Origin of the sequence: Aeromonas sp. R7-1 (assembly GCF_040908115.1) — a bacterium.
Classification (GTDB): Bacteria; Pseudomonadota; Gammaproteobacteria; order Enterobacterales; family Aeromonadaceae; genus Aeromonas; species Aeromonas caviae.
Genome location: NZ_JBFODD010000038.1, coordinates 56441 through 110396, shown reverse-complemented (window position 1 = coordinate 110396; position 53956 = coordinate 56441). Strand labels below are relative to the sequence as shown.

General features: G+C 59.8%; 63 protein-coding genes and 1 pseudogene (2 of these 64 cut by a window edge). 24 read left to right on the top strand and 40 right to left on the bottom strand.

The window, feature by feature from the left end; translation table 11 throughout:
• Positions 1 to 501, bottom strand: partial view of a PA0069 family radical SAM protein gene (locus tag AB5Y51_RS09840; protein WP_368178371.1) — the start only. Its footprint begins 555 nt before the window's first position; the window shows 501 of its 1056 coding nt (coding positions 1-501); it begins with the start codon at positions 499 to 501; the stop codon falls past the left edge of the window.
• 174 nt (positions 502 to 675) lie between these two features.
• Here AB5Y51_RS09840 and AB5Y51_RS09835 point away from each other — a divergent pair, with 174 nt between their 5' ends.
• On the top strand, positions 676 to 1266 hold the full coding sequence (locus tag AB5Y51_RS09835; protein ID WP_164882852.1) for a tetratricopeptide repeat protein: 591 nt from the start codon (positions 676 to 678) through the stop codon (positions 1264 to 1266).
• Between the two features lie 3 nt (positions 1267 to 1269).
• Here the strand turns inward: AB5Y51_RS09835 and AB5Y51_RS09830 are convergent, their stop codons facing one another.
• Complete coding sequence (locus tag AB5Y51_RS09830) at positions 1270 to 1482, bottom strand: hypothetical protein (protein ID WP_045524900.1); 213 nt, start codon at positions 1480 to 1482, stop codon at positions 1270 to 1272.
• A gap of 325 nt (positions 1483 to 1807) precedes the next feature.
• Here AB5Y51_RS09830 and thrS point away from each other — a divergent pair, with 325 nt between their 5' ends.
• The 5 genes from thrS (at position 1808) to AB5Y51_RS09805 (ending at position 5559) form a co-directional block, all read left to right on the top strand.
• Positions 1808 to 3736, top strand: coding sequence for a threonine--tRNA ligase (gene thrS, locus AB5Y51_RS09825; protein WP_010674801.1), 1929 nt, complete (start codon positions 1808 to 1810; stop codon positions 3734 to 3736).
• A 21-nt stretch (positions 3737 to 3757) separates the two neighbouring features.
• A complete protein-coding gene (gene infC, locus AB5Y51_RS09820) occupies positions 3758 to 4288 on the top strand; it encodes a translation initiation factor IF-3 (RefSeq protein ID WP_185219337.1) in 531 nt (176 codons plus the stop codon).
• Between the two features lie 86 nt (positions 4289 to 4374).
• Complete coding sequence (gene rpmI, locus AB5Y51_RS09815) at positions 4375 to 4572, top strand: 50S ribosomal protein L35 (protein ID WP_005300673.1); 198 nt, start codon at positions 4375 to 4377, stop codon at positions 4570 to 4572.
• 15 nt (positions 4573 to 4587) lie between these two features.
• Positions 4588 to 4944: a 50S ribosomal protein L20 gene (gene rplT, locus AB5Y51_RS09810; protein ID WP_010674800.1), complete on the top strand. Its 357-nt coding sequence runs from the start codon at positions 4588 to 4590 to the stop codon at positions 4942 to 4944.
• A 252-nt stretch (positions 4945 to 5196) separates the two neighbouring features.
• Positions 5197 to 5559, top strand: a complete 363-nt coding sequence (locus tag AB5Y51_RS09805; protein WP_368178370.1) for a hypothetical protein — start codon at positions 5197 to 5199, stop codon at positions 5557 to 5559.
• A 796-nt stretch (positions 5560 to 6355) separates the two neighbouring features.
• Here the strand turns inward: AB5Y51_RS09805 and AB5Y51_RS09800 are convergent.
• The 24 genes from AB5Y51_RS09800 to AB5Y51_RS09685 all read right to left on the bottom strand — a co-directional run bounded on the left by AB5Y51_RS09800 (position 6356) and on the right by AB5Y51_RS09685 (position 23214).
• Complete coding sequence (locus AB5Y51_RS09800; protein WP_368178369.1) at positions 6356 to 7969, bottom strand: hypothetical protein; 1614 nt, start codon at positions 7967 to 7969, stop codon at positions 6356 to 6358.
• On the bottom strand, positions 7966 to 8514 hold the full coding sequence (locus AB5Y51_RS09795) for a hypothetical protein (RefSeq protein WP_368178368.1): 549 nt from the start codon (positions 8512 to 8514) through the stop codon (positions 7966 to 7968). The genes AB5Y51_RS09800 and AB5Y51_RS09795 overlap by 4 nt, the downstream gene beginning before the upstream one ends.
• Positions 8511 to 9392, bottom strand: coding sequence for a hypothetical protein (locus tag AB5Y51_RS09790; protein ID WP_368178367.1), 882 nt, complete (start codon positions 9390 to 9392; stop codon positions 8511 to 8513). Before AB5Y51_RS09790 ends, AB5Y51_RS09795 begins: the two co-directional genes overlap by 4 nt.
• Positions 9389 to 9817, bottom strand: coding sequence for a tail fiber assembly protein (locus tag AB5Y51_RS09785; protein WP_368178366.1), 429 nt, complete (start codon positions 9815 to 9817; stop codon positions 9389 to 9391). Before AB5Y51_RS09785 ends, AB5Y51_RS09790 begins: the two co-directional genes overlap by 4 nt.
• Before the next feature lie 14 nt (positions 9818 to 9831).
• Positions 9832 to 11139, bottom strand: coding sequence for a phage tail protein (locus AB5Y51_RS09780; protein WP_368178365.1), 1308 nt, complete (start codon positions 11137 to 11139; stop codon positions 9832 to 9834).
• Positions 11136 to 11738: a phage tail protein gene (locus AB5Y51_RS09775; protein WP_368178364.1), complete on the bottom strand. Its 603-nt coding sequence runs from the start codon at positions 11736 to 11738 to the stop codon at positions 11136 to 11138. Before AB5Y51_RS09775 ends, AB5Y51_RS09780 begins: the two co-directional genes overlap by 4 nt.
• A complete protein-coding gene (locus AB5Y51_RS09770; RefSeq protein WP_368178363.1) occupies positions 11731 to 12918 on the bottom strand; it encodes a baseplate J/gp47 family protein in 1188 nt (395 codons plus the stop codon). The genes AB5Y51_RS09775 and AB5Y51_RS09770 overlap by 8 nt, the downstream gene beginning before the upstream one ends.
• On the bottom strand, positions 12915 to 13238 hold the full coding sequence (locus AB5Y51_RS09765) for a DUF2590 family protein (protein WP_368178362.1): 324 nt from the start codon (positions 13236 to 13238) through the stop codon (positions 12915 to 12917). The genes AB5Y51_RS09770 and AB5Y51_RS09765 overlap by 4 nt, the downstream gene beginning before the upstream one ends.
• A complete protein-coding gene (locus tag AB5Y51_RS09760) occupies positions 13238 to 15160 on the bottom strand; it encodes a phage tail tape measure protein (protein WP_368178361.1) in 1923 nt (640 codons plus the stop codon). Before AB5Y51_RS09760 ends, AB5Y51_RS09765 begins: the two co-directional genes overlap by 1 nt.
• Before the next feature lie 6 nt (positions 15161 to 15166).
• On the bottom strand, positions 15167 to 15310 hold the full coding sequence (locus AB5Y51_RS09755; protein WP_015985417.1) for a hypothetical protein: 144 nt from the start codon (positions 15308 to 15310) through the stop codon (positions 15167 to 15169).
• A gap of 41 nt (positions 15311 to 15351) precedes the next feature.
• Positions 15352 to 15612 (bottom strand): putative phage tail assembly chaperone, encoded by a 261-nt coding sequence (locus tag AB5Y51_RS09750; RefSeq protein ID WP_041214418.1) that lies wholly within the window; start codon positions 15610 to 15612, stop codon positions 15352 to 15354.
• Positions 15609 to 15839 (bottom strand): hypothetical protein, encoded by a 231-nt coding sequence (locus tag AB5Y51_RS09745; protein WP_368178388.1) that lies wholly within the window; start codon positions 15837 to 15839, stop codon positions 15609 to 15611. The genes AB5Y51_RS09750 and AB5Y51_RS09745 overlap by 4 nt, the downstream gene beginning before the upstream one ends.
• Positions 15736 to 16170 carry a hypothetical protein gene (locus AB5Y51_RS09740; RefSeq protein WP_368178360.1) on the bottom strand — a complete coding sequence of 145 codons (435 nt, stop codon included), beginning with the start codon at positions 16168 to 16170 and terminating at the stop codon, positions 15736 to 15738. Before AB5Y51_RS09740 ends, AB5Y51_RS09745 begins: the two co-directional genes overlap by 104 nt.
• Positions 16167 to 16628 carry a glycoside hydrolase family 104 protein gene (locus AB5Y51_RS09735; RefSeq protein ID WP_041214421.1) on the bottom strand — a complete coding sequence of 154 codons (462 nt, stop codon included), beginning with the start codon at positions 16626 to 16628 and terminating at the stop codon, positions 16167 to 16169. Before AB5Y51_RS09735 ends, AB5Y51_RS09740 begins: the two co-directional genes overlap by 4 nt.
• Positions 16615 to 16941 carry a phage holin, lambda family gene (locus tag AB5Y51_RS09730; RefSeq protein WP_039040942.1) on the bottom strand — a complete coding sequence of 109 codons (327 nt, stop codon included), beginning with the start codon at positions 16939 to 16941 and terminating at the stop codon, positions 16615 to 16617. The genes AB5Y51_RS09735 and AB5Y51_RS09730 overlap by 14 nt, the downstream gene beginning before the upstream one ends.
• Before the next feature lie 23 nt (positions 16942 to 16964).
• On the bottom strand, positions 16965 to 17174 hold the full coding sequence (locus tag AB5Y51_RS09725) for a TraR/DksA family transcriptional regulator (RefSeq protein ID WP_167825648.1): 210 nt from the start codon (positions 17172 to 17174) through the stop codon (positions 16965 to 16967).
• Positions 17175 to 17183: 9 nt separating this feature from the next.
• Entirely contained in the window at positions 17184 to 17639 is a 456-nt protein-coding gene (locus tag AB5Y51_RS09720; protein WP_041214425.1) for a phage protein, read from the bottom strand.
• A 3-nt stretch (positions 17640 to 17642) separates the two neighbouring features.
• Positions 17643 to 18755 carry a DUF2586 domain-containing protein gene (locus AB5Y51_RS09715; RefSeq protein WP_368178359.1) on the bottom strand — a complete coding sequence of 371 codons (1113 nt, stop codon included), beginning with the start codon at positions 18753 to 18755 and terminating at the stop codon, positions 17643 to 17645.
• Positions 18756 to 18759: 4 nt separating this feature from the next.
• Positions 18760 to 19446 carry a phage virion morphogenesis protein gene (locus tag AB5Y51_RS09710; RefSeq protein WP_368178358.1) on the bottom strand — a complete coding sequence of 229 codons (687 nt, stop codon included), beginning with the start codon at positions 19444 to 19446 and terminating at the stop codon, positions 18760 to 18762.
• Positions 19443 to 19967 carry a phage tail protein gene (locus AB5Y51_RS09705; protein ID WP_368178357.1) on the bottom strand — a complete coding sequence of 175 codons (525 nt, stop codon included), beginning with the start codon at positions 19965 to 19967 and terminating at the stop codon, positions 19443 to 19445. Before AB5Y51_RS09705 ends, AB5Y51_RS09710 begins: the two co-directional genes overlap by 4 nt.
• Positions 19964 to 20437 carry a head completion/stabilization protein gene (locus tag AB5Y51_RS09700; RefSeq protein WP_342040561.1) on the bottom strand — a complete coding sequence of 158 codons (474 nt, stop codon included), beginning with the start codon at positions 20435 to 20437 and terminating at the stop codon, positions 19964 to 19966. The genes AB5Y51_RS09705 and AB5Y51_RS09700 overlap by 4 nt, the downstream gene beginning before the upstream one ends.
• 116 nt (positions 20438 to 20553) lie before the next feature.
• Positions 20554 to 21279 (bottom strand): terminase endonuclease subunit, encoded by a 726-nt coding sequence (locus tag AB5Y51_RS09695; protein WP_368178356.1) that lies wholly within the window; start codon positions 21277 to 21279, stop codon positions 20554 to 20556.
• Between the two features lie 3 nt (positions 21280 to 21282).
• Positions 21283 to 22332 (bottom strand): phage major capsid protein, P2 family, encoded by a 1050-nt coding sequence (locus tag AB5Y51_RS09690; RefSeq protein WP_167825642.1) that lies wholly within the window; start codon positions 22330 to 22332, stop codon positions 21283 to 21285.
• A gap of 9 nt (positions 22333 to 22341) precedes the next feature.
• Complete coding sequence (locus tag AB5Y51_RS09685; protein WP_368178355.1) at positions 22342 to 23214, bottom strand: GPO family capsid scaffolding protein; 873 nt, start codon at positions 23212 to 23214, stop codon at positions 22342 to 22344.
• A gap of 175 nt (positions 23215 to 23389) precedes the next feature.
• On the opposite strand from AB5Y51_RS09685, the gene AB5Y51_RS09680 reads away from it, so the two are divergent.
• The 3 genes from AB5Y51_RS09680 to AB5Y51_RS09670 are packed head-to-tail and all read left to right on the top strand — an operon-like array spanning position 23390 to position 26524.
• Positions 23390 to 25204, top strand: coding sequence for a terminase family protein (locus AB5Y51_RS09680; RefSeq protein ID WP_368178354.1), 1815 nt, complete (start codon positions 23390 to 23392; stop codon positions 25202 to 25204).
• Positions 25201 to 26217, top strand: a complete 1017-nt coding sequence (locus AB5Y51_RS09675; RefSeq protein WP_368178353.1) for a phage portal protein — start codon at positions 25201 to 25203, stop codon at positions 26215 to 26217. The genes AB5Y51_RS09680 and AB5Y51_RS09675 overlap by 4 nt, the downstream gene beginning before the upstream one ends.
• A gap of 58 nt (positions 26218 to 26275) precedes the next feature.
• Entirely contained in the window at positions 26276 to 26524 is a 249-nt protein-coding gene (locus AB5Y51_RS09670; RefSeq protein ID WP_368178352.1) for an ogr/Delta-like zinc finger family protein, read from the top strand.
• Here AB5Y51_RS09670 and AB5Y51_RS09665 read toward each other — a convergent pair whose 3' ends face one another.
• A complete protein-coding gene (locus AB5Y51_RS09665) occupies positions 26525 to 26992 on the bottom strand; it encodes a hypothetical protein (protein WP_368178351.1) in 468 nt (155 codons plus the stop codon).
• Entirely contained in the window at positions 26982 to 27905 is a 924-nt protein-coding gene (locus tag AB5Y51_RS09660; protein ID WP_368178350.1) for a hypothetical protein, read from the bottom strand. Before AB5Y51_RS09660 ends, AB5Y51_RS09665 begins: the two co-directional genes overlap by 11 nt.
• Before the next feature lie 259 nt (positions 27906 to 28164).
• On the opposite strand from AB5Y51_RS09660, the gene umuD reads away from it, so the two are divergent.
• The 3 genes and pseudogenes from umuD to AB5Y51_RS09645 form a co-directional block, all read left to right on the top strand.
• A complete protein-coding gene (umuD, locus tag AB5Y51_RS09655) occupies positions 28165 to 28587 on the top strand; it encodes a translesion error-prone DNA polymerase V autoproteolytic subunit (RefSeq protein WP_368178349.1) in 423 nt (140 codons plus the stop codon).
• A complete protein-coding gene (gene umuC / locus AB5Y51_RS09650; RefSeq protein WP_368178348.1) occupies positions 28584 to 29861 on the top strand; it encodes a translesion error-prone DNA polymerase V subunit UmuC in 1278 nt (425 codons plus the stop codon). The genes umuD and umuC overlap by 4 nt, the downstream gene beginning before the upstream one ends.
• Positions 29862 to 29891: 30 nt before the next feature.
• Positions 29892 to 30049: pseudogene (locus AB5Y51_RS09645) on the top strand (transcriptional regulator); the annotation flags it as partial.
• 10 nt (positions 30050 to 30059) lie between these two features.
• Here AB5Y51_RS09645 and AB5Y51_RS09640 read toward each other — a convergent pair.
• The 11 genes from AB5Y51_RS09640 to AB5Y51_RS09590 all read right to left on the bottom strand — a co-directional run bounded on the left by AB5Y51_RS09640 (position 30060) and on the right by AB5Y51_RS09590 (position 36519).
• Positions 30060 to 30659, bottom strand: coding sequence for a DUF6680 family protein (locus AB5Y51_RS09640; protein WP_368178347.1), 600 nt, complete (start codon positions 30657 to 30659; stop codon positions 30060 to 30062).
• Between the two features lie 92 nt (positions 30660 to 30751).
• Positions 30752 to 31144: a DUF4160 domain-containing protein gene (locus AB5Y51_RS09635; RefSeq protein WP_368178346.1), complete on the bottom strand. Its 393-nt coding sequence runs from the start codon at positions 31142 to 31144 to the stop codon at positions 30752 to 30754.
• 204 nt (positions 31145 to 31348) lie between these two features.
• Entirely contained in the window at positions 31349 to 33610 is a 2262-nt protein-coding gene (locus tag AB5Y51_RS09630; RefSeq protein ID WP_368178345.1) for a replication endonuclease, read from the bottom strand.
• On the bottom strand, positions 33607 to 33864 hold the full coding sequence (locus tag AB5Y51_RS09625; RefSeq protein ID WP_201997606.1) for a hypothetical protein: 258 nt from the start codon (positions 33862 to 33864) through the stop codon (positions 33607 to 33609). The genes AB5Y51_RS09630 and AB5Y51_RS09625 overlap by 4 nt, the downstream gene beginning before the upstream one ends.
• On the bottom strand, positions 33861 to 34100 hold the full coding sequence (locus AB5Y51_RS09620; protein WP_223950028.1) for a hypothetical protein: 240 nt from the start codon (positions 34098 to 34100) through the stop codon (positions 33861 to 33863). Before AB5Y51_RS09620 ends, AB5Y51_RS09625 begins: the two co-directional genes overlap by 4 nt.
• 400 nt (positions 34101 to 34500) lie before the next feature.
• The gene (locus AB5Y51_RS09615) at positions 34501 to 34761 is read right to left on the bottom strand and encodes a helix-turn-helix domain-containing protein (RefSeq protein ID WP_368178344.1); all 261 of its coding nucleotides are present in this window, start codon (positions 34759 to 34761) and stop codon (positions 34501 to 34503) included.
• A gap of 2 nt (positions 34762 to 34763) precedes the next feature.
• Complete coding sequence (locus tag AB5Y51_RS09610; protein ID WP_048207736.1) at positions 34764 to 34952, bottom strand: hypothetical protein; 189 nt, start codon at positions 34950 to 34952, stop codon at positions 34764 to 34766.
• 65 nt (positions 34953 to 35017) lie between these two features.
• Positions 35018 to 35470, bottom strand: a complete 453-nt coding sequence (locus AB5Y51_RS09605; protein ID WP_368178343.1) for a hypothetical protein — start codon at positions 35468 to 35470, stop codon at positions 35018 to 35020.
• Positions 35471 to 35483: 13 nt separating this feature from the next.
• Positions 35484 to 35993: a phage regulatory CII family protein gene (locus AB5Y51_RS09600; RefSeq protein WP_060389451.1), complete on the bottom strand. Its 510-nt coding sequence runs from the start codon at positions 35991 to 35993 to the stop codon at positions 35484 to 35486.
• 37 nt (positions 35994 to 36030) lie between these two features.
• Positions 36031 to 36300: a DNA-binding protein gene (locus AB5Y51_RS09595; RefSeq protein ID WP_103260159.1), complete on the bottom strand. Its 270-nt coding sequence runs from the start codon at positions 36298 to 36300 to the stop codon at positions 36031 to 36033.
• 21 nt (positions 36301 to 36321) lie between these two features.
• The gene (locus AB5Y51_RS09590) at positions 36322 to 36519 is read right to left on the bottom strand and encodes a Cro/CI family transcriptional regulator (protein ID WP_048207733.1); all 198 of its coding nucleotides are present in this window, start codon (positions 36517 to 36519) and stop codon (positions 36322 to 36324) included.
• 122 nt (positions 36520 to 36641) lie between these two features.
• On the opposite strand from AB5Y51_RS09590, the gene AB5Y51_RS09585 reads away from it, so the two are divergent.
• The 12 genes from AB5Y51_RS09585 (at position 36642) to AB5Y51_RS09530 (ending at position 53121) form a co-directional block, all read left to right on the top strand.
• The gene (locus AB5Y51_RS09585; RefSeq protein WP_103260158.1) at positions 36642 to 37337 is read left to right on the top strand and encodes a LexA family transcriptional regulator; all 696 of its coding nucleotides are present in this window, start codon (positions 36642 to 36644) and stop codon (positions 37335 to 37337) included.
• A gap of 131 nt (positions 37338 to 37468) precedes the next feature.
• Positions 37469 to 38776: a hypothetical protein gene (locus AB5Y51_RS09580; protein WP_368178342.1), complete on the top strand. Its 1308-nt coding sequence runs from the start codon at positions 37469 to 37471 to the stop codon at positions 38774 to 38776.
• A 374-nt stretch (positions 38777 to 39150) separates the two neighbouring features.
• Positions 39151 to 40137, top strand: coding sequence for a tyrosine-type recombinase/integrase (locus AB5Y51_RS09575; protein ID WP_368178341.1), 987 nt, complete (start codon positions 39151 to 39153; stop codon positions 40135 to 40137).
• A gap of 398 nt (positions 40138 to 40535) precedes the next feature.
• Positions 40536 to 41519: a phenylalanine--tRNA ligase subunit alpha gene (gene pheS, locus AB5Y51_RS09570; protein ID WP_041215128.1), complete on the top strand. Its 984-nt coding sequence runs from the start codon at positions 40536 to 40538 to the stop codon at positions 41517 to 41519.
• Between the two features lie 12 nt (positions 41520 to 41531).
• Positions 41532 to 43919, top strand: coding sequence for a phenylalanine--tRNA ligase subunit beta (gene pheT / locus AB5Y51_RS09565; protein WP_368178340.1), 2388 nt, complete (start codon positions 41532 to 41534; stop codon positions 43917 to 43919).
• A gap of 3 nt (positions 43920 to 43922) precedes the next feature.
• Entirely contained in the window at positions 43923 to 44219 is a 297-nt protein-coding gene (gene ihfA / locus AB5Y51_RS09560) for an integration host factor subunit alpha (protein ID WP_005300715.1), read from the top strand.
• Between the two features lie 54 nt (positions 44220 to 44273).
• Positions 44274 to 48197, top strand: a complete 3924-nt coding sequence (locus AB5Y51_RS09555; RefSeq protein WP_368178387.1) for a transporter substrate-binding domain-containing protein — start codon at positions 44274 to 44276, stop codon at positions 48195 to 48197.
• Between the two features lies 1 nt (position 48198).
• Positions 48199 to 49449: a response regulator gene (locus AB5Y51_RS09550; RefSeq protein ID WP_323881406.1), complete on the top strand. Its 1251-nt coding sequence runs from the start codon at positions 48199 to 48201 to the stop codon at positions 49447 to 49449.
• Positions 49450 to 50064 carry an N-acetyltransferase family protein gene (locus AB5Y51_RS09545; protein ID WP_368178339.1) on the top strand — a complete coding sequence of 205 codons (615 nt, stop codon included), beginning with the start codon at positions 49450 to 49452 and terminating at the stop codon, positions 50062 to 50064.
• A 72-nt stretch (positions 50065 to 50136) separates the two neighbouring features.
• On the top strand, positions 50137 to 50910 hold the full coding sequence (gene cobB, locus AB5Y51_RS09540) for a Sir2 family NAD+-dependent deacetylase (RefSeq protein ID WP_368178338.1): 774 nt from the start codon (positions 50137 to 50139) through the stop codon (positions 50908 to 50910).
• Between the two features lie 106 nt (positions 50911 to 51016).
• Positions 51017 to 51475 carry a hypothetical protein gene (locus AB5Y51_RS09535; RefSeq protein WP_010674793.1) on the top strand — a complete coding sequence of 153 codons (459 nt, stop codon included), beginning with the start codon at positions 51017 to 51019 and terminating at the stop codon, positions 51473 to 51475.
• Complete coding sequence (locus tag AB5Y51_RS09530; protein ID WP_368178337.1) at positions 51472 to 53121, top strand: GGDEF domain-containing protein; 1650 nt, start codon at positions 51472 to 51474, stop codon at positions 53119 to 53121. Before AB5Y51_RS09535 ends, AB5Y51_RS09530 begins: the two co-directional genes overlap by 4 nt.
• Positions 53122 to 53210: 89 nt before the next feature.
• Here AB5Y51_RS09530 and AB5Y51_RS09525 read toward each other — a convergent pair whose 3' ends face one another.
• Positions 53211 to 53956 carry the 3' portion of a substrate-binding domain-containing protein gene (locus tag AB5Y51_RS09525; RefSeq protein ID WP_041211440.1) on the bottom strand. The gene runs 280 nt beyond the window's last position, so only the last 746 of its 1026 coding nucleotides appear in the window; its start codon lies off the right edge, out of view — the gene reads right to left on this strand; its stop codon occupies positions 53211 to 53213.

Below are 53956 nucleotides of genomic sequence, written 5' to 3'. Positions count from 1 at the left end.
GATCATGGCGCTCTTGGTGATGAGCCCTGCCGGATGGCGATGAGCCAGCATCACCGTCAGGAGTTCGCGAGTCAGGCGATAGTGGTGCTCGATGGGTTGATAGGGATCGGTATTGGCCCCCAGCACGATGGTTTGTGGCTGATAGGCTGGCTTGGCAAACTCCCGTCGCAGCAGCTCGGCAGCATTGATTTTGGCAAACAGCTTGCTCTCGAAATCCAGCCCGGGGGAGAGCTCAAGGTAGGCGTGGCTGGGTCTGGCATAGCAGTAGATGCAGCCATGCTCGCACCCCTGATAGGGATTGATGGAGCGACCGAAGGGAAGATCCGGCGAATCGTTGTAGCTGATGATGCTGCGGGCGCTGATCTCCGTCACCTCGGTGCGGGGAGCGCTGGCGGCAAATGCCGCGTCCCAGTCGCTCTGACTCCAGCCGTCGTCAACGGTTTCGATTTGCGGGCCGCTGAAGCGGTGCTCGACATTGTGGTTCGCGCCTCGTCCTGCCATCACATCACCAATGTACTGTTTATATATACAGTTATTTTGCTGTGTCGCCCGTCAAACTGCAAGTTCGCAAAGAGCGGCCCCATGAAAGAGGGTGAACCCGGGTGATCTCCTGCTTGATCTGTTGCTACATTTCGTTTACATAGACGAAATGAGAACCAGATCACGGAAAATGTCATGCAACCTACTACTGCCCGCTGGCTCTTCATCGCCCTCATTGCGCTGGTCATCTGGCGTCTGATCCCGCTCTCCACCGATCAGGAGCTGGCGGCGGCCAACCGCGCCTGGCGGACAGGGCACTTTGATGAGGCGACCCGGATCTGGTCGCCGCTGGCGGAGCAGGGGCAGCCACGGGCACAGGCGCTGATGGGTTGGAGCCATGAAGTGGGGCAGGGGAGCGAGCAGGATATGGATCGCGCCATCCGACTCTATCGTCAGGCTGCGCAGGCGGGGGACGCTTTCGGCCAGTATCGGCTGGGAGAGGTCTATCTGCGCGGGGCCGGGGTGAAGCGGGATCTGCACGAGGCGTTTCGCTGGATGGAGCTGGCAGCCAGGAACGGTGATGTGCCCGCCATGCTGAAGGTGGGCATCCTGCACCTGATGGGGGTCAACGGGCGGGTTGAACTGGCCGAGGCGAAGCAGTGGCTCTATCAGGCCTCGCAAAAGGGCAACAAGATGGCACTCCAGGTGTTGCAGGAGATGGCGCTGGCCGAGGAGGGACGCAGCGCCTTCGATTTCAATGGCCACTCTTTTCTGAACGCCGGTTAGGGATCAACGGCTGGCGGTGACTTTGCCGGGCGTCACGTCCGTGACATAGAGTGTACTGCGCTCGGCACTGTGGACGATGCTGCATACCTCCCGCTTGCAGCCATCGCCCAGGATCACCAGCTCACCGATATGGACGGGACAATGAGTCGTGAGAAGGTGATCCGGATGAACCAGCTTTTCTGCATGCTCCGGAAATGAAATGTCGTAGGTGTACATCATGCTCTCCTTGCTTTGGCTGACGCCTCAATCTGGTACAGGGTATGGCAGCAGAAGGGCGCTCTCGCAAGTAGGACAGGTTGACACCCGCGCTTAGACGGTATGCAAAATCGCCAAGACAGCTTGTCTGGGTTGTCGCGTCTGATACAATCCCCCGCTGTACCTCTCAATGGATGGCCTTGCACACGCCATATGGTGTGCCACTGCCCTGTACCAACCGTATTGTGAACGGTGAAACTCGGGAGTGAACAGCTGGACATGAAAGGGTTTCTCCAACCTGCATGTGGCCTTTGGTAGGGGTCACCACTGTATAAGGAAACACCTAATGCCAATCATTACTCTGCCTGACGGCAGCCAACGTCAATTTGCCCACGCCGTTTCCGTCATGGATGTGGCCGCGGACATCGGTCCCGGTCTCGCCAAGGCGTGCATTGCCGGTCGGGTAAACGGTGAACTGGTGGATGCCTGCGAGCTGATCGAAGCCGATGCCTCCCTGGCCATCATCACCGCCAAAGACGAAGAAGGTCTGGACATTCTGCGCCACTCCTGTGCTCACCTGCTGGGTCATGCCATCAAGCAACTCTGGCCCCAGACCAAGATGGCCATCGGTCCCGTTATCGACAACGGTTTCTACTACGACATCGATCTCGACCGCACCCTGACCGACGAAGATCTGGCTGCCCTGGAAGAGCGCATGCTGGCGCTGGCCGCCAAGGATTACGACGTCATCAAGAAGAAGGTCTCCTGGCAGGAAGCGCGCGACGTGTTCGAAGCCCGTGGCGAGACCTACAAGGTCGAGATCCTGGATCAGAACATTGCCCGTGATGACCAGCCCGGTCTCTATCATCACGAAGAGTACATCGACATGTGTCGCGGCCCGCACGTGCCCAACATGCGTCATTGCCACCACTTCAAGTTGCAGAAGATGTCCGGTGCCTACTGGCGCGGCGACTCCAACAACAAGATGCTGCAGCGCATCTACGGCACCGCCTGGGCTGACAAGAAGCAGCTCAAGGCCTATTTGCAGCGTCTGGAAGAGGCCGCCAAGCGCGACCATCGCAAGATCGGCAAGCAGCTCGACCTGTACCATATGCAGGAAGAAGCGCCGGGCATGGTGTTCTGGCATAACGACGGCTGGACCATTTTCCGCGAGCTGGAAACCTTCATCCGCGGCAAGCTCAAAGAGTACGACTATCAGGAAGTGAAAGGCCCCTTCATGATGGATCGCGTGCTGTGGGAGCGTTCAGGTCACTGGGAGAAATACGCCCAGGCCATGTTCACCACCCAGTCCGAAAACCGCGAGTACGCCATCAAGCCGATGAACTGCCCGGGTCACGTGCAGATTTTCAACCAGGGTCTGAAATCCTACCGCGATCTGCCGCTGCGCATGGCCGAGTTCGGCTCCTGCCACCGCAACGAGCCGTCAGGCTCCCTGCACGGCCTGATGCGGGTTCGGGGCTTCACTCAGGATGACGCCCACATCTTCTGTACCGAAGAGCAGATCATGGAAGAGGTGTCTGCGTGCATCCGCATGGTCTATGACGTCTACGGCACCTTCGGTTTCGAAAACATCGTGGTGAAGCTCTCGACCCGTCCGGAGCAGCGTATCGGCTCTGATGAAGCCTGGGATCGTGCCGAGGCTGCGCTGGCCGAGGCGCTGGAACTCAACGGCCTGAAGTACGACCTGCAACCGGGCGAGGGGGCTTTCTACGGTCCCAAGATCGAGTTCACCCTGCACGATTGCCTTGATCGTGCCTGGCAGTGTGGTACCGTGCAGCTCGACTTTGCCCTGCCGGGCCGTCTTGGCGCCACCTATGTAGGCGAAGACAACGAGCGCCACATCCCCGTGATGATCCACCGCGCCATTCTGGGCTCGCTGGAGCGCTTCATCGGGATCCTGACGGAAGAGTACGCCGGTCTGTTCCCGACCTGGCTGGCGCCGACCCAGGCCGTGGTCATGAATATCACGGATAACCAGGCCGATTATGCTGTGAAAGTTGCCAAGGCATTGAATGATGCGGGCCTTCGCGCAAAAGCGGACTTGAGAAATGAGAAGATTGGCTTTAAAATCCGCGAGCATACTTTGAAGCGAGTACCCTTCATGCTGGTCTGCGGCGACAAAGAAGTAGAAGCCGGCAAGATTGCAGTGCGTACTCGTAAAGGGGCTGACCTGGGCTCTTATCCTGTTGAAGAGCTGATTGCTCTGTTGACCCAGGAAGTTCAGACCCGCGGACAAAAGAAAGTGGAGGAATAAGCTATAAAAGGCGGAAAAAAACTGGGCAAGCAACCGCAAGCCCGCGCTCACCGGATCAATGAAGAGATCCGTCTGAAAGAAGTTCGTCTGACTGGTCTGGATGGTGAAGCCATTGGCATCACCTCCATTCAGGATGCGCTGAACTTGGCCCTTGAGGCAGGAGTGGATCTGGTCGAGATCAGTCCGAACGCTGAGCCGCCCGTTTGCCGGATCATGGATTACGGCAAATTCCTCTACGAAAAGAGCAAGACCACCAAAGAACAGAAGAAAAAGCAGAAAGTCGTCCAGGTCAAGGAAATCAAATTCCGTCCTGGCACCGACGAAGGCGACTATCAGGTAAAACTACGCAACCTGGTTCGCTTTCTGGAAGACGGGGACAAGGCAAAGGTCACCCTGCGCTTCCGTGGTCGTGAAATGGCCCACCAGGATCTTGGTATCAAGGTTCTCGAGCGCGTCAAGAACGATCTGGAAGAGCTGGCCGTAGTCGAATCGTTCCCGAAAGTCGAAGGCCGTCAAGCTGTGATGGTCCTCGCACCCAAGAAGAAATCTTAAGGCCCACAAGAAATTGACTCATGGGGCTGGCCCCATGAGTCGGTTCGCCTTGCGATTTTGTTGTCACTCACAATGCGGAGTATGAAATGCCGAAGATGAAAACCAACCGGGGCGCCGCAAAGCGCTTCAAGAAGACTGGCTCAGGTCGCTTCAAGTGCAAGCACAACCACCTGCGTCACATCCTGACCAAGAAGAGCAGTAAGCGTAAGCGTCAGCTGGGACCGAAGTTCTTTGTTTCCGCTGCCGACCACAAACGTGTTGTCGCTTGTCTGCCGTACGCATAAGGGGGGATGTGAAAAATGCCAAGAGTTAAACGTGGTGTGACCGCTCGCGCTCGTCACAAGAAAGTAATGAAAGCCGCCAAGGGTTACTACGGCGCCCGTTCCCGTGTCTACCGCGTAGCGGTACAAGCGGTAACCAAAGCTGGTCAGTATGCCTACCGTGACCGTCGCCAGAAGAAGCGTCAGTTCCGTCAACTGTGGATTGCGCGTATCAACGCTGCAGCCCGTCAGAACGGCCTGTCCTACAGCCGTCTGATCGACGGTCTGAAGAAGGCTTCCATCGAGATCGATCGCAAGATCCTGTCCGATATCGCCGTTCACGACAAGCTGGCTTTCACCGCCCTGGTTGAAAAAGCTAAAGCAGCTCTGGTCTAATCCAGCTCTGTTATAAAAATAAAGGAGGCTCAGGCCTCCTTTTTTGTATCTGTAACTTACTGTTTTATAGTGGTTTTCTATTTACAGTGTCCACATTATGTCCACGCTTTTCATTTATGTGGTCACTACGGCAGTTTCTTCTGTATGCGCTCCTGGTACTCCATTATGTGCAATGTTAGGTTGCATCGTCGGCGGCGTAGCCGGTTCTGTAATCGCTGATAGCCTTGATGAAGGAATAGAGGAATATACCCGTTGGCAGATCAACTGACAGATAAGGACTTGTGCGAAGCTCTATCAGATATCTTCGTTGATAACGAAGTTGACTATGCCTATATCGCTTCAGTTGCCAGGAACTTCCCGTTGGATCATGTGGAGTCCGTTCTGTTCGAGTGGGTTGCACCGGTTTGCTACGGCAATGGCCTCTCTCCGATCCCTCCTATCTGGTCTGGTTTTGAGAGCGCAGCACTGTGGCGTGATATCCAAGATCTCATAGCCAAAGAGAAAAGTGCAGGTTTGGTCAGGAAGGGGATTATCAATATCAGACAACGATATCTTAGAAGAGAGTATGGCGATGAATGGCGCAAGCTATCTGCCCTGCTGACTCAAAGTCGCTAAAGTTGCGATAGGATCTGTTGTTGTATTAGCCAGCAATATTTCAGTTATCAAATCAGCGTCAATTATTCATAACTCTTTGAAATAATAGGTTTTATGGCTAATTCAAAGCACTCTTGCAGATCCTGCTCCCACATTCAAATTCCCACGGAAAGTACGCTCACCCCAATACATTCAACGAGTTAGTTTATTGCCCTGACCGTTCCATGCCTCACCAAACTGTAAAACCCCGCAAAAAAGATCCTTCTTTGCAGATCCTCAATGCCCTGCGGATCCTTGATGGGGCGCGGTCTGGGCCTATGGTTTTGCGGTAATCCACTTTTGCAAAAATTTTTCTTGATGAACCCCGCAGGCGGGAGCGGATGAGCGCGGATTCCGTGGCGCAGACGCGGCCGTGGGCGTTTCCGTGGGGCAACAGGAGGCTGTGAGTGTGTGCAGGCTTCACGTATGATGCAGCGCTGCCCGATGGCGCCTCTTCATGCGGCGCCCTTCCCTGGCCATGCTCAGGCGTTGTCAGGCAGATAGAAGAAGGCCCCACTATGTGGGGCCTTCTTCACATGCTATTCATCGAAGAGGAATTCAAGCAGTCGCTTTCTTCTGGGTGAACCGTCCCATTCTTCCAACACACATAAGACGCTGTTGTGATCAGAGGCAGATAGACTAGAGTCTTCTAGCAATTCTTCAAGCACACCATCATGCTCGCATTCCATTAGAGGCTTTCCACTATTGGTTATGAGTTCCCTCAACAGCTCTCTTGTATGTGCAGTCATAAGCTTCTCCGGAATATGCATTAAGTTAGCTATTCAATGATAGGAGAGAGCTGGTTGGCCAGTTGCTTGGCTTGTTGGCCATGTTCCGTCATGGCTGCACTGTTCCCTGGTGCGGGTCCGCTGCCATGGGTATGGCCAGCCGTGGCGGCGGCCAGTTGCTCCACCACGTTCATCAGTTGCAGCAGCAGCCGGAAGATGTTCACGCTATCTGTCCCCACCCAGGAGCGGGGCGCTTCCAAGTGCTGCAGTTCGCCGGCGACAGCACGGCGCAATTGTCCCACCACCTCGATCAGATCCCCGGCTGTGGTCTGACTCAGATTGCCCAGGCTCCCCAAGGTGAGATCGTCTCCGGCCAGCAGCTCGATGGCCCCCAGCGCCTCGATGAGCTTGAACCCGCCCACCTCCTCGACGCTGTGCTGCGCCACCTGCAGCCGATGCAGGCCATGGTCCCCCAGGTAGTCGTCGCTTTGGTGGTGCATCTGCAGGGCCTGGTCGTGCAAGCGGCGGTCGGTGTGGCGGGTTAGGTTGCCCACGGTATCGGTGCGGCTGAACACCTCGTCCCGTTGCTGCTGCAGTTGCTCGCCCGGGGTGATGTCGGGCAAGGCCCAGCCGCTGCCAAGCACGGTGCGGATAAAGGGCCGGTCGGCCCGACCGAAGGCGAACCCCAGCTCAACCAGGGTCCCCTCGGTGGGGAAGTGCAGCAGGCCCTGCTCCTGCCCGCCGAACAGCGCCGGGAGCGGCACCGCCCGATACAGCGGTGCGGCCTTGTCCGGCTGGCCATCCTCGCCCAGCAGTTGCACATCCACCGCATAACGGGGGCGAAAGGGATCATTGAGCTGGCCAGCAGTGGCCTGATCGCTCACCGCCTCGACCCGCCCGAACTTGGGCAGGTGCATCTTGTCTGCCAGCTCCGGGAACTCGCCCTCGATCTTTCGCCGCTCCGGCGACTTCAACTTTTTGCCGGGTGTCGCCGTGGTCAGGGTCATCTCGTCCCCCTTGAGGCGTACCCGCATCACCCGCTTGCCGTTGATGATGGCCCCGGGCCGGATGGCTGGTACTGGCGAAAGTGTAAGGGTGTCGCCCGCCTGACGCCCTGACCAGGCGGGATCGAGCGTCACCTCCTTGCCATGCCAGCGGCTATGGGCGTGGCTCCCCACGTAGATGGCGCCATCCGGTTGCTGGTACCAGACAAAATCCGGCACCTCGAAGGCGCGCCCGGCGTTATCGAGCAACTGATAGCCGGTGCCGGCGCTGGTGAAATTAGGGATCTGACGGTCGGCGTAGTCTGCCCCCTGGTGAAGCAGGAAGGTAAGCCCGCATTGGTCGGTGAGCCAAGCCAGCAGGCCGCGCAGGGTGGCATGCTGCTGGCTGACGGGGAGGCGAGTTCCCAGGGCACCGGCGAGCTCCCTGCACAACAGCTTGCTGGCACCGTTGGCGGCGGGGTGCACATCGTACACGTAGCCCGTGAACCAGCGGCGTAGGTCGCCGTTATAGCCGGTGTCCAGAGTGAAGATCTGCCCCTTGCTGGCGGTGCCCTCGATGGTGAGGGCGGCGCGGCCGCCAGCGTTCAGGTCCAGCACCAGGTCATGGTCGATGAGGTGCACCGGTTGGCCAGCGATGGTCAGTGAGGTGGTTAGTTTCATGCCAACATGTCATCCAGTGGTTTAAGTACAAAGCGCTCGAAGCCGCTGAGCTCCAGCGCTTCATCCCCCGCACCTTGGCCACCAGGATTGGCAGCGCTGGTGTTGTCAGTGCCCTGGCCCACGGTCGGGGCTTGCTTGGGCTGGCGCTGTTCGCGCTTCTCCGGCACCGAGTTGAACTCCTTCAAGGTGAACTGCACATGCCAGGCGAGCAGCCCCTCCTGTTCGCTTGCGGTGACACGCCCGGCGAACCTTGCTTGGCGCACCTTCACCGACTTGGCCAGGAGTGACCCGACCCGGTAGATGTGGCGCTGGCCGCCGTTGCCCTTGGCATCGGCCAGCTCAAACAGCCGACTCAGCATGCGCTCCTCCTTGAACGGAATGAGGCCCGAGACATCGAGCTCCTTGCCCTTGGCGCCCTGCTCGGCGCTGCTGGTCGAGCTGGTCTGGCCGCTCTGGTCCTTGTCCTGAAACTGCATCGATGCGGAGACGCGCATCGACTTCATGGTGATGGGTTCGCCATCCAGGGTCAGCATGGCTTGGCTCATGGGGTCAATTCCTGCCAGAAGGTGAGCGGGGAAGGGGAGAGCAGCAGAGCGCCGACCGTCATGCTCATGCTGTGGTCGGGGGGCGTGCTCTGTCCGAGTTGGGTGGCGAGGCTCGCTGCATCTCCCTGGCCTTGCCAATGCCAGAGCGAGCCGGACAGCTTGCCAAGCTCGGTCATGGCGGTGGCCAGCGAATCGAGGCGGGCGGTGCGGTGCTCGGCCAGCCCCTGCAGCTTGTCGATGGGGCTTTGGCTATCCCGGGCGAGGCTCTCCAGTTGCGCCAGCTCCACGCCAAGGACTGCCCTAGCAGGGCGCAATGGGTCCCAACAAAGAGGCTCGTCGGCGCGCCAGCGCGGCACCCTGGCGGCACTGGGCTGGTGCATGGCGTCGTTACTGGCCGTGAGGCGGCGTAGGGTGGCGCACCACTCCGACAGCGGCAGCAGGGCGCATAGGGGCGCCAACTGCCGGGCCAGGTCTTCGGCGCTGTTGCCAGTTACCAGCCAGGCGATGGCATGCTGCTGCCCGCCGGGCAGGCGTGGATCGGCGCCATCCTGCAGCTTGGCGGCCAGGGCCGCCACCGCGTTGGGGGCAGACAGATGGTGCTGGTTGCCCTGTTGTTGGCCCACTCCGTGCTGGTAGGGGGTGACGGTGAGGCAGTGGCCATGCACCAGCAACCGGTCGAGCTCGGCCCGAAGACCGGCCAAACTCTCGGCCGCCTCGCTAAGCGGGTGGCGCCGATACTGGGCCCGCGCCGCCAGCCCCTGCAGTCGGCCCATGGCGCTCGTCTGGCTCGCCGGTAGCTGCATCAGCACTTCCCGGGCACGGGTGTGCAGGGCGTCAGCGCTCGCGGGCCAGCGCAGCCCGCCTTGGGCCCAACTCATTGGGGCATCTCCGGCCAGGTTACCGCTGTTGGCCATCCCTCACTTTGTGGCAAGCGATAGAGGGCAACCCGGTAGTGCTGCCAAGCAATGAGCTTGGTTATTTCACTTTCGCTGATAATACCGAGTCTCTCGGCATCTTCCAGCGGGGCCATGGCCGCCGCCGCTTGTTTCATTTCTTCTTCCAGGCGTGCCCGCTGATCATCTTCTGCGGTGGTCGGTGGGGTGAGTACAGTGATGTCGCCAAACTCGCCAAATACCGCCCTGCTGTAGAGCTCACGCCCGTGTAGCTCGACATCATCCCGTCTAGCGGTAAAGGGGACCGGTTTCGGTATATGAGAAAATCTCACATCCAGGGTGATGGCGTCGTCATCTGATAGGTAACAGCGTGGGTTAGAGGCACTGATAATTGTTATTTCTTGTCCCATGTTCTTTCTGCTCCTCATGCGGTTCTAATGAATAGACCCGCCGCGTTTTTTGTTGCGATCCCAGTACCCGCGATGATCAAGCAGAGAGCTTTCCAACTCCCTGACGGGGTGACCCCATTTCTTGAATTGCCCTCCAAGTTAGTCGTAATCAACTGACTGCCTGCATAGGTAGCTCCGATGGCGCTTGGTGAGGCACTTGGATCAATGATCATCAACTGTGCATATGTCCCAATTTGCCCCCAACCGCCGGAGACAATATCCGCATTGCCAAGGGCGGCGGCGTGGCTATGGTCTGACATGGCTAAATCTGGCCTTTCGGTAATTTCACTCCATTTCGGCCATCGATTCGCGGTGTCAGGGACCTTGGTCAGGTTTTCCCATTGATGGCCGTGGCTGTTGTCCTTGACCTCCACCGCAATGGTGACGCCCTGGGCATCCTCCAGGATCCCTTTGCCAGTCACATCCCCGGAGAGCTCGATGGTGCGCTTTCGGCGCAGGTCGGTGACGCTGCCGTCGCTGTTGATGATGGCGACCTTGGCCACATGGTGCTGATTGCCGTTGCTGTCCACATAGTCGGCAAGGGATGGCACGCTCAGGGTGAGGGTGAAGTGATTCACCCAGGCATTGAGAAGGGAGCCCGCCCGGTAGATGTCGAGCCAGAGCCCCACCGGCTTGGCACCTGGGGTGATTTTCCTGACCTCGTCGAGCTGGGCGCGCAGGCCACCCACATAGGCCACCCCGGGCTGCACCTTATAGACACCGGCCTCGTTCACTAGCTTGAAGCCGTCACCGTAGAAGGTGGCCGGCCCGAAGAACTGCAGGGCCTGCAGGCGCAGATCGTCGTCCATTCCGCGCAGGCGGGCGGCATAGTCAATCTGCCAGGTGCTGGCGTCCACGTGAGTGGCGGTGGCCTCGCTTGCTCGGTCGTACTCCATCAGCATGGACTTGACCAGGCTGTTACCGGTCTGGCCGGTGGCCTCATTGGTCTTGAGTTTGGTCTCCAGCCCCTTGTGCACGATCATCCCCACCATGCCGCTGGCCTTGTTGATGAGGTACAGGGCATTGAAGCTGAAATCGCCGACCGTGGTGTCCATCACGATGGTGTAGGCCACCGCATCGTTGTTGATGAGGCCGCGCTGATCGACGGCGTGGCGGTGCACGATCTGGCCCGCCGGTGGTAAGCCGAGATCCGGGCTTATCGGTTGGTCCGGGTCCAGGTCTGGGATGTTGGCCAGCACGAACTCATCGAGCACCACCGGCGTCTGGTTGGCGAGGCTCGCCTGCAGGTAGCTGGCGAAAGCGTTGGTAATGATTTGGCTCATGGGGTCCTCTTGAGTGTCGCACCGAACACCTGCTGACCCATGTCGATGCGACCGGAGCGCAGGGTGACAGTGACCGGGTAAACCACCTGAAAGCGGTAGCGGCGGCAAGTGCGGCCGTAGTGTTGGATGAGGGTTTCCATCAACTGCTGATTGCCGGCGATGGCGCTGTCGGTCACCTCGATGGTGATGACGTCCCATGGCGTGCCAGCCTGGCGTTCGTGGATGTCGCACCAGCCGATGCCAAGGCGCTCGAAGATGCGCTTAAAGCCGGCGACCTCGCCGGCGTCCCGGGCGTTCACAAAGGCGAACCTGACCCGTTTGCGAAAGAGCTCAATCGGCTCGCCGTTGAAACGTGTGATGTCCCGCTCCCAGGCGAGCAGGGCCAACAAGGACTCCGAGCAGGTCAGCGGGTCTTGCTGGGCCAGCGGCAACAGCAGCCAGCCCTTGATCCGTTGCCAGAATGCGTTGATGCCCTTGGCCAGGAACCCTGGCTCGGCATGAGCCGGGCTGATGGTGTAGCCGTCTTCCCACCAGGGTGGGCTGGCATCCGGTAGCAGAGGCGCCTGCAGGTCGTGCTCAAGCTGGGGTGGGTTAGTCATGCAGGGTCACCTCCAGCGAGCTCAGGCGAGGGATGGCCAGCCCCGCGACGATGTCACTCTCGCCAAAGCGCAGGCTCAGGATCTGCGGGAACTGGCTGTGCAGCTCCCCCGCAAGCTGGGAGAGTGAGAAGCGTGACCGTGGCCAGGTGCGGGTGACGGCCGGGAAATCTGTGGACTGGCGAAACGCTGCCCTGACCAGGTTCTCGGCCCCCGTTTTGAGCGCGTCTCGCTGTTCGTCGGAGAGGTTGGGCTGGGGCCAGAGCGTCAGGGTGAGGCTGTGCTGAGTCTCAGGAATGCTCATCACGAACAGGTCATCCCCATGACCGTGGTTGCCCTGGCGGCCCACGTAGTCGTTGAGCTGATCGATAAGGCTGGCCGGGGTGGCTCCCACCTCTAGCAGGATGTAAGCGTTGGCGGTACCGGGTCCACGCGGGGCGTCGTGCTCAAAGAAGATGTGATCGGCGCGGATCCCTGCGACGCTCGCCAACATGGATCGGTAAATCGCATCGATGTGATAGCGCCCCACCGCCGAAAACTGGTTCTGGATGCGCAGACCGAGTGCGTCGTTGCTCTCGACGTCGCTGCCTTGGGTGGTGATCCACTCCTTGTCATCGTTGCGGGCCGAGAGAATGCCGGTCACTGGTTCGTTCAGCAGGTTGTAATAGCCCGGGGCCAGGTTCCATGCCGCGCCGGCGAGCTCGGCCTCGCACACCACCCGGGCCACCGCTTCCCCCGCCGGGCTCACCACCGCCTGCAGGGGGCGCAGGCGATAGATGGTGCCGTTGATGCGCTCGGTGGTGACCCAGATGTCGGCTGGAATGGTGACGGCGTCGCTCGGGTTGGCTTTCACGAAATTGACCAGGCCCCGGGTCTTCTGGGCCGCCTTGCGGGTAAGGTCCACATCCCAGGCCTTGAGGTCGAGATAGGCATCGGTGGCGGTCGCCGCAAAGGTGTTGGGCAGCACGTGGCCCGCCAGCAGGGTGCGGATAAGCCAGAGGGCCGGGGTGATGACCACGCCGCGCACCAGCCGCCAGAACGGGCTCACGTCGCTGTCGTTGGTGATGAGGGAGCCAGCGGCCACCACCTCCTTTTTGAGCTCGGCCTCCATGGCCGCCTCGGTGGTCGGCACGCCGGCCTCGGCCAGCAGGGCCATAAAATCCACGGTCGGGCGCAGGTTCACAGGGTTACCTCCAGTTCGCCGAATTCATAGGTGCGGGCGGTGACCAGCACCCGGTCGGGGGCCTCTTCGCTGATGAAGATGGTGCCGGGCTCCAGCCGCTCGTCGTCTTCAACCAGCAGCTCAATCTCGGTCATCACGTCGCTGCGCAGGGTCGGGCTGCGCTCGCCGATGAGCTTGCGGGCGAGCCCGGATTCCATGATGCGGTGCTTGATGTCCTGACCGATGCTGTGCCGGTCCTGGGTAGTGCGGGGCTGGCCGCCGGCATCGAGCTGCCAGGCGCCGTTCACCACCAGGATGTCGATGTACTTGGGTTCGTTCATCACTTGGTCTCCAGCCAGGCGTTTTCGGCCAACTGCTCCGGGGTCATGGGATTCTGGTTGGTGATGTGCACCTCGCCGATATGCAGAGACTTGGCGGGCTTCTGGTTGGCAGCGCTCGCGGCCGCGTTGGCCTGGATCAGCTGCTGGCCCAACCCGCCGGCCGGTACTTTGCTCTGCTCCGGCTGACGGTAGCGGGCGAGGGGAGCTGTGATCGAGGCCTGTTGCTGCTCTGCCGCCATGGGGGCGCTGACCGTCCCCGGCATGACCGGGAGGGTCAGCGGGGTGAGCGCGGGCATCTGCAGATCCGGCATGCCGCCGAGCTCGATATTGACTCCCGGGATCAGGTTGAGTTTCTCTATCAGCCAGTCCACCGCCCGCCCCAACAACTGGAAGGGGCTCAGGTTGCCGAGCAGTTGCGTGAAGCTGGCCCAGCCAGCGGCGGCCCCGTCGATCATGCTCTGGATGGCGTCGAACACGCCCCAGTCCGCCAGGGTCTTCTTGAGGTCGTCCCAGTAGTAGATCGCCAGCCCAATGGCGCCGACGAGCAGGCCGCCGACCACATAGGCCAGCAGCACGGCAGGGTTCGCGGCCATCATGATGTTGACGGCCAGCAGAATGGCGCGAAAGGCAACCAGCCCGGCCTTGAGCAGGTTGAGCGGGGCGATCAGAAGCGACCAGGCGATGCCGAGCCCGAGAGTGGTCATCTTCGCCAGCCCGGCGAGCAGCAACCAGGCACCGGTCACCATGCTAAGGCCCACGATGGCGAGCAGGGCATAGCTCACCACCCGGGTGAGGTTCGGGAAGAGGTGGGTCCAGCGCAGCACTGTGTTGGCGCCGTCGGCAAAGACACCGACCACTGCATTGATGGCCGGCAGCACCACGCCAAAGGCTGCGGCACGGATGGCGAACCAGGCCTGGGTTACCCGCTCCCACTGGTCGGTCATTGAGGCGGCCATCTGCTCGGCCTTGCCCATGCCGTGGGTGTTGGCCAGCGCGTTGATGTTGGTAGCCAGGCCTTTGGTGTTGGTCATGAGCAACTTGATCATAGCAACCGCTTCATTGGAGCCAAACGCCTTTTTGAGCTCGTCACTCTCGGCCACGCTCAGGGTCTCGCCATAGCGCGCCTTGAGTTTGTCGAGAATGGTCAGTATCGGCAGCATGTTGCCCGCCGAATCGGTGAACTGCAGGCCGAGCGCCTTCTGGGCGTTGCCCACCCCGGCCAGGAATGCCTTGAACTTGGTCCCGGCTTCGCCGCCGCCCATGGTGGCCTGCAGTTGGCCCAGCACGGCGAACTGTTCATCCATCGACACCCCGGCCGCCGTGGCGTTGGCACCGATGGCCCCAAAGGCATCGGCCATGCCCTGACCGGTAGTCTTGAACAGTTGCACCGCGAGCGCCGTCTTGCCGGCCACATCCTCCACCCAGTTAGCCTTGCCCATTCTCTTGGCCTGCTGCTCGAAGATACCGTACATGGTGCCCATGTAGTTGGTGATGGTCGCGGTGTCGGCCTTGGTCGCCTTCGCCAGGGTGGCCGATGCACGGGTGAAGGCGGGCAACTCGTTGCCCTCCAGCCCGGCGATGGCGGATTGGATGTCGTAGGAGGAGCGGACAATCTCGGTGGCCGAGTTGCCATACTGTACGGACAGCTTGAGGGCTTCACGGCCGAGCGCATCGAGTACGTCCTTTTGCACATCGAGGGAGGCTACCTCTCCTAGCGCCCGGTCCATCTCGATGGCAGGGCCAAGGGCTGCCTGCACAGCCATCCCGCCAGCAGCCAGGGTAGTGGCCCCCATGGTCATGTTGCGCCAGCCCTGGCGGCCCGCCTTGCTGACCTTGTCCATCTGGGCATTGATGCCGGCAAGGGGCTTGGTGACCTGGTCAACCAGGGCCACCTGCATCATCAATTTTTCCATCCAGGCCATCAGTCGTTATCCGTTCAGTGCTTTGGCAATGCCCTCGGCCACGGCGGCGGCGTTGGACTCTCGGTGCTGTTTGTCTAACCAGATGGCGCGAGCCAGGCTGTCGAGGTCGTCCTCTTCGTGGGGCAGGTAGTAGCGCCGCAGCGCCAGCACCTGCTCCAGTTGGTTGCGCTCGATGGCCTCGGCGCGCGCGGTCAGTTTTTTACGGTGATCTCCAGGGTGGGGGCGAACTGCTCGTTAATGGCTCCCGCCAACTGCAGGGCTGCGCCTGGCCGCTTGAGCAGCTCGTCCAGCGCGGCCTTGCTCTCCTGGCAGACGATCTTCTTTAGGTAGTTGTGGGCCGGCGCCACCTTGTCGCTCGGCATCATGTCGTTGATGAAGCCGTTGTAGGCGGTCATGGTCGGTTCAAAGCTGATGTCGGTACCGGCCACAGTCAGGGTCAGGGTCTTGCTCATGGGGTTGTCTCCTCTTGGGATATCCAGTTGTTCAGGGTGGTGATCTGGGTTTGGCAGCGGCGCAGCGCCGTCTGCAGGGTGGGGATAAACCGCACGGCATCGCCGTAGGTGCTCCCCGTGAAATCAGGCTCCGGACAGTGGGGTACCAGCCCCGGCGGCGGCAGCCGCTTGACCACCCGGGTTTGCACCACGGTGGTGGGCTGGCTGGAGCAGGCGCAGAGCGCCAGCAGGCAAAGGCTCGCGAGCGCAATCCGGGCGGCCCGCCGGCGGCGTGGCCAGGGCGTGTTGCAGGTCATCGGCGGTCTTCCTGTTCTGGTTGTCGAGCTCGGCCAAGGCCGCGTTCTGGTGGGCGAGCAGTTGGCGCAGGGCGCTGTCTTCTTGTCGCAGCGTCTTGAGCACAGTGCCCATCTGGTCGTTGGCCTCTCGCAGGGTGGCAATGGTCTCGTTGGCGGTGGCGAGCTCCCGGGTGCGCTGGGTGAGTCGCTCCCCCTGGGCAAACAGCAAGCTGCCAATCACCAACCCGATCAGGGTCGGCAGCAACCGGATGAGCGTGCTCATGCCAGCACCCCGCCGAACTCGGTGAACTTGGCCAGCAGATCCGCCAGCTTGTGCTCGCGCTGGCCGTAGCCGGCGCCGGGCAGGCTGGCCCAGATGTTGGCGCACTTGCTGATCGCCTGGGGGATACGCCCCTTGATCACGTCGTCCAGTGCTTTGCGCTCACGGATAAGCTGGATGGCCCAGGTGTCCTGGGAGACGGGGCCAAAGTCCGGCAGGCCGAGCGCCGCCTGGTAGTGGCGCCAATGGCGGGACAGGAACTGATAGCGCCCGGCGGCGGTGCTGTGCAGGGTCGGGTTGACCCGTACCAACACATCGGGGTGTTCGCGGTAGTCCTGGAAGAACCCGGCCGGGTTGACCAGCTTGTTGTAACCGTCGTCGCCCAGCCCCTTGGTGCCCTCGGCATAGGCGAGCAGGTCGAGAAAGGCGGCCATCTGGGGATGGCAATCACTGCGCGGCATTGTTGTCCTCCTTCTTGCTAAACATCAGGGCCGCCCGGTCGCGGATGATGTCGATCCCAAGCAGCCCCACCACGCCGCCCAGAAAGGGGGTGGCCTCCTGGGGGATCCCGAGCAGGTGGGTACCGGTGGCGGCCGCCAGGGTAATGAGGCCGCACAGCAGGGATTCGATCAGCCGGCGGCGACCCCGCCCACCGGCGTAGGTGATGCGCAGGAAGGCGATGGCCAGCGCCAGCAGGGCCCCATAGACGGCGGGCCAGTTGTCCATCAGCCAGGCCAGCAGGGCGGTGGCGAGGGTCGGGTCTTTATGAGGCATGTGGTTCATGTCCGTTGCTCTGATTAGCGGCCCAGCCTCTCAAGGCGGGTCTGGCAGGGGACGCACAGGCGCACCCCGGGTACGTGGCGGCGGCGTCCCTCGGGGATGTCGTCGTCGCACTCTTCGCACTGGTGCAGGCTCTCCCCCTGGTAATGCCCCTTGCCCACCTGGTTGGCCAGTTGGACCGCCAGCATGCGGGCGGCGTGATGGTTGGCGCGATCGATGTCGTCCAAGCGTCCCCCTTAACCCAGCAGGTGGCGGGTGTCTTCCTTGGAGAGGTAAGGCACGCCGTTGAGGTGAACGAAGTCGGGGGAGGTCACAAAGCCTTTCACCTTGTGCACGCTCTTGCTGCCCCCCTTGGGATCGATGTCGAGCAGGTCGGAGACCAGCAGCTTCACCCCGAAGGCCTCCACCTTCATGGTCTCGGTGCCTGTGTCGGCGTAGAACAGCACATCGTCCGGCTCCATTCCGCGCCAGCTCCCCGCCCGTTTGGCGGCGTCGGCCAACTGCGAGAAGTTCTTGGTATCGAGCTCGAACTCCAGCTCGGCGGCGACATCGCCATCGACGAAGCCGTCCGGGATCCCCCGGGTTTGCGCCACGGCGCTGTTGTCGGTGATGGAGAGGCTGGCCTTTTCGACGTGGACCATGGCCCCCAGGAGGGTGGTGTCAAAGCTGGCACCGGAAATTCGACGGGTCATGGGTTAGCCCTCCCCATTGTTGAGGCTCAAATCGAGCATGATGTTGACGGTGATCCCCTTGGGGCAGTCCACGGTGCGCACCACCACAAACACCGAGACCAGGTTCTTGGCGACCCACTGGATGCGGATGTCGCCATCCTGGGGGGAGGCGATGTCGCCCGGGAACGGCTGGCCGTTGATGGTGGTGGCCTTGGCCATCTCCCGCAGATCCTTGCCGAAGTAGGTGATGGCGGCGGCGGTGCTGCCCGGGGTGGAGTTGAACGAGCGATCCCCTATGCGGGCGATGGCGCGCAGGCGCATCCGGCGCGCGACCTTGTAGGCAATGCGCAGGTTTTCGATCACCTGGTAGTCGCCGCCCTCGGCGTCCAGGGTGCGGCCATCGGCCCAGTAGATCCCGTCATAGTCCGGGTACCACATCGGCACCGAGTAACGGTTCTGCTCCAGGGTCTGCAGGGTGGCCAGTGGCAGCGGGATCCCGTCCTTGTCCACCGGCTTGTTGCCAAGGCCCACCAGGGCGCCGGTCTTCACCCGGCAGGGGCTGTCGGCGATGCTCACCGCCCGGTTGCACAGGCGGCCCGCATAGGCGCCGGCCAGGGTCGGCCAAAGCTGCGGGATCAGGGAAACCGAGCTCGCCGCGATGCCATCCTGCAGGGTGGCCAGCTCGGCCTCGTAGGTGGGCCAGTCCTGTTCGTCGGCAATAGCCGGCACGGCCAGCAGCATGAACTGCCAGCGCCCCCATTTGGCGATCAGCTCCTGGTTGAGGGCGTGGGCGGCGTTGATACTTGCCTGGTCCCACTCTTGCCCCAGCACCACGACCCCTTCAAACGACTGGGTCTGCTGGGCGTCGCGGGTCGCGTCCAGCCAGGGTTTGTCGGTGGGCAGCACATAGGCCGCCGCCGACCAGTTCTGGCCCGCGTTATCGCGGGCGGCCAGCAGGTTGGCCTTGAGCTCGCTGTCCACGGTACCGAGCAACTGATCGAAGTCAGATTGAGCGTTGAGGGAGAGCAGCTTGCCGGTGTTGCTGGCGGCGCTGCCGATGAACAGCAGGTGGCGCTCGACCTCGGTCACGTGCCCCTGCATCTGGTTCAAGTTGTTGATCTGTACATAAGGCCACATGCCGTTATTTCCCCTTCATGTCTTGCTTGTTGACGTCCCAGCCGTAATCGATGCTCTGCAGGGCGCGGGCGAAGGCCTGTTGCCGCTGCCTGGCATTGGCGCCCAGGAACGGGCGCGCCGGCAGATGGATTTCCCAGCTCTCGGCCGCCGGTTCGTCCTTGAGCTTCTTGATGAGCAACCCCGCCAGGGCGTAGTTGAGGTGGCCGGTTATCCAGCCCAGCGAGGCCGAGCGGTATGAGCGCTTGCGTTGACCGGGGCGCTTGAACCCGAGCTCCCGCAACTTGCGGGCCTGGGCCTTGGTGGCCTGCTTCTGCTTGCCGCCTTCACTGGGGGCGATGCGCCGGCGACTGGCGGCCGTCACCTTGTAGGTGTGCCCCTTCTGGTGGGTGTTGGCGATGACCCCGGCGTGGGCGCTCATGGTGCCTTTCTTGAACCCGACCTCGGCCACGTCCTGGCGCGGCTCGTGGATCACCAGCAACTTGGGCAGGCCGCGCAACATCTTGCGCTTGCCCCGCTTGCGTGGGGCCCAGGCATTACCGTTGGGATCTTGCTGCTGGCGCACGTGGCTGGCGGCCAGCTTCTTCATCTCGTTGGCGGCGCGCCATACCAGGCGCTTGCGCTGCTTGGGCGGCAAGGCCAGCAGGTTGAGCTGGTCTTTGCTGCGACGGGTGTCCAGGGTGATGGTGATCATGAGAGGCCACCCACCGGGTGAGCGCCGGTATCACCCACGTTCAGGTCAATCTGCTCGGCCACCCAGATGTCATAGGGGGCCACGTTCCAGCGCTTGCCGAGCCAGTTGATGGGCCCTTGCGGGTGCTCGATAAGGCGCAGCGGTTCAGCAAAGGGGAGCTGGATCTCGAGGTCCGCAGTCTGCTCGTCGTTCGGGGTGACGGCATACTCAGGGTCTGGCAGCTCGAACTGCTCGCGAAAGTCGTCGTGTTCCTGCACCCAGGCGGCGACGGCCGCCAGCAGAATGGCCGGATCCAGCTCCCGAAACGGCAGCTGCTCGATGGTGAACACCGCCTGATAGGTGAGCCAGGCCACGTCCACCCCGGTGGGCCCCATGTTCCTGGGTTCGAGCTTGATGGTGCCGTTCTCCATCCAGCTATCCAGGCGCTTGTGGCACTTGGCCGGTAGCACCCGCAGCAACTCGGCGTGCAGCGCCTGCAGGAAGTAGCCCTGGGCCTGCTGCTCTTTCATGGCTGCGTTCATATCAGCGACACTCCCGCCCGGTGTTTGCCCTTGATGCTGCGCACCAGTTGCTGGCTCTCGGCCAGTAACTGGGCGCGCTGGTCCGGGGAGCGCTCCACCTGGTTATTGGCGGTGGCCCGCTCGGTGACGCTGGCGAACTCCGGCAGCAAGGCCGCCTTGGCCCGGGCGAAGACGGCGGCCAGGTACTGTTCGATCAGGGCGTTTCTGCCGGAGTCAGCGCCATCGTCAAGGCTCGGCCCCGGCACGGCGGCTGCACTGGCATAACCCTTGTCCTGCAGGGCGGCCTGGTGGCTGGCGAGCTGCAGGTTTATTTCAGAGACGGCGGCCAGCAAGGCGGCGCCTGTGGTCTGCTGGTCCAGATCGGCAGGCAGGGCACGGCGGCGCTCAAAGTCGGCGACGGCCACATCCGGCCAGAACCCGTCATTGCGGATGGTGGCGGCGCTATAGTCGATGTCCTTGCCTGCAAACATGGCTTGCCTCGCTGGTTGAGTGGGTGCACCCCTGAAGCCACGCAATTGCCGCTGAGTTAGCCAGAGGCTGCTCATGGCATTCGCGCCGGGGTGCGACGGCGCGGAGAGTCGGTTCGTTATTCGGGATTGAGCGCCCGCAGGCGCATGGCAATCTTCTGGCGCAAGGTGCCGACGCCCACCTTGCCGTGTAGTTGGTCGGCCAGGGCCAGCCAGTGGTCGGCCTGCTCCAGGGTGGCGCTGTCCCCCACGGCGCTCGGGCGGGGCTGGCCGTCGTGGTCGCGCAGCAGCAGGCAACCGGCGGCCTTGAACCACTTGGCCGTCAGCCGCTCGTTGAGGCGCCAGTCATTGCGCACCTTGTCGAACACCCGGGAGAACCAGGGCTCGACGGCATGCCCCTCGGCCGCCTGTTTCTCGGCCCACTCCAGCACGGTGTCGGCCACGAAGTGGGCCCAGTCGCGCTTGATGTTGGTCGGGGTGCGTTGGCCCTGGGCGATGGCGAGATCCGCCCAGGCGATGCCGGCGTCGAAGTTGCCCACATCGAAAGCCCAGATGATGAGGCGCTGGAACAGCTCGTTCTGATAGGGCTGGCCGGACTCAGCGACGGCAGCCAGATAGCGCTCCACATAGGGGCGGTACTTGGGCATCAGCTCATCGCGTTTCATGTTCACCCGATCCCCGATGCGGGCCAGCTTGCGCAGCCGGACCATGTCCTGCTCCAGGGCAATCAGCTGCAGGTGCAGGCTGTCGGCCACTGCGCCGGTGGCCACGCCGGAGCTAGCGGCCTGCTGGGCCCCCTGCACGGCGTGCACGCGCTGCTTGTGACGTTGACCGGGTGAGCTCATGGCTTAGGCCTCGGGAGCCGCCGGTGCGGCGCCGATCTCGATGTCGGCCTCTTCAAAGCCGCCATAGGCTAGGTGTTCGCCGAGGGCATAGCCTTCCATGCGCCAGTACTGGTTATCGAAGCACTTCTTGTCCTGGTTATCGTCCGCCTTGCGCTTGCGGGTGCCGCGCTGGGTGTAGATGTGCAGGTTGTCCAGGGTGGTGACCACCATCCGCTTTCCCGGGAAGAAGGGCGGGATGTAGGCGCGGCGCCCGGCGATGGACTCGGCCAGCTTCTGGGCAGCGATCTGCTCGCTCGGCTTGGTGGCCTCGCTGTAGAGCTTGGCCTGGGCGGCAGCGATGAGGTCGGTACCGACCAGCACCACCAGACGCGGGTCCTGGCGGAACAGGGGATCGATGGTGGTGTTGATGAGGTCGGAGGCCATCTCGTCCAGGGTCTTGTAATCCCCCTTGCCGTCCGGGTCGAAGTAGATCTTCTTGCCAGCCTCGGCCTTGATGATCTGGCTGCCGTCGTTCCACTCGCGGGCGATCTGGTGCCAGCCCTTGTTGACGTCTTCACCCAGCGGGTGTTCGGCGGGATCGGTATCGGCGGCCGCTTCCACGCCGTTCCAGCCGACCCGCAGCATGTCCAGGGCAAACGCCTTGTTGATGAAATCGCCCACCAGGCGCAGGAACTCGCCCTCGCTGCCGGCGTTGGCCCAGACGCACAGGGTCGCCCAGTCCAGCGAGGCGCAGGAATCGGTCTCGGTCAGCTCGTAGGTGTTGCCATCGACGCCGATCTTGCCGTTGAAGCGGCCGTTCTTCTTGCGGCCGGTGAACAGCTTGCCGATGCCAACCTGCACCACCTGACCTTTGATCTGGTCCACATCCAGACAGGTGATCAGGCCGAGGAACTCGACGGAGGCGAGCAGGGCGGCGCGCAGGCCTGTTTCCACCGGGCCGGTGACGCTGAACTGCTTGGCCAGGGCGTTGACGGGGATGCCGTAGGCCTTGGCCAGGGCATTGCTGTATTGCTCCAGGCGCTGCATGGCCTGAACGGTAAGAGTCTGGCTCACGGTCGCTCCTTAATAGACTGCAGGGGTATCGTCACCGCCGAGGGCGCTCGGGCGCTGGCCCGGCTTCTCGACAGAGAACTGGTCGATCTGGCCTTTCAGCTCGCCGACGGTGCTGGCCAGACCGTTCAGGGTCTCTTCCAGCTTGCTGAACTGCTCGGCGCTGATGCCGGACTGCGCGTCCACCTTGGCGGGCTCAGCAGCCGGTGCAGTAGGCTGTTCGGTAGTGGGTTTGGTCTCCAGCTTGGTGCTGAAGCCTTCGATCTTGGTGCCAAGGCCATTGACGGCCCCCAGCAGCAGGTCGAACTGTTCTTTGGTCATTTCCTCATCCTCGGGTTGGCTGGGGGGTGATTGGGGGGCTTGCTCGCCGTGGCTGGCCAGGAAGCTGAAAAACTTGGCGATCAGGCCATCGGCCTTTTCGTGCTTGGGCAGCTTGAACGTGGAGAGGTCCAGCGGCTCGCTGGTGCCAACGGCCTGCCCCTTGTTGCTCTTGCTGAACTTGAGATGGGTGGTTCCGATGCTGGCCGGTTCGTCGGTGACGCCGAGGCCCAGCAGGTAGGTGCGGCCCAGATCGGCGAAATTCTCAAAGGGCTCGATGGAGCAGAACTGATACTGGCCGCTCTGGTTGTAGTAGATGAGATCCCGATTAGGGCAGAGGATGGCGAACAGCTTGAGCTTACCATCCACCTCTTCGGTCTTGAGGGCCTGCACGGTGCCGTAGCTGGACCAGCGATCATGATCGGGCCAGATGACGGCGGTGTAATAGGTCGGGTCGTAGGTCTCGGCCATGTCGGTGAGCCAGTCGCGGGTAATGTCCCGCCCGTCCACCGCTTTGCCTTCGGTGGCGATACAGACCCAGCCAGTTCTCAAGGTTGATTCGTTCATGCCTGCTCCCAAGTGATGCGGGCTCAGGCTATCGGGTCGGCAAGGGGGTTTCACGCTATGGCGTTCTGCTGGATTCGGATCCAGCAGGAAATCCGAATTGCTCAGAACATCAGTGGGATAAGGGAGGGGAGGGGGCTGGCTATGATGGCGCCATCATTCACTGGATGGAGGCGCCGTGGCGTACCCCGAAGAGATCCGCAATGCGGCGAAGGGACTCTACCTTAAACGATGGACACCCCAGGAGATCAAGGACGAACTGGGGCTCAACTCCTGTCGCATCATCTACTACTGGGCCGAAAAGCTCGGCTGGCGCGACCTGCTGACCGAGGAAGCGGTCGAGGATGCCATCAATCGCCGGGTGCAGGTGTTACTGCACCGGGAGAAGAAAAGCCCGGGCGAGCAGGAGGAGCTGGACAGGCTCATCGGCCACCATGTCAGCCTCAAAGAGAAGGCGCTCAAGTGGGCCGAGCGCGAGCAGGCCCTCAAGGCTCAGCGTGAGCAAGGGCATGAGCCCGGGCCCAGCCGCGGCAAGCGTGAGCAAAGCCGTCAGGCAGGCGGTAGCCGCAAGGGCGGCAAGAAGGCCAAGAACGAGATCGGACACCTGACGGCCGATGACTTTACCGAGTGGCTGGGCACCCTGTTCGGCTATCAGTTGCGGGTGCGGGAGGCCAAGAACGACCCGGCGCTGCCGCGCACGCGCAACATCCTCAAGTCCCGCCAGATCGGCATGACCTACTACTTCGCCGGCGAGGCGTTGGAAGATGCCATTCTGACCGGCGGCAACCAGATCTTCCTGTCCGCCACCCGGGCCCAGGCGGAGGTGTTCCGCTCCTACATCAGCAAGATTGCCCAGACCTTCCTGGGCGTCACCCTGACCGGCAACCCCATCGTGCTGTCGAACGGGGCCGAGCTGCATTTCTGCTCCACCAACTCCAACAGCGCCCAATCCCGCTCCGGCAACGTCTACATCGACGAATACTTCTGGATCCCAAACTTTGAGAAGCTCTCGGACGTGGCCAGTGCCATGGCGACCCAGAGCCACTGGCGCAAGACCTACTTCTCGACCCCGTCGAGCAAGGTGCACGAGGCTTACCGCTTCTGGACCGGGGATCGCTGGAAGGGGCAGCGCCCGAGCCGGGTGGCCATCGACTTCCCCGGTGAAGAGGCGCTGCGCGACGGTGGCTGCGTCTGCCCGGACAGGCAATGGCGCTACGTCATCACCATCGAGGATGCCATTCGCCTCGGTTGCCACCTCATCGACATCGAGGAGCTCAAGGACGAGTACCCGGAGGAGGTGTTCGACCGCCTCTACATGTGCCGGTTTATCGATGATGCCCTGTCGGTGTTCAAGTTCCAGGACATGGAGCGGGCAGGGGTGGACCCCACCCGATGGGAGGACTACAAACCCGGTCGGCCTGACCCGTTCGGGCGTCGAGAGGTGTGGATGGGCTACGACCCGAGCCGTACCCGCGACAACGCCACCCTGGTGGTGGTCGCCCCGCCCACGGTCGCCGGCGAGCGCTTCCGGGTGCTGGAAAAGCACTATTGGCGCGGGCTCAACTTCCAGTTCCAGGCCCAGGAGATCACCCGTATCGCTAAGAAGTTCCGGGTCACGTACCTCGGGGTCGACGTCTCCGGCATCGGCGCCGGGGTGTTTGACCTCTTGAAGCCGGTGTTCAAAGGGGTGTGCCACCCCATCAACTACAGCATCGAGAGCAAGTCGCGGCTGGTCCTCAAGATGATCGATGTGGTGGAGGCGAATCGCATCGAGTGGGACAGCTCGGATCGGGACATCCCGCTCGCCTTCCTCGCCATCAAGCGAAGCACCACCGGCGGTGGCCAGATGACGTTCCGCGCGGCGCGCGACAACGTGACCGGACACGCCGACGTGTTTTTTGCCATCGCCCACGCAGTGGCGAACGAGCCCCTTGATACCCACCGCAAACGCAAATCCACCTGGGCAACCAGCCAGGAGAAGAAGGCAGCATGACCAAGCGACAGAAACAACAACCGGCCCAGGCGGCCACCTCACCCAACCGCGGCGCCGTGGCCTTCAGCATGCCGGAGGCTGTGGATCCCACGGCCTGGATGACCGATTACACTGGGGTGTTCTACAACCCCTACGGCGAGTATTACCAGCCTCCCATTGAGCGCAAGGGGCTGGCCAAGGTGGCCAGGGCCAACGCCCACCATGGGGCCATCCTGATGGCGAGGCGCAACATGGTGGCGGGGCGCTTCACCAACCAGCGCGCGACCATCACGGCGTTCGTGCACAACTACCTGCAGTTCGGGGATGCTGGCCTGCTCAAGTTGCGCAACAGTTTCGGCCAGGTGGTGGGGTTGCACCCGCTCTCCAGCGTCTACCTGCGCCGGCGCGAAGATGGCTGCTTTGTCTACCTGCAGCAGGGCAAGTCGAACCTGATTTACCGGCCGGAGGATGTGATCTGGCTGGCCCAGTACGATCCCGAGCAGCAGGTCTATGGCATGCCCGATTACCTGGGAGGCTTGCAGTCGGCCCTGCTCAACCAGGATGCCACTCTGTTTCGGCGCAAATACTTCCTCAATGGCGCCCACATGGGGTTCATCTTCTACGCAACCGATCCCAACATGGACGACGACACCGAGGAGGAGATGAAGGAGATGATCGCGAGCAGCAAGGGGGTGGGGAACTTCCGCTCCATGTTCGTCAACATCCCGGACGGCAAGCCCGATGGCATCAAGTTGATCCCGGTGGGGGACATCGCGACCAAGGACGAGTTCGCGGCCATCAAGGGGATCACCGCCCAGGATGTGCTGACATCCCATCGCTTCCCGGCGGCGCTGGCCGGCATCATCCCGACCAATGGCGGGGGAGGGCTCGGGGATCCCGAGAAATACGACGCCACCTATGCCAGGAATGAGGTGCTGCCGTTGTGCGAGCTGGTGCAGGACGCCATCAACAGCGCGGGACTCCCTCGTTCCCTCTGGGTCGATTTTCGGGAGAATATTGGTTCAACTGTATAAACAAACAGTGTTTGCTGTGGCAAGATAGGCTGTTGATTTGGGTAAAAAAGGGGGCGTAATGCGGGTTTATTGCAAAGTGTGTGGCCAGCGGGGCCGCATTACCAAGACCAACCGACTGAGCAATGATGTCTCGGATCTCTACTGCCAGTGTACCGACGCAGAGTGTGGCCACAGCTGGGTGGCCACCTTGTCTTTTGCTCATACCCTGAGCCCGTCAGCTAGGACTGTGAACCAATTGGTGTTGAACCTCGTTGAATCACTAACCGTTGAAGGGCGTCAAGCAATACTGGACAAACTAAAAACATAGTCATGATTGTGGTTTTATTTTACTTTCAGCCTCACGCTTAAATTTTCTTAATTGGAAATTTATTTGTGGAGTGGCAATTATGTTGCTAACAGAGCTGTAGAATTCATCCTGATTGTTACACATGAAGTTATCTTTCCCCAATATTGCTGTGATTGGGTAGCCATCTTCACTTCTTCTGAGGAAGAATAGGGTTTCACCTGTATCTGTCTCTTTGTGGAGTATTTTTATTTTAGTCCTGCCAGTCTTTACTCTAAGTGCAAAAGGAGTAAATATGTTTTCTCGACCGAGACCTTCATCTTCATATTCTGTAACCTCATGCAATTCAATAGGGAGTTCGAGGTAGTTTTTTAATGAATTATGTAATCCACTTAGTACCTCTTTTATCTCATTGTTATTCATCAATACTTGTTCGGCAGCGTTATGCCCTTGCTTTAACATCATTGTGAAGTCAAATTTATCAACTGACATGGGCAACTCCTTCGGTTCTAGTAATTTCACAGACAATAGGAAGGTGATCAATAAAACATTTTGAACTAGAGTAATCGTTTAATATATCTGTTGATGAAATTATATTGGTTTCATACTCATTTAAACACCATCTGCCACCGGATATGAGACTGCCCGAAACAATAGCCTGATCATATGAATGCCATATTGTTCCTTGAAATGTCTTATATTTATGGCTTCCTGATGGGTATGCCTGCATGGGTTCTAAGTGGCTGTACTTTTTTTCTGAGACAATGGTGCGCCAAAATGGATTATAAAAGAATTCATTTGGGTATTTTCTTACAGCATCATGACAGCGGCTAGCTTGGAGATTTACATTTAAGCTACGATCATATGGGTTGTCATTGAAATCACCAAGTATTATAACATCCTTGTCATTCTGGATATAATCCATGGCCGATTGATAAACCATGCTGGCCGAGGCATTTCTTTTTTCCTCACCACCATTTAAGCGGCTTGCCCAATGACATAGATATATGTAGAAAATTTTTGAGTCATCAATATTAATAACTTCTACAATCTGGGCGGCCTTAACAATGTTCCCCGTAATTGACTTTGATAAATTTGATATATGCTTAACCTTCAGTTTTTTGTTGTTATAAATCACTGCAATATCAAATCTTGTTTTTCCTACTTTTTCAGCCATGTCGAGAATAGTTATATTTTCAATGTCAATTGCATTTATAAAGTGATTTATATCTTTGCTAGACACTTCAGATAGAGCTAGAAAATCACATGATTTCTCGGTTAACAATGACTTAATATGTTTGCAAACTAAAGGGTATGTCTCATCACTTGCATTACTTCCTGCCTGAGGAGCGGAAGGGGATAGGGCCGCATTCCACCATCCAAATCTTAATTTATAAATCAGCATCGTGCTCAACCCACTTATAAAAATATAAAATCACATACACTGTCATTCTTCTAGACAACATTTGCAACTGTATAAGTTTGTATACTCTAATCTGTTTGGTTACTTATTTCTATGTGTATATGACTTCATCACGTTTTCAGCTTTGGTTGGCAGCATCTGTTCCTGCATTGTTTCGATTTGGAGCCAAACGTCTCACGGTGATCCTTTCAGGGGAGGTTGTTATACTGTTTATTTGTACAGTGAAAAAGAGATTGCCAGCATGTTTGCTCAACCCACTCCCGATGCTCCCTTGTTGGAGCTGCCCTTGTTCCTCTCCCCGGTGGCCTGCGGCTTTCCGTCGCCGGCGCAGGACTACACCGAGCAGACCATCGACCTCAATCAGTTGTGCGTGGCGCACCCGGCGGCCACCTACTTTGTGCGGGCGGCCGGTGATAGCATGGTCGACCACGGGATCCGCGATGGCGACTTGCTGGTCGTCGACCGCAGCCGCAAGGCGCGTCACGGCAGCGTGGTGGTCGCCGCGGTGGATGGCGAGTTCACGGTGAAGAAACTGCAGCTTGAGCCCACCGTCGCCTTGCTCCCTGGCAACCGGGCCTATCGCCCCATCCATTTCAACCATGGGCAGGAGCTGGAAATCTTCGGGGTGGTGGCCTTTGTCGTGCACCAGGTGGACAGCCCATGAACAAGCGCTGCGCTGTTGCCCTTGTCGACGTGAACAACTTCTACGCCAGTTGCGAGCGGTTGTTTCGCCCAGACCTCAAGGGGCGGCCCATCGTGGTGCTCTCCAACAACGATGGCTGTGTGGTGGCCCGTTCGGCAGAGGCCAAGGCGCTCGGCATCAAAATGGGGGTGCCGTACTTCCAGATCCGCCAATTCTTCGAGGCCATGGGCGGGGTCTGGTTCTCCAGCAATTACGCCCTCTATGGCGACATGTCGAACCGGGTGATGACCATTCTGGAGGGGATGGCCCCGGCGGTGGAGGTTTACAGCATCGACGAGGCCTTCATCGAACTGAGCGAGTCCTGGGCGGGCGACCTGGTGGCCTATGGCCGCCAGATTCGCGAGCGGGTGCAGCAGTGGACGGGGCTGACCGTGGGGGTCGGCATCGGCCCCACCAAGACGCTCGCCAAGCTCGCCAACTACGCCGCCAAGAAGTGGCCCGCCACCGGCGGGGTGGTGGATCTGCGGGATGAAGCGCGGCGCGCCCGGCTGATGGCGATCACCCCGGTGGACGAGATATGGGGCATTGGCAGGCGGCTGTCGGCCAAGCTGGAGGCCCAGGGCATCAAGACCGTGGCCGACCTGGTCGCCGCTGATCCCAAGGTACTGCGGCGCCGCTATGGCGTGGTGGTCGAGCGCACGGTGCAGGAGCTGCGGGGGATCCCCTGCGCCGAGCTGGAACAAGAGGCCCAGGCCAAGCAGCAGATCATCTGCTCGCGCTCGTTTGGGGAGCGCATCACCCAGATCGGCCCCATGCACCAGGCGCTGGCCGGCTACATGGAGCGGGCCGCCGAGAAGATGCGAGGGGAGGGGATGTGCTGCCGGCACGTGACCCTGTTCATTCGCACCAGCCCGTTCAGCGACCGGGAGCCCTATTACGGCAACCAGGTGAGCACCAAGCTGGCCATGCCCACCCATGACACCCGGGCGCTGCTGGCTCTGATCCCGGAACTCCTCCCCCGGATCTGGCGCGATGAGCAGCGATACCAGAAAGGGGGCGTCATGCTGGCCGACTTCACCCCCGCCAGCATGCAGCAGGGCGACCTGTTCGCCGCACAGCAACAATCCCCGCGCAGCGAGGCGCTGATGCAGGTCATCGACAAGATCAACCAGGGGCGGCTGGGGAAGGTCTACTTCGCAGCCCGCGGCCGCGACACCCGGGAGTGGATGATGAAGCGGGAGCAACTGAGCCCCCGCTATACCACTGCTCTCGGCGAGCTGCCGGTGGTGAAGTGAGTTCATAAAGCCCCATCTTTGCCAAAGCACGATTTAGAGTGTGGTCATCGCTGGGTGGCCAGTCTGTCGTTTACCCACACCTTAAGCCCCTCTCAGCCAAGACCACCAACCAGCTGATATTGAGCCTGATGGGGTTGCTCAGGCCAGAGGGGCTGCAGTTGGTATTGATAGGACTGGGGGCACAATAGCGCCCTCATTTCATCTCGATGGTGGGTTTTCAGGTGTTTGCTGTACCTCGGAGGCATTGAGATTTACAACATACATTGGTAAAGGGCGGCCTTTGTTTACAACTTGGTCGAGGCCGTCAAGGATGGCTAGCTGTGTATTTTCAAGATTCCCATGAGCAATTGGACGATAACAGTCTCTTTGAAGCTGGACTTTGTCATAGTCATAGTTCAAACACTGTGCAATTGTGTAAAGCATATTTGTAAATAGCTCGTCTGATTTCTTTGCCCAAAGGTCAAGCGACTCATACTCATTTTTTTGATTTAGATGGCTGTTGTAGCTTTTCCAACTGTGAGTCACTGCCTGCTCATGAGATGTTTGATAACGAGTTCGAATGAGAGGCAACATTCGGCCATAAAACTCTATATCAATCATATTTAGAGCTTTCACATGGTCACGGTTGAGGCGTTCGGCTCTGGTAGACATCAGGGTTTGGAAGAGAGACATTCTGCGTGTTCTCTTCTCTTGGAGAGCCTCTATGAATTTTTGAGCTTGTACGGCAAGAATTGGTCCTATAACTACTGCAATTGTCATAACTACATCTTTGGAATCCATGTTTATGGTGTCGAGCACGTAAATACTCCTTAATGGTTCATGACGCTTTGCTCACCGTTGAATAGTGCGCACAACGAGTAATTTAACCGAGATGGAAATTTGTTAACCGATCATAGGCCCAGATTACTTATCATCTTTTCAGCACCAACCGAGTTGTCCTTCTCATTCAATTCTATCCATATTTTATTAAGTTCATCTTTTTTTGGGGTAAGGATGGCAAGAAGCTGCTTTTGGGTTTTTCTATCAATATTTCCCGCTAGTACTGAAAAGTCGTTAAGACTGATTGAAACATCAATTTTATCGGAGTGAGTTATATGGATATGTGGTACGTTATGGCTCACATTCTCTTTTCTGATTTCTACTCTAATTTTATCCTTCCGCATAAGTAGAAACTCTGGAACGAACCGGTTACCAAAACGCTCTCGCTTTCGTTCTGCCTGCGCCCTTTCTTCTCCTCGATATATTTCATCACACAACTTAAGTAGAAAACCTTCAATGCTCATATATTCTCCGGCTAACAGTTATTAATTATATGAAGGGTGGTATTAATCCATTTATGTAAACATCTATACAACACAGTATCACATCTGTAATCGTCACAAAAAATTCACTTTAAAATCAGAATATTACTAACATACATCAATTGTCTAGACGTATTCGCCCGACCATCCATTATTTGTGATGGACGGTTATTTTGCCGTTCATGCCTACCCCTCGCTGTAGTTATCCTGCTCTTGCAGCCACTGCGGCGCATCCAGCCCTTCCAGTACCCGCCCCATTTCTGACTGATAGGGCTCAGGCAGCATCTCGATCCAGCGGTACGCCCCGGTGTGGCCTTGTGCTTGGTAGACCTTGCCGCACAGCTCAACCAGCATCGGCCAGTCCGGATCGTCTTCCGGTACCGAGTATTCATCCGGCTGGTCCTGTTCGGTTGGCGGTTGGCAATCTGCTATCCAATCCGGCTCGCTTGGGTGCGCTCGGCTCGACTGTACCTGTCCGTTCTCCAGCCAAAGAGTGTAACCGTCTGACCTGACACTTCCCCCAGCCCGCAAACGCTCGATGGAGAAGGGCGATAACCCCCATTGTTCCCTCATGATCTGGTCTGTGAAGGCATCAGGATCCGGGAGCGTACAGTTATTGTCAGAGCTCCAAGGTGCCGGGCTGTCGCCCGTCTTAACCCCAATCCCCCAAGCAGAACCCTCGGCGGCCTTGGTGGCCTCGAAGGTACCGGCAGGCACCACTTCCCACCCGGTCAAACGGGTGCGTACACCCAGGCGGGCGGTGTGCAGGCCCATCAGGCGCTTGATGTCTTCGCCGTAAGCGTTGGCCTGCTCCTCGATGAGGTGGGCCAACTTGATGGGGTGTTCGGCCCTGGTCGCCAGGGCGCCGCCCATGGCCTGCAGGTAGCAGCGGAAGATGCCGTTATCCGCGGCAAAGCGGGCGGCCTCAAAGCGCGGGTCTTGCAGCACGGGCTTGGGTGGGCCCACCAGATCGCCGTGCTTCTTGGCGTTGCTGATGCGGCGCAGTTCGCGCCAGACCCCGACAGGGGCGCCGCCGATCTGCTGAAAGGTGCGGATCCCCCACCAACTGGCCCAAGCGCATGCATGCTGGGCCCCTTGATCAGCCGGGGTATCAGACTCCTGATCACCATCCACATGCTCACCGTCGATGTTCTTGGCAATATAGGCGGCGATGTAGCCGGTGGCATCGCCCTTGGCCGGGTCTATCTCTTTCCAGTCAAAGCGTGGAGTGATGTCTGTGAAGGGCGGGCGCCCCTGGATATCGCGCACCAACTCCTGATGATCATCGGTGAGGGCATAACGTTGCAGGGTGCTGATCACCCGCCATTTGTTGGCAGGGCGCATAAAGAGCAGCATGTGCCAGTGCGGGGTGCCATCGTGATGTGGTTCGCACACCCGAAAGCCGTAGACGGGGGTATCTGCCCGCTTGAGAGCTGCCCGGGTCAGGCTCCATAGCTTGGCCAGATAGGCGCAGGTTTCCCGCGGCGTTGCCCCTTCATAGCGTTTGTTCTCTACGGTCTTGCCGTCGTGTTTCTGTGTCCAGGCATGAAAGCGGGAAGGTGCCGTCCAGGTGAAGAAGACCCCCACATGCCCTTGCTCTTCGGCGTAATCCTCAAAGCCGCGCATCCGCACCATCATCTCGTTGCGGCGGTTGACCGGGTTGGCGTTGCTGGCCTCCCAACAATCCTTCATCGAGATCACCAGGTCATGCTGGGTGTTCATCACTTCCGACTCGGCCAACCAGCGCATCATGGCGCGCTTGCGCTCGCGCACCACCTTCATGGTGGCGTTCGACACATACGCCGATACCCCCTTGCGCACCTTGCCGAGCACGATGTTGATGTGCTCCTGCAGTCGGTCCCAGATGCGGTTGATCCGCTTTTCCCACCACTTGGCAGAGAGCAGGCGCACCATCACGCTCAGGATCCAGTTATCACGCACCTCCTCGGTTTTAAATTCGGGCAACTCCCCAATAAAGTCCCACTGGTCGGCAGGCTGGCGGATGGCTTCCCAGGTCAATAGCAGATCCGGCTCATCGCCGGCTTTGATGCCCTGCTCGATGTTGTGCCAGATGGCAGCCGTCTGGTTGGCAAACTGATGCGCCACTCGCTTGCGGCTCTCTTCATCGCGCAGCGCCTGCGGGTCCACTGGCAGGGCCTGGATAAGGCTGCGCACCAACTTGGTCCGCTCGCGAAGCCAGATATTGGCATTGCGGGCATGGCGGGTGCTGCCATCCTTGCGGCGGCGTACGTACTGCTTGAACAGGGTCAGGCTGAGCTGGGGGGAGAGGCCATCGAGAACTTGCACGGCCCACGCCAGATCAGATTGGCCGGGTACGCCAACGAAAGCGGCGTCAAGATTGACGCCGGGCAGAGCATTGGAAAGGGTATCGATGCGCTGCCGCAGTGTCCTTTTCGACAGCGGCAGCCGGGTGGTTGTTCGACTCATTGGATGGCGGTACCAGATAACAAGCTGATGCGGGATTGGCAGCCCTGGATGCGCTGCTGCGCATGGGCTTTCATGCGGCGGGCTGCCGCACACTGGCGCAGCAGTAGCGTGATACTGGCCCGGGGTCGGGCAGGCAGCCGGCGCGCATTGGCCAGCTCCCGTTGATAAAGACGCAGCCGAGCTGCGTCTTCCCGATAGGTCTCTTGCCAGCGGTGCATCAGGCTGGTCAGCTCCTGTTGCAGGTGATGGGTCACTGGATCACCTCACCTTGTCCGTGCAGCGGGGCGCACTCGCGCCACCAGTCGCCAATCTCCCGGGCCAGGGCGGTTTCACCCTGACCCAACGCCAGCCAATAGACGGATCGCACGGCCCCGAGTGCCAGCAGCTCCCGGGCGATGTCTCTATCCCCCCGGGCTTCACCACCGGCGGCGATAAACTCGGCGCGGGCTGCCAGCCAGTGAGTGACCAGCGGGCCATGAGTCGGGGCCATGGCTGGCCCCTCTTCGTCATCGTCCTCACCGCTGTCGTCATCCAGCAGGGCAGCCGGATTGCAGGTAGCGACCAATTGGAGCTGGATGTATTGCTGGCCGGAGTAAATCCCGCCCAGGGCGATGCGGTTATCTTCGGCATTGGCTGCGAGCATGTCGGCCAGCAGCCCTTCGACGAGCTTGGGGGCCTGACGGGCAATCTTGATGGCGTCGCTCATGGGCAGGCCCTCCGGTTCAAGGTGACAAAGAGCTGGTGCCAGCCTTGGCTGGTTTTGCCCTGGGCACGCAGGTTGCGCCCTTCGGACCCGCGCAAACGCACACGGGTTAATCTGGCGAAGTTAAGGGGCAGTTCTGCCGCCCGGGCCAGTGCCTCCTGTTCTGATATGTGATGAAAGATCCGGTTCATGCCTGCACCTCCGGCGTGGCGATGCCGGTCAGCAGCCAGTCGCAGTGATGTTTCAGATCCGGGTGATTGGCGATCAGCAGGAACAGGCCTCCGCCAATCTCGCGGTATCCCAGCTCATAGTTCTTGAGCGTGGTGGGCGGAATGCCGAGCTGATCGGCAAACTTGGGGCGGCTCATTTTCAACTGCTCCCGCAACTGGCGCAGGCGCTTGGCCGCATGGTGGTTGAGCAGGTTGATCTGGGTTGGTTGTGTGTGCATGGTCAGGCTCCTTGTGAAAGAGTGCAGGGATTGATGCGGCTGAACAGAGAAGCCCAAGCCAGTGCGGTGGTGCGTTCCATAAGCGCAATCCCGTCAGGGTGTTGGCTAAGACGGGTGCCATAGCGGCCCGTCAGCTTGCGTTGCTGGATGCGAAGGTTGCGCAGGGCGCAGGGGATCGCTAAAGTTGCCATGTCGACTTCCTCATACGTTGTTGATAGAGGCCCGCTTGGAGTTGCAGCTCCGTTATGCGGGCTTTTTACTGCCCGATTGGGCGCGGGCCTTGCCCGGTCATCTGGCTTGCCGCCAGCACGGCGCGCTTCAAGCGAAGCTTTGCCGCTCTCTCTTTCTTCTCCCTCTCGATATCCCCGATGGATCTGGTGTTCAGTGCCGGATGCCAGACCTTGCTGTCACAACCGCCGTGAAAGGCTTTCTGATACTCCAGCGCGATCACCGCCAGCCTGATCGCCTCACGCTGTGCATGGGGTAGGGCTGACAGGGGGGCTGTCATCAGTTCGCCCCGCGGCTGGCGGGCAATGGCACAGATGGCCGCTTTCTTGGTCTGGCTCAGTGCCAGCCAGTCGGTATCCAGACTTGAGCGTGTCTTGCTGAACAGCTCGCGCAACAGCAGGCAGCCGGCGGTGTTCATGGCGATCTGTTCGGTGGGCGTTAGGCCCGCCAAATTGCGTTGTTCATGTTCGATGCGTTGCATGGTGGTTTCCCCTTCACATGGTCGCGGCCTGCATCAGGATGTCTGATGCGCAGGCCAGGGCGGGCACCGCCTGAAAGCGGGCCTCGATGTCGTGGATCAAGATGGCGAGCGATCCCATTGCCGAGGTGGCCACGCTCACCAGGGTGTTGCGCTCCGAGCGGGTGATCCGGCCGCGGTCGGTCAGCTCCAGCGCGCGTTGGCCAATGCTGGCAATCTTGGCGTTCAGATCGATGGCCTGATGGGGCAGGGAAGGGGCCCGTTCTGCCTGGGGAATGGCAACGGCCGTCAAGCCACAGCCAAACAGGGCGCCATCGAACAGGGTTTCATCGCCCTCACTCGCCTGGGTGATGGCAATCAGCTCGGCCACTGTCAGTTCATGGGGCTGATCGGGGTTTAACTTGTTGCGCAGGAGCTGCGGATTCATGCCAGCCCGCTGGGCTATCTCGGCCATGTTGTGACTGGCGGCAAAGCGTTGGCAGGCGCTGATCCAGTGCGGATGTTTGCTGGCGTATTCGGTAAACATGCGAGCGTCTCCTTGACCCGTTATGGTGTTGGCAGATTCACGCGAGCGTCATGGTGACGTAGCGCTCGGCCTGATAACGGGCCTGCAGGAACAGGGCGTAAAGGTTGACCTCGCGAGGTGCGCCCGGGCCGTCTTGCAAGATGGGCAACTGGCCGCGGTCGGCGCGCTTTTTAACGGCCCCAATCGTTAAGCCCTGACGCTTGGCGTACTCCTCCAGGCTTTCGCTGACGCGATTGCCAAAGGGGTAATCAAGCGGCAACTGGCTCACATCGCTGGGGATACGGATGGGTTTGATTCGAGTAACCATGGTGAATCCTTCTCAGGGGGTTCAAACACAGGGGGTGGGTTGTTGCGGGGTGCTGTGCGCGCCGGCTTTCAATTTGCCGCCGGTCAGCACCTCGATCTGGTAGGCACGGCCTTGTGGAACATGGTCACGCCATTGAGAAATGGCTTGTGGCTTACAGCCCAGCGCTTGGGCCAATTTTGCAGCCCCACCAAAGTGGTCAATTGCATCTTGTTTCTTCATTTTCATCACCTTGTAAGGTTTACTTTCGAAAGCAAATGTAAAGCTAGGTGAATCAAGATTGCAAGGAAAAACTTACAAAAAAGACAAGAAATCCTACGAAAGCAACTTGTAAGATTGCTTACATGAAAATAAATGAACGCATCAAACAGACACGGAAGAGACTCGGATATAGCCAAGAAATTCTCGGCTCACGAGTCGGTGTATCACGCGTTTCCATCAGTCAATGGGAGCGGGGAGAGAACACGCCTAATGGTCGCTATCTCAATGAGTTAGCTGCTGCGTTGGGGGTCACTGTTGACTGGCTCTTGACGGGGGAGGGGGATGCTCCTGCGTCATCAGGAGAGCAGCAAGTCGCCGGATATCACAACGTCGAACCGGCCGTGATCCCGCAAGGTACGCGCGTGCCTGTGCTGAGCTATGTTCAAGCCGGCCACTGGCACGAGATGTGTGAACAGGCCACGGCCTTCGATGGCAACGTCGAGTATGTGACGGCGGGGGTGGATGTCGGCCCTTGTGGTTTTGGCCTCTGGTTGCGTGGCCAGTCGATGGAACCCTTCTTTAAAGAAGGCGACCTCATCATCGTTGACCCCGACGAAGCGCCCCAACCAGGGGATTTCGTCGTGGCCAGGAACGGCAGCGAAGAAGCCACCTTCAAGAAGTACCGGCCCCGCGGCATCGACGAGAGCGGGCAAGAGGTGTTTGAACTGGTCCCCCTCAATGACGATTTTCCCACCATGCACTCCGACCGGCAGCACATCCAGATCATTGGCGTGATGGTAGAACACAGATCATATAGAAAAAGACAGACAGGGCGCTAATGCGCCCTGTTTGTCATGGGTATGAGTAGGCTTATGCCAAGTGAAAAATAGTAACTCATGATTTGCATTATTAAATAAATCATTGAATTCTATAAAATAAGACTGAATAAGTATTTTTAGGAATGCTAAATATGTCAGAAGATATTCTTATGCTGGTTAGGTATGACGTAATTTCATTATTGAGGTTACATAGTAAGAGAAGTAATAAAGATGATACCACAATAGATAGAAGAATACTGCATAGTATAAGGCAAAAAACCCTTTCAATAGTTGATTTTGGTGTTGAAAATATAATTGAGCTATTAGTCGATAGCAATAGATCTAGCTCCAGAAATGTTCTGTCATCAGGTCGTGTTCGTCAAGAATCTATCTTTTTTCTGCTTGTTGAGTCCTCAGCGTCTTTTAGGAAAATATTAGGGCAACTTACCGAGCGTATAAAGGATTTAATTCATGAAAACACCATTGAAACTGAGGTTCCTCAGAAAACCATTCAAAATAGATTGGTAGGCTTACCACTTGACATAATTTATTCGTATATACACTGGTATGATTCTTTATTAGACGTTTTTCTCTCAAAAGAGATAGGAAGCGATGCTCTGGAACGTCATATAGCCATGCTATATAAGTTTAATGATGACATTAAAAATTCAGAACATAGAGCTAATGTTAATTATGTAATGACAGAGGTTAGTACAGAGACGAGCGATCTTCTAGCTAAAATGAAAAGTGATATTACGTCATTTATTAACCAAACATTAGTTTCAGTCTCCGAGAAATTATCTGAAAACTCGACAGAGGCTAGTCTAAAAATTTCTGAGTTTAAAGAGCTTATTACTGAGTTTAAAGATGTCAGGAGAAAGCAGTCTGAGTATTTAAAAGATATTCATCTAGTTCATGAGTACTGCGAAACCAGAAAAAAGAATATTGATTCTGTATTTGTTGCTGCTAATCGAGAAGGGATGGCAAAGTCTTTTTTGACAATGGCAGAAGGGTTAAAAAAACCTATGGTTGCATGGGCATCTGTTTTTGTTTTTTCATTGGTGGCAATTACTTTTTCAGGTTTTTTCATTGAAAAAGAGTTTTCTCAAGTAAAGGATTTAAATGAACTTTGGGTAGCTATTATATTTAAACTTATGATAGTTACACCTTTGGTTTGGTTAGCGTGGTTTTCGGGGCGACAATATAGTCACACAAGTAAACTAAGGCAAGATTATTCTTATAAATGTGCGGTAGCTATGGCATATCAGGGGTATAAGGAAGAGACTACTGATTCAGGGACAGATATGCATGGTAAATTACTTGTCAACATTGTCGAACACTTTTCTGATAACCCAGTTAGACTTTATGACAAACAAGACTCTTCTAGTCCATTAGAAGAAATATTAAAGAAAATCCCTCAGGAAAAGCTGTCTGAAATAATAAAGTCAATTAAAGGATAAGGTTCGGAAAAAGTAACTTTTGGGCCACGTTATCAATTGTGATGAGGGCGGAAGAGGGCATCCATCACAACGCTATCATTGGCAACGAATCTATCGGCAAAACGGTGCATAATATTCACTGCCGCCACCTATTATGCGCCGTAGCAAGCTGTAGCTGAACAGCTACCAAGGAACTCACCGCATAATGTTTGTCCATTCTTGCTCTCATAAGTATGCATGGTCCCCAGTTAAACACTGCTAACCACCACCAAATGCTGTATAAAAGTACAGGTTTTTGATGGAGGTGTGATAACAGTGAGAGTGTGGTGGTTGGTTACTGTGTCGATGTGTAGGCCTCGGGGATGGATGAGTGCCCTCCTATATAAGGAGGGGCGATGAGTATCAAGTCCACGCCCGAGGGGTATCTGGTCGATATCCGTCCGCAGGGGAGGGAAGGCAAGCGGATCCGCAAGCGCTTCAAGACCAAGTCCGAGGCCCAGCAGTTCGAGCGTTGGGTGATCGCCACCGAGCACAACAAAGAGTGGGTGGATCGCCCGGCAGACAACCGGCCGCTCTCCGAGCTGATCGAACTCTGGTGGCGATACCATGGCCAGACCCTGAAAGCAGGGGAGGCGGTGCGCAAGAAACTCCACAATATCGATGCCGCGTTGCGCCACCCGTTGGCAAGACAGGTGACCCGGGCACTGTTCTCCGAGTATCGGGCGCAGCGACTCCACGCTGGCCGCCAACCCAAGACGGTGAACCGCGAGCAGGAGATGCTGGGCGGGGTGTTCTCGGTGCTCACCGATCTCGGCCATTACCATCATGAGCACCCGCTCAAAGAGATGAAGAAGGTCAAACTGGTCGAGCGGTCGATGGGCTACCTGACCCAGGACGAGATCGGCGACGTGCTGGCGGCGCTATCTGGGGATAACCTGAAAGTGGTCAAACTCTGCCTGGCCACGGGAGCGCGCTGGAGCGAGGCGGCCAATCTGCGCCGCGAGGAGGTGCTGGCCAACCGGGTGACCTACATCAACACCAAGAATGGCAAGAACCGCACCGTGCCGATCTCTGCCGAACTGTGCCAAGAGATAACGAACGGGGTGAACCGGGGCCCGCTGTTCCGTGACCTTGACTATCTGCTGGTGCGGGACGTGCTCAAGACTGTGGCGCCGGATCTGCCAGCAGGGCAGGCGGTGCATGTCTTCAGGCACACTTTTGCATCACACTTCATGATGTCCGGGGGCAACATCCTTGCGCTGCAAAAAATTCTGGGCCATCACAACATCCAGCAGACGATGACCTATGCCCACTTTGCACCGGACTATCTGAGCGATGCGGTGCGCTTCAACCCGCTGGAAAACCCGCTCCCAGCCGCATGATGAAGTGTCCACAAATTGCCCCAAACAGGGTCGCCACGGGGCTTTTGATGTACCCTCTTGTCGTTCGTAACTCATTGATATTTATCTAAGTTGTTGTTTTCATTAGACATGAAAAGGGGGCTCAGGCCTCCTTTTTTGTTGCTAATTTTTGAGCGTTGGCAGGTAGCATGCCACGTTCATGAATGCTTTATCCTTCCATATGCCAACAAACTAGAACAAACGACGCTTGTCTCAATCCTGTTGCACCTGGCTTGTGGCTTTCTCCATATAACAAAATGATTTGCAGGGAGAAAAGCCCGTCATAACTATGGTCAGCCAAGGGGCTTTTTTTGTATTATTCCCCTCTTGACCTTATTTAGCCTAAAGGCTCCTGTTCCGGGAGTGGTGACGAGGAAGACATGCAACAGCTTGAAGAAGTAGTCGGCCAGGCCAAGGCCGAAATTGAGGGCGTAAGCGACATCGCCGCCCTCGACGAAATCCGGGTCAAATATCTGGGTAAAAAGGGCTTTTTTACCGAGCAGATGAAGGGCCTGGGCGCCCTGTCCGCTGAAGAGCGTCCCGCCGCGGGCGCCGTGATCAACCAGGCCAAACAGCAGGTTCAGGATGCCCTGAACGCGCGTCGTGAAGCCCTCGAAGTCGCCGTGCTGAACCAGAAGCTGGCCGCCGAGACCATCGACGTCAGCCTGCCGGGCCGCCGCATCGAGAATGGCGGTCTGCACCCGGTGACCCGTACCATCGAGCGCATCGAGCGCCTGTTTGGCGAGATGGGCTTCAAGGTTGCCCGTGGTCCCGAGATTGAAGATGGCTTCCACAACTTCGATGCGCTGAATATCCCGGCTCACCACCCGGCGCGTACCGATCACGACACCTTCTACTTCAATCCTGATCTGATGCTGCGTACCCACACCTCCGGTGTGCAGATCCGCACAATGGAACATCAGCAGCCGCCGATCCGCATCATCGCGCCGGGCCGCGTCTATCGTAACGACTACGACATGACCCACACCCCGATGTTCCACCAGGTCGAAGGCCTGCTGGTCGACGAGCATGCCAGCTTCACCGAGCTGAAAGGCATCCTGCACGACTTCCTGCGCAACTACTTCGAGGAAGACTTGACCATTCGCTTCCGTCCTTCCTATTTCCCGTTCACCGAGCCGAGCGCCGAAGTGGACGTGATGGGCAAGAACGGCAAGTGGCTGGAAGTGCTGGGCTGCGGCATGGTGCACCCGAACGTGCTGCGTTCGGTCGGCATCGATCCGGAAAAATACTCCGGCTTTGCCTTCGGCATGGGCGTTGAGCGCCTGACCATGCTGCGTTACGGGGTCAACGACCTGCGTGCCTTCTTCGAAAACGACCTGCGCTTCCTCAAGCAGTTCAAGTAAGGGCGAGAGAACATGAAATTCAGTAAATCCTGGGTGATGGAGTGGGTCCGCACCGAGTTGAGTGACAATGCACTGGCCGAGCAGATCACCATGGCCGGTCTGGAAGTGGACGCCGTGGAAGCGGTGGCCGGCCAGTTCAACAATGTGGTGGTGGGTGAAGTGGTCGAGTGCGCCCAGCACCCGGACGCCGACAAGCTGCGGGTGACCAAGGTCAACGTGGGCGAGGCCGAGCTGCTGGACATCGTCTGCGGTGCGCCGAACTGCCGCCAAGGCCTGAAAGTGTGCGTGGCCAAGGTCGGGGCGACCCTGCCGGGTGATTTCACCATCAAGAAAGCCAAGCTGCGCGGCCAGCCGTCCCACGGCATGCTCTGTTCCTTCAGCGAGCTGGGCATCGACGTCGAGGCTGATGGCATCATCGAGCTGCCGCTGGATGCCCCCATCGGGACCGATATCCGTGAATACCTCGCGCTCAACGACGTCAGCATCGATGTGGATCTGACCCCGAACCGTGCCGATTGCCTCGGCATCGCGGGTCTGGCCCGTGAAATCGGCGTGCTCAACAGCGTGGACGTGGTCGAGCCGACCTGGGCGCCGGCTGCTGCCACCTGTGATGCCACCTTCCCGATCCGGGTTGAAGCGCCGGCGGATTGCCCCCGTTATCTCGGTCGTGTCATCAAGGGGCTGAACCTGCACGCCCAGAGCCCGCTCTGGATGCAGGAGAAGCTGCGCCGTGGCGGCATCCGCTCCATCGACGCCATCGTCGACATCACCAACTACCTGCTGCTGGAATACGGCCAGCCGATGCACGCCTTCGACCTGGCGACGCTTGAAGGGGAACTGGTGGTGCGCCGCGCCCGTGCCGACGAGCCCATGACTCTGCTCGATGGCAACGAGGTGAAGCTCAAAGAGACCACGCTCGTGATTGCCGACGCCAAAGGCCCTGCCTGCATGGCCGGCATCTTCGGCGGCGATCGCACCGGTGTCTCCGAGACCACCACCGACATCCTGCTGGAGTGCGCCTTCTTCGCGCCGCTCTCCATCACCGGCCGTGCCCGTGCCTACGGTCTGCATACCGATTCTTCCCACCGCTTCGAGCGCGGGGTGGATCCCGAGCTGCAGGCCAAGGTGATGGATCGTGCCACCCGTCTGCTGCTGGACATCTGCGGTGGTGAAGCGGGTCCGGTCATCGAAGTCAAATCCGATACCCATCTGCCCAAGGCTGCCCCCATCAAGCTGCGTCGCACCAAGCTCGACAAGGTGATCGGCATCAGCGTGGCGGATGCGCAGGTGGTCGAAATTCTGACTCGTCTGGGCATGCAGGTAACCGTGGATACTGACGGCTGGACCGCGCTGGCTCCCTCCTGGCGTTTCGACATCGCCATCGAGGAAGACCTCATCGAGGAAGTGGCCCGTATCTACGGCTACAACAACATCCCGAACCTCAAACCCGCCGCATCCCTCGCGATGGTAGAGCAGGCAGAAGGGCAGGTAACCTTGAAGCGCGTGCGCGACCTGCTGGTTGACCGCGGTTTCCAGGAAGCGATCACCTACAGCTTCGTTGATCCCAAGGCTCAGCAGACCCTGTTCCCGCAGAGCGATGCCATCGTGCTGCCGAACCCGATCTCCGTCGAGATGTCCGCCATGCGCGTCTCTCTGTTCCCGGGTCTGGTGCAGGCGGTGGTCTACAACCAGAACCGTCAGCAGCCGCGCGTGCGCCTGTTCGAGCAGGGCCTGCGTTTCATCAAGGACGAGAATGCCGAGAACGGCATCCGTCAGGAGCCCATGCTGGCCGGCATCATCACCGGCAACCAGGGGGACGAGCACTGGGATGTCAAGGCCCGTCCCGTCGACTTCTTCGATCTGAAGGGTGACCTGGAAGCGGTACTGGATCTGACTGCAGAAGGGGCTACCTTCACCTTCGAGCGCACCGAGCACAGTGCCCTGCATCCGGGCCAGAGCGCAGCCATTCTGCGCAATGGCGTCGTGATCGGCCACATCGGCGTGATCCATCCGAGCCTCGAGAAGAAGCTGGGGCTCAAGAGCCGCGCTGTCATGTTCGAGCTGGAGCTGGACAAACTGACGCCGGCCAAGGTGCCGGTTGCTGCCGAAGTATCCAAGTTCCCGGCCAACCGTCGCGACATCGCCGTGGTGGTTGACAGACAGATCCTGGCAGGCGACGTTCTGGCAGTAATTAAAAAAGTTGGCGGAAATCAGTTAGTTGGAATAAACTTGTTCGACGTATACCAGGGCGCTGGTATGGCAGAGGACAAGAAGAGCCTGGCCATCAGCCTGGTGTTGCAAGACACCCAGCGCACCCTGGAGGAGAAAGAGATCGCCGAGACCGTGGACAATGTCGTGCGGGCCCTCGGTGAAGAGTTGAATGCATCCTTGAGGGATTGATCTATGGCGCTTACCAAAGCCGACATTGCAGAGCACCTGTTCACCCAGCTCGGGATGAGCAAGCGTGAAGCCAAAGATATGGTGGAAGCCTTCTTTGAGGAGATCAGACAGGCGCTCGAGCGTGGCGAACAGGTCAAGATTTCCGGCTTCGGTAACTTCGATCTTCGCGAGAAGAACCAGCGTCCCGGACGCAACCCCAAGACGGGGGAGGATATACCCATCAGCGCCCGTCGCGTGGTGACTTTCCGGCCCGGCCAGAAGCTCAAGGCCAGGGTAGAAAATGTTGAACCCAACGAGTGACAAAAAGCCAGGCAATCGCCTGGCTTTTCCATTCCGATGATAAAAATCCTTCTGTTGTCCGGCGCGCTGCTGGCTTTGCCACTGCGTGCCGCCATACTCCCGCTGTCACCGGATGCCCAGGCTTATGCCGATTCGCTCACCGGACTGACCTTCTGTTACCCGGCCCTGCAACGTCCTCCCTATCTGGAGGCGGAGGGGGGCCTGCTTATAGATCGCATGACGCGGTTGGCAGAGCTGTTGCCGGTACCGGTGCATGTCGAGAAGCGGCCGAGCTGGGCTGCTGTGACGCAGGATCTGCTGAACGGGCGCTGCGATCTCATTCCTCACGTCGGGTCTGCCCGGTCGAACTCGAGCGATACCGTCCTGAGCCGCGCCATGCTGGAAGCGGAGTCTGCCATCCTCTATCGGGGTGAGCTCGATCAGGCGCAGTTTCTGGTGTCACCCATCTGGCAGGCCCAGGAGACCCTGAAGCGTCTCTATCCTGGTTCATCCCTGCAACTGCTGACCGATGCCGAGAACTGGTATGGTGCCCTGGTGGCCGGCAAGGGCAGCGCCTATCTCGGTGATTATCTGCAACTGCGCTACCTGATGCGGGAGTACCCGGATGAAGGGCTGCGGCTTCGCCGTCTTCGCAGCGACGATCTGGTCATCAGCTACCGGCTGATGATGCGCAACCAGCCCGAGTTGCTGGAGCTGGTGGATACGGCCATCCGCTATTTGCCGCCGGGCAGTCTCTACCGGGATCTGGGCAAGTATCTGCCTCAGGGTGAGCAGGATGTGAATCCCCTGCATTTTACCGACAAGGAGCAGGCCTGGCTGGTCGGCAAGGCCCACACCATCAAGATGGTGGCGGATCCCGGTTTCATGCCATACAGCGGCGTCAACCAGCAGGGAGAGCTCATTGGCTGGAGTGCGGACGTTTTGAGGGAAGTGAGTCGGCAGACGGGACTGCGCTTCGAGCTGGTGCCCGCCGCCAGCCGGGAGGAGGCGTTGGCATTGCTGCGCAGTGGCGATGCCGCCATGATGGTCGGACTGATGGAGTCCGCCGCCTTGAACAAGGAGTTCGACTTCACCAGGATGGTGGCGACCAGCCGCTATGCCCTGGTCAGTCGCAGCAAGAGGGGGCCTGTCTCCCTCGCGGACGTCAGTGGCAAGGTGGTGGTCCCGAGAATGCTCTATGATCCCGGCCTGCTTGCCCGGTTCGGCCAGCATGAGTGGGAGGTGACCGACAACCTGCTGCAGGGATTGGCGGCGGTGCGGCATGGGGATGCCCAGGCCATGCTGGCGGAGTTGTACCAGCTCCAATATCCCATTCGAAACAACCAGTTGAGCGAGCTGACCATCACCGAATTGCCGGAGCGTTTCGGCCTCGGTTTTGCCATCCGGCCGGAACAGACCAGCCTGGCAGGGGTGCTGGATCAGAGCCTGATGACCCTCAATGATCGGCAGGTGGACGATCTGGTGCAACGCTGGCGCCGCCTGGTGGTGAACCAGCAGGAGGGCGTCAGCTACGGTTTCTGGCTCGGCTCCGTGTTGCTGGCACTGCTGATCAGCATGGCGGTGATCTGGTCAGTCTGGCGATCCCGCCAGCAACTGGCCCAGGAGGCCCGCGAGCGTCACAAGGTAGAGCAGGCGCTGGCGCTGGAAAGCAAGTTCAGGGAGTCTCTCTTCCAGGCGCTCCCCGTTCCCGTGTTCTTGCGCAATGACAAGGGGGAGGTGATCAAGCGCAACAAGCGGGCCAAGCGCATGGAGGCGCGCTACGCCGCCGATCTGGTGCTGCCCGCGCCACAGTTGCAGGGCGCCGAAGGGGAGCTGGCGCTGCACGAGCAGGTCTACTCCTATGCCCAGATCCCCTTGCGACTGGGGCCCCAGGCACCGGCAGGGGATCTTATCGCCCTCTCCGACATCAGCGCTCTGCGCGAGCGTACCCGCCTGCTGCGTCAGGCGGAGCGGCGCCTGCGCGCCCTCACCAATACGGTGCCCGGTGTGGTGTTGCAATTCACCCTGCTGGGGGGAGCCATCACCCGGGTGGAGTTTGTGAGCCGGGGCAGTCACGAGCTGCTGGGGCTGGCGAGCCAGCAGATCCGGGTCAATCCCAACGAGACCTTGACCCGCATCTCCCATCAGGACAGGCGCGAGATGCGAGCCCCCATGCTGGCCATGCTGCAAGCCGGACGACCGTTCTCCCATCTGCTGCGCTATCAGCACCCCGCCAAGGGAACCCGCTGGCTGCAATTTTCCGGCAGGGGGCGCCGTCAGGGAGAGGGGTGGCGGATCTACGGGGTGGTGCAGGATGTGACGGCCAGGGTGGAGCAGGAGCACTCCCTGCAACTTTCCCACGAGCAGGCCCAGCAGGCCGTGCTTGCCAAGGGGCGCTTTCTGGCCGCCGTGAGCCACGAGATCCGCACCCCCATGAACGCCATGCTCGGCCTGCTGGAGTGGCTCGAGCAGACCGAACTCAATGCAGAGCAGGCCTCGGTTCTGGCCCATGTCAGGCAGGCGGGCAATGAACTGCTCGGACTGCTCAACGACGTGCTCGACTTCAGCCGCAACGAGACGCGTCAGTTGCGCCTCTCCGTGCAGCCCACGGATCTGGTGGAGCTGTGCGAGCATGTGGCGGCGGTGCACTGGTCCAAGGCGCGATCCCGCCATCTGCAACTGCGCCTGGCGCTCGACCCGGCGCTGCCCGCCTTGATGGAACTCGATCCCCACCGGGTGCAACAGGTGCTGCACAATCTGCTCTCCAACGCCATCAAGTTCAGCGAGCGGGGAGAGGTGGTACTCTGGGCCCGGCGTCAAGGGGAGTGGATTTTGTGCGGGGTGGATGACGAGGGGCCCGGGATCAGTGCCGAGCTGTTGCCCCGGTTGTTCCAGCCCTTTGAGCAAGGGGAGGAGCCTGGCCAGCCCAGAGCCCAGGGGACCGGGCTTGGGCTGGCCATCTGCCGCCAGCTGATGGAACAGATGGGGGGCGAGATCCGGGTCGAACCTCTGGCTCGCGGGGGCAGCCGTTTCCTCTGTTCCTTGCCCCTCAGACATGCGCAGGAGAAGGCGCCCTGGCAACCGCGCGTCAAGACGGTCTCACTGCAACTGTTGCCCGGGGAACTTGAATATATGCGGGCCTGGCTCGCAGCGTTTGGCGTGGCCGAGGACCCGGCTGCACCTTGCCTTGGGGCCATGCAGGACGATGGGGGCTTGCGCGCCTGGTACTGGCAGGGGGAACCCTGGATCCCGGGCTCCGTGGTCAGCCTGCTGCAACCCAGACTCGTCCGTGGCGCCGAGGAGATCACGGACCTGCCGGGGGCAGGCAGGCGGGTGCTGCTGGTGGAAGATCATGAGGTGAACAGAATGCTGATCAGCATGCAGCTGGGTCAGCTGGGTGCCCGGGTATTGAGTGCGGCCAATGGCCGTCTGGCACTGGACATCCTGCAATCGGAGTCGGTGGATCTGGTGCTGACGGACCTGCAGATGCCGGTGATGGACGGCGCCGAGCTCTGCAGGCAATTGCACGCCGATGAACGCTGGCAGCATCTGCCCGTCTACGTCATCACCGCCGATCTCAGCGAGCAGGCGGCGCAGCGACTGGCGGAGTGCGGCTGTCAGGGCCATCTGGACAAACCCGTCTTGCTCAGGGATCTGGCCGTACTGCTTCGTACCGTCTTTGGCCCCCATGACGGGGGGAAGGCACCGCAGCCAACGGCAGCCCTTTCCCTGCCCGTGTCCCTCAGCCCGGCCCTCGTTGACATCTATCTGGCATCGGTTCACCAGGATCTGGCCGACATTGAGCGGTGTGTCACACAAGGGGACGAGAAGGCCCTCAATACGGCTTTACACAAGATGAAGGGGGCCGCCAAAATGGTGGGGGCTACCCCCCTGGTAGAGGTGATCGACCGTTGGCAGGAGGCCCCCGGACATCCCCTTGGAGCCGCCTTGAGGCAGTGCGTGGAAGAGGTCTGCCGACAACTGGGCGAGAGAGCATGACATGATCATCACAGATGAAGAGTTGATGGCCTTGCTGGAGTCTGATGACAGCCAGGAGCCAACGTTTTACCCGGTCAGCGTCTATGCCCTGGACGCCGTCTCCCATCAGGCGGTCAAGGGGGCGGGCCTGCCGGCCTATGCCAATCTGCACCGCACCCGACCCGATGCCGGCTGGCAATGGGAAGGGCTGTTTGCCGCCGGGGCCATCGCCCTGTTTGATCCTGCCTCTCATCAGGGGGCCGACTATCTGCCTCATCTGCTGGCTCCCGGGGAGGGGATCTATCGCCTCAGCGACCCCTGGCTCGAGGGGTTGCAGGCACGGGAACAGGGGTGGCGTGCCTGGCTTGCCCAGTGCCAGATCCTGCTGCTCGAAGATCACCCCTTCCAGGGAGCCTGCATTCAGCAGGAGATCCAGGGACTGGGGTTGCCCTGCCACTGGGTTCAGGATGGCGAAGGGTGCCTCAAGGCGCTGGAAGAGGGGGGCGTGAGATTGCTTATCTGTGATCTCAGCCTGGCGGAGCAGGATGCCATCAGCCTGCTGATGAGCCATCCCCAGTATCGCCACAGCGGTCTGCCCATCATCCTGCTCTCCGCTCATGATCAGACCCTGATAGACGGCGCCCGGCGTCTCCTGCACGATGCGGGTTTCAACGTGCTGGCCGCCCTGGCCAAGCCGCTGCAAAGCGACGATCTGCTGCGTCTGCTCAAGATGCTCTATCTTGGCCCCCAGCGTCAGCGCAGGCTGGGCGGGCTCAAGCGCACCGTGCGTAGCTGGCAGGGAGAGGCGAGAGGACAGCTTGGGCTGCTGGCAGATGCGGCCTCCTGCACGCTGCCGATCTGGCTGAGCCTGAGCGGCCTTTCCCCTCACTGGGAGCCGCTCAAGCTCTGGCTCGAGCAGCATGGACGAGAAGCAAGCGAGCTCACCCTGGTCATCCATCGACGGGATCACCTGCTGAGCCAGGCGGACCGTTTCGCCCTGGTGCTGCAGGCGAGCCTCGCGGGGGCCAGACTCGCGCTGCTGCTCGATCATGCCCAGCACCTGCCGTTTGATCTCATCGAGCGTCTGCCGTTGCAATCCCTGCTGCTCGGGCAACACCTGCTGCCCGAGCTGGAGGCGATGGCGGCCGACTCCTTGCTGGCCCGCTTCATCCAGCGTTCCCGGGAGCTTGGCATCGCGCTCTACCTCGACGACCCCTTCAACCTGCAGGATGCCACCCAGTGGCAGGATCGCGGCGTGGCAGGGCGCTGGTGAATGGCTCGCTATCTTTGCTGGCCGCTCGATGAGACGCGCTTGTGGCAGGGGATGACGGGTTGGACGGCTCCCGCCTCACGGGCAGCCCTGCCGATGACGATGGTGGTGGGGGGGCTGACTTGCCGCTTGCAGGAGCTGGCGGGCAGCGACCCGGAGCGAATAAGCGCGGCCTATGACGCCCTGAGCGAGCAGAGCGTCTATTTGCGCTTCATGCGGGCCAAGCAACCAGCGACGACCGAGCAGATCGCCTTCTTTCTCGACTACCCCAGAGAACCCCAGATAGGATTGCTGCTGACCGACGAGCAGGGGGCGCCGCTTGCCATGGCCCAGTCCGTGCGCCGGCGCCTGCACCCGGACAGGGCAGAGTTCTCCTGCATCGTCGCGGATCATTTTCAGCATCGCGGCGCCGGGCGTCGCATCCTGCTGGCGCTTGCGCGGCTGGCATACGGGGAGGGGATCCGGGAGTGGACGGCGGAAGTGCTCGGCCAGAATCGCCCCATGCTGGCCCTGCTCAAGGGGCTCGGGTTGCCGCTTACCCTGGTGACGGGACGGGAGATGGTCTTTGCCAGGCTGGATCTCGCGCCCATGGCGAGCTTTGTGCTTCCATCGGCCTAAGACCAAGGGCGAATGGGCCGCCTCTTGCTCCTGTGCTAAGGTCAGCCTGTTACCCGTTGGAGGAGAACAACCATGGTGCAGTCAGCCAAACATATCGTGATCCTCACCGGTGCCGGCATCTCGGCCGAATCCGGTATCAAGACCTTCCGGGCCTGTGATGGCCTGTGGGAAGAGCACAGGGTGGAGGACGTGGCCACCCCTGAAGGCTATGCGCGGGATCCCGAACTGGTACAACGTTTCTACAATACGCGGCGCCATCAGTTGCAGCGCGCCGAGATCCACCCCAATCCGGCCCACTATGCATTGGCCCGTCTGGAGCGCCTGCTGCCGGGGCGCGTCACCCTGGTCACCCAGAACATCGACAACCTGCACGAGAGTGCCGGCAGCAAGAACCTCATCCACATGCACGGCGAGTTGCTCAAGGCTCGCTGCCCGGGCTCGGGTCAGGTGATCGAGTGGCGCGGGGATCTCCATCAGGAAGAGCTGTGTTCCTGCTGCCAGTTTCCCCACCCGCTGCGCCCCCATGTGGTCTGGTTCGGGGAGATGCCCCTCGGGCTTGACCGCATCTACTCGGCCCTGGCCCAGTGCGATCTCTTCATCTCCATCGGGACCTCCGGGGCGGTCTACCCTGCCGCCGGATTCGTCCATGAGGCCGGCCTGAACGGTGCCCATACGGTGGAGCTCAATCTGGAGCCGAGCGAAGTGGGCAGCCAGTTCGATGAAAAACGTTATGGTCCGGCTTCCTTGCTGGTGCCCGCTTTTGTAGATGAACTCCTGCAAAGTTGCGGAGTGCATCAGCCTCTCTCCGTCGAGGGCCATAACTGGATGGAGATGCGGGGCCCCTAATTATTGATTTTTCACACAGTTGCATTGACCCACTGAAATCGCCACACTGGCTCCTAACTTCAAGATGCAGTTGGCACAACATGTCATGAACTTTCCAACGCGCGGGATGGCCTCTCTCCTGCTGGTGCTTTTCTCGTTCGGTACCCAGGCTTCCTCCTCTTCGCTATTGCAACTGATCCTGCCGGATAAGCGGGAAATCACCCTGGATGAGGCGGCGTTGGCCGCCTTGCCACAAGTGGAGTTCGAGACGGCGACGCCCTGGACCCTCGGCACCCACCGCTATCGTGGACCGACCCTGAAGAGCGTGCTGGCGGCGCAGCAGGTGGATAGTGCCAGCGCCATCGATGTCGCCGCACTCAATGGCTACCAGCAGCGGGTCGATCTCTCCCTGTTTGCCAAGGTGCCGCTGACCCTGGTGCGTTACCAGGATGACAAACCGCTCACCCGTCGCAATAAAGGGCCGCTCTGGCTGCTGGTCCCCCTCTCGGCCCATCCCGACATGGATGTGTCCGCCATCCACAACAACATGGTCTGGCAGGTGATCCGCATCGAGGTTGTCCCGTGACGCGACGACAGCGAGATAACCTGCTGCTTGCAGCCATTTCCCTGCTGTTTCTCTTCTCGTCCCTCTGGGGGCTGCTGCTGCAGAGTCGGCACGAGCAGCTCGTTGACATGTTCTACCGCAACACCCACTGGAACATCAGCCAGGTAATGCAGGAGTCCCAGCGATTTCTCTATGATGTGCGCCTCTACCGTGCCGGGGCGCTCGACATGGCGGCCCTGAGCCTGGATTACGACCTGCTGTGGAACCGGCTGGATGTGTTCCTGATCAGTACCGAGACTGCTGATGCGCGAGCGAGGCATGGGTTGGGGGAGGTGCTTGAACGGCTCTTTGACGAACTCAAGGCGCTGGATCCCCAGATGCAGTCCGGGGAGCTGAAGAGGGGGAAAGCCCTCGATCTTGCCCTCGTCCGGCTGACCGGCTTGACCCATCAGGTGGAGCAGATTGGGGATCAGATCCTCTCCGGCCAGGAGCGGGAAGCCTCCCTCAACCAGTTGCGCCAGAGCCTGTTCTGGATCCAGATCTGGCAGTTGATCCTGCTGGTGATGGGCTGTGTGCTGGTCTTTGCCCTCATTCGAACCAATCTGCAGAATCGTCGCCTCTCCCTGCTCGATCCCATGACCCGGCTTGGCAATCGTCGGGCCTTGCAGGGGCAGCTCAGGCAATCCCTGCTGCAAGATCGGGTCCAGGCGCTGGCGGTGCTGGATCTGAAGCGGTTCAAGCAGGTCAATGATCTGCTCGGATACCAGGTTGGTGATCGTCTGTTGCAGGCGGTCGCGGCCCGGTTGCGTCAGGCATGCCCCGGCCGGGCGTACCGGTTGGGGGGCGATGAGTTCGCCGTGGTGCTGGACGACGAAGAGGGAGATCTCGATGCCCGCATGGCCGTCATGGTGAGCCTGTTGCAGTTTGAGTTCGTGACCCGGGAAAGCAGCTTTGATCTGGCGTGTCGCTTCGGAGTGGCCAGGTGCGAGGGTGGCGAGGATGCCGATGAGCTATTGGAGCAGGCCATATTGGCATTGAACGAGGCCAAGCGTGAGGGGACCATCCTGGTGTGGTATCAGAGTGCGATGAAGGCTGACCTCCACATGGCCCAGCGGCAGCTGCACCAACTGCGGGAGTGGCTGGCGGGGGCAGCCCCTTCCCCCCTGGAGACCCTCTGCGAGCCGATGAGAGACGAGCAGGGCGTGCCGGTGACGGCGGTCAGCCTGCGCTGGCGGGTGAGCCAGCAGCCCTGTGACGTGGGCTGGATGCAGGAGCGTGGTGTCCTTGGGCCCGTGATGGCGCGATGGCTGACAGAAGAGCCATGCAGTGGCACCTTGCTGGTAAGGCTTCATCAGCCTGCCCAGCTGGCCCCTCTGCTGGCGAGCCTTCCCCCCTTGCCACAGGGGAGGCTGATCCTGGCATTGCCTGCGCTGATACCGGATGCCACCCTGCTTGAGAAGATGCGCGAGTGTGGCTGCATGCTGGCGCTGAGCGAGCTTGGCAGCAGCGCCCCCGAACTGCTGCAGGCGGGCTGGCCAATTCGCTACTGGCTGCCAGCACCCCCCGGGTACGAGGCGCTGCTCCAGCCGTTGGCAACGGCGCTGGGGCTGCTGCGCCTGGCTCCCCGGGGAGAGGCGCAGCAAGAGGATGATCTCAAGCTGAGTTGAGTGGTGGCTTGTGCAGTCTCGGGGCCGATGCCAAGGAGACAATACACAGAAGGGCGGCTCATGGCCGCCCTTCTGCTGCTTGCTGGCACTTAAACTGGTTTGCTGTCCGGCGAGGAAAAGGGAGCGCAGGAGTGTCTGATCACCAGGTCCGGATCCACGGTGATCATGCGGTTTGCAATGGGCTCGCCGTTGATGCGCGCCAGCAGCCGGGTGACGGCGAGGCGGCCCAGCTCCTCTTTCGGTTGATTGACCGTGGTGAGCGGGGGGGACATGAACTGGGCCAGCGCCACGTTGTCATAGCCGACGATGGAGAGATCGCGGGGGATCACCAGCCCCGCCTGATGGGCGGCACTGATGACCCCCATGGCCATCATGTCGTTGCAGACAAACAGCGCGGTGGGACGCTCTGGCAGTGCCAGCAGGCGGGTCATGGCGGCGGCACCGCTGGCGCAGTCAAAGTCTCCCTCCTGGATCCAGCCCGGATTGACGGTGAGCCCGGCCTCCTGCATCGCCTGCTCGAAACCCGCCTGGCGCTGGTTGGCCGGGGCGCGGCTGTGGGGGCCCGTGATGCAACCGATGGCAGTGTGACCCAGCCCCAGCAGGTGGCGGGTTGCCAGGTAGCCGCCGCGATGGGAGTTGTCGGCGATGAGATCCACCTCGCCGTTCTCCATGCCCCAGTCCATCACCACGACCGGCAGGCTCTTGAGCCAGTCGAGCTGGTTGAACACCTCCTGCTGCCCTTCACTGCACATGATGAGCAGGCCGTCGACCCGTTTCCTGAGCATCATCTTGAGGTAGGAGAGCGCCGTCTCGGCCTGTCCTTCGGTGTTGCCCA

What these genes read in the sequence shown, in the direction of transcription:
- AB5Y51_RS09660 (WP_368178350.1), bottom strand. Translation starts at nt 27,905, where the DNA reads ATGCTGATTTATAAATTAAGATTTGGATGGTGGAATGCGGCCCTATCC.
- AB5Y51_RS09800 (WP_368178369.1), bottom strand. Translation starts at nt 7,969, where the DNA reads ATGAAACTAACCACCTCACTGACCATCGCTGGCCAACCGGTGCACCTC.
- rplT (WP_010674800.1), top strand. Translation starts at nt 4,588, where the DNA reads ATGCCAAGAGTTAAACGTGGTGTGACCGCTCGCGCTCGTCACAAGAAA.
- AB5Y51_RS09595 (WP_103260159.1), bottom strand. Translation starts at nt 36,300, where the DNA reads ATGGTTACTCGAATCAAACCCATCCGTATCCCCAGCGATGTGAGCCAG.
- rpmI (WP_005300673.1), top strand. Translation starts at nt 4,375, where the DNA reads ATGCCGAAGATGAAAACCAACCGGGGCGCCGCAAAGCGCTTCAAGAAG.
- AB5Y51_RS09765 (WP_368178362.1), bottom strand. Translation starts at nt 13,238, where the DNA reads ATGAACGAACCCAAGTACATCGACATCCTGGTGGTGAACGGCGCCTGG.
- umuD (WP_368178349.1), top strand. Translation starts at nt 28,165, where the DNA reads ATGTTTGCTCAACCCACTCCCGATGCTCCCTTGTTGGAGCTGCCCTTG.
- AB5Y51_RS09610 (WP_048207736.1), bottom strand. Translation starts at nt 34,952, where the DNA reads ATGGCAACTTTAGCGATCCCCTGCGCCCTGCGCAACCTTCGCATCCAG.
- AB5Y51_RS09550 (WP_323881406.1), top strand. Translation starts at nt 48,199, where the DNA reads ATGATCATCACAGATGAAGAGTTGATGGCCTTGCTGGAGTCTGATGAC.
- cobB (WP_368178338.1), top strand. Translation starts at nt 50,137, where the DNA reads ATGGTGCAGTCAGCCAAACATATCGTGATCCTCACCGGTGCCGGCATC.
- AB5Y51_RS09710 (WP_368178358.1), bottom strand. Translation starts at nt 19,446, where the DNA reads ATGATCACCATCACCCTGGACACCCGTCGCAGCAAAGACCAGCTCAAC.
- AB5Y51_RS09535 (WP_010674793.1), top strand. Translation starts at nt 51,017, where the DNA reads ATGGCCTCTCTCCTGCTGGTGCTTTTCTCGTTCGGTACCCAGGCTTCC.
- AB5Y51_RS09695 (WP_368178356.1), bottom strand. Translation starts at nt 21,279, where the DNA reads ATGAGCTCACCCGGTCAACGTCACAAGCAGCGCGTGCACGCCGTGCAG.
- AB5Y51_RS09580 (WP_368178342.1), top strand. Translation starts at nt 37,469, where the DNA reads ATGTCAGAAGATATTCTTATGCTGGTTAGGTATGACGTAATTTCATTA.
- umuC (WP_368178348.1), top strand. Translation starts at nt 28,584, where the DNA reads ATGAACAAGCGCTGCGCTGTTGCCCTTGTCGACGTGAACAACTTCTAC.
- AB5Y51_RS09775 (WP_368178364.1), bottom strand. Translation starts at nt 11,738, where the DNA reads ATGACTAACCCACCCCAGCTTGAGCACGACCTGCAGGCGCCTCTGCTA.
- AB5Y51_RS09630 (WP_368178345.1), bottom strand. Translation starts at nt 33,610, where the DNA reads ATGAGTCGAACAACCACCCGGCTGCCGCTGTCGAAAAGGACACTGCGG.
- AB5Y51_RS09795 (WP_368178368.1), bottom strand. Translation starts at nt 8,514, where the DNA reads ATGAGCCAAGCCATGCTGACCCTGGATGGCGAACCCATCACCATGAAG.
- AB5Y51_RS09670 (WP_368178352.1), top strand. Translation starts at nt 26,276, where the DNA reads ATGCGGGTTTATTGCAAAGTGTGTGGCCAGCGGGGCCGCATTACCAAG.
- AB5Y51_RS09750 (WP_041214418.1), bottom strand. Translation starts at nt 15,612, where the DNA reads ATGAGCAAGACCCTGACCCTGACTGTGGCCGGTACCGACATCAGCTTT.
- AB5Y51_RS09545 (WP_368178339.1), top strand. Translation starts at nt 49,450, where the DNA reads ATGGCTCGCTATCTTTGCTGGCCGCTCGATGAGACGCGCTTGTGGCAG.
- AB5Y51_RS09635 (WP_368178346.1), bottom strand. Translation starts at nt 31,144, where the DNA reads ATGAGCATTGAAGGTTTTCTACTTAAGTTGTGTGATGAAATATATCGA.
- AB5Y51_RS09700 (WP_342040561.1), bottom strand. Translation starts at nt 20,437, where the DNA reads ATGTTTGCAGGCAAGGACATCGACTATAGCGCCGCCACCATCCGCAAT.
- AB5Y51_RS09675 (WP_368178353.1), top strand. Translation starts at nt 25,201, where the DNA reads ATGACCAAGCGACAGAAACAACAACCGGCCCAGGCGGCCACCTCACCC.
- AB5Y51_RS09790 (WP_368178367.1), bottom strand. Translation starts at nt 9,392, where the DNA reads ATGAGTTGGGCCCAAGGCGGGCTGCGCTGGCCCGCGAGCGCTGACGCC.
- AB5Y51_RS09575 (WP_368178341.1), top strand. Translation starts at nt 39,151, where the DNA reads ATGAGTATCAAGTCCACGCCCGAGGGGTATCTGGTCGATATCCGTCCG.
- pheT (WP_368178340.1), top strand. Translation starts at nt 41,532, where the DNA reads ATGAAATTCAGTAAATCCTGGGTGATGGAGTGGGTCCGCACCGAGTTG.
- AB5Y51_RS09830 (WP_045524900.1), bottom strand. Translation starts at nt 1,482, where the DNA reads ATGTACACCTACGACATTTCATTTCCGGAGCATGCAGAAAAGCTGGTT.
- AB5Y51_RS09605 (WP_368178343.1), bottom strand. Translation starts at nt 35,470, where the DNA reads ATGCAACGCATCGAACATGAACAACGCAATTTGGCGGGCCTAACGCCC.
- AB5Y51_RS09620 (WP_223950028.1), bottom strand. Translation starts at nt 34,100, where the DNA reads ATGGCCCCGACTCATGGCCCGCTGGTCACTCACTGGCTGGCAGCCCGC.
- AB5Y51_RS09835 (WP_164882852.1), top strand. Translation starts at nt 676, where the DNA reads ATGCAACCTACTACTGCCCGCTGGCTCTTCATCGCCCTCATTGCGCTG.
- ihfA (WP_005300715.1), top strand. Translation starts at nt 43,923, where the DNA reads ATGGCGCTTACCAAAGCCGACATTGCAGAGCACCTGTTCACCCAGCTC.
- AB5Y51_RS09585 (WP_103260158.1), top strand. Translation starts at nt 36,642, where the DNA reads ATGAAAATAAATGAACGCATCAAACAGACACGGAAGAGACTCGGATAT.
- AB5Y51_RS09780 (WP_368178365.1), bottom strand. Translation starts at nt 11,139, where the DNA reads ATGAGCCAAATCATTACCAACGCTTTCGCCAGCTACCTGCAGGCGAGC.
- AB5Y51_RS09740 (WP_368178360.1), bottom strand. Translation starts at nt 16,170, where the DNA reads ATGAGCACGCTCATCCGGTTGCTGCCGACCCTGATCGGGTTGGTGATT.
- AB5Y51_RS09705 (WP_368178357.1), bottom strand. Translation starts at nt 19,967, where the DNA reads ATGAACGCAGCCATGAAAGAGCAGCAGGCCCAGGGCTACTTCCTGCAG.
- AB5Y51_RS09785 (WP_368178366.1), bottom strand. Translation starts at nt 9,817, where the DNA reads ATGGGACAAGAAATAACAATTATCAGTGCCTCTAACCCACGCTGTTAC.
- AB5Y51_RS09600 (WP_060389451.1), bottom strand. Translation starts at nt 35,993, where the DNA reads ATGTTTACCGAATACGCCAGCAAACATCCGCACTGGATCAGCGCCTGC.
- AB5Y51_RS09615 (WP_368178344.1), bottom strand. Translation starts at nt 34,761, where the DNA reads ATGCACACACAACCAACCCAGATCAACCTGCTCAACCACCATGCGGCC.
- AB5Y51_RS09730 (WP_039040942.1), bottom strand. Translation starts at nt 16,941, where the DNA reads ATGCCTCATAAAGACCCGACCCTCGCCACCGCCCTGCTGGCCTGGCTG.
- AB5Y51_RS09715 (WP_368178359.1), bottom strand. Translation starts at nt 18,755, where the DNA reads ATGTGGCCTTATGTACAGATCAACAACTTGAACCAGATGCAGGGGCAC.
- AB5Y51_RS09760 (WP_368178361.1), bottom strand. Translation starts at nt 15,160, where the DNA reads ATGGCCTGGATGGAAAAATTGATGATGCAGGTGGCCCTGGTTGACCAG.
- thrS (WP_010674801.1), top strand. Translation starts at nt 1,808, where the DNA reads ATGCCAATCATTACTCTGCCTGACGGCAGCCAACGTCAATTTGCCCAC.
- AB5Y51_RS09735 (WP_041214421.1), bottom strand. Translation starts at nt 16,628, where the DNA reads ATGCCGCGCAGTGATTGCCATCCCCAGATGGCCGCCTTTCTCGACCTG.
- pheS (WP_041215128.1), top strand. Translation starts at nt 40,536, where the DNA reads ATGCAACAGCTTGAAGAAGTAGTCGGCCAGGCCAAGGCCGAAATTGAG.
- AB5Y51_RS09685 (WP_368178355.1), bottom strand. Translation starts at nt 23,214, where the DNA reads ATGAACGAATCAACCTTGAGAACTGGCTGGGTCTGTATCGCCACCGAA.
- AB5Y51_RS09590 (WP_048207733.1), bottom strand. Translation starts at nt 36,519, where the DNA reads ATGAAGAAACAAGATGCAATTGACCACTTTGGTGGGGCTGCAAAATTG.
- AB5Y51_RS09665 (WP_368178351.1), bottom strand. Translation starts at nt 26,992, where the DNA reads ATGTCAGTTGATAAATTTGACTTCACAATGATGTTAAAGCAAGGGCAT.
- AB5Y51_RS09720 (WP_041214425.1), bottom strand. Translation starts at nt 17,639, where the DNA reads ATGACCCGTCGAATTTCCGGTGCCAGCTTTGACACCACCCTCCTGGGG.